The organism is Pseudomonas ulcerans (assembly GCF_036324125.1).
In the GTDB taxonomy this organism is placed as follows: Bacteria; Pseudomonadota; Gammaproteobacteria; order Pseudomonadales; family Pseudomonadaceae; genus Aquipseudomonas; species Aquipseudomonas ulcerans.
Genome location: NZ_JAZDQN010000018.1, coordinates 1 through 56,937, shown reverse-complemented (window position 1 = coordinate 56,937; position 56,937 = coordinate 1). Strand labels below are relative to the sequence as shown.

Genomic DNA, 56,937 nt, shown 5'->3' with positions numbered 1-56,937 from the left:
CAGCGCCTGGGCATTCATGGCCTTGCTCTCCTGCGCCTTGCCAAGACTTTCGAGGGCCAGGCCGGCGAAGAAAATTTTCTGATTGGTGCGGGTGTAGAGTTCCTGGGCCATGAGGGGCGCTCTCCGATAAGGCTGCGGGGGCAAGTCCGTCAGTTTCGGGGAAGCCTCGGTCCGGCGCAAGGACCTCATCGCGGGTAAACAAAAAGGCCGTGCCTGACATCGCCAGGCACGGCCTCGGATCAGCACTTCAGCCAATCAGCTCTTGTCTTCGACCTTCCACGCCTTGCCGTCGTAGAACGCCTTCCAGCCCGTCGGCTTGCCGTCGACCTCGGTCTGCACGTACTGCTCCTTGGTCTTGCGGCTGTAGCGGATCACCGCCGGACGGCCTTCCGGGTCTTTCTGCGGCGCATCGCAGAGGAAGTGGTACTTCGGATCGATCTCGTGCTTGTGCGGGATGATCTCCAGCACCAGCGGCGCGCGGGTCTCGCGGTTCTTCGGGAACTGACTGGCGGCCAGGAACAGGCCCGAGGCACCATCACGCAGCACATAGGTGTCGTTGACCTTCTCGCACTTGAGCTCCGGCATGTCCACCTTGTCCATCTTCGGTGGCGCCGCCTCGCCGCTCTTGAGCAGCTTGCGGGTATTCTTGCATTCGGGGTTGGTGCAACCGAAGAACTTGCCGAAACGGCCAGTCTTGAGCTGCATCTCGCTGCCGCACTTGTCGCACTCCAGGCTCGGACCTTCGTAGCCCTTGATCCGGTAATTGCCTTCCTCGATCTCGTAGCCCGCGCAATCCGGGTTGTTGCCGCAGATATGCAGCTTGTGCTTCTCGTCCAGCAGGTAGGCATCCATCGCCGTCGCGCAGATCGGGCAGCGGTGCTTGCCACGCAGCACGCGGGACTCGGACTCACCCTCGTCGTCCGCGGCGATCTCGTCGCCCGGCACCAGGTTGACCGTAGCCTTGCAGCGCTCCTTCGGTGGCAGGCTGTAGCCCGAGCAACCGAGGAACACGCCGGTAGAGGCGGTACGGATCATCATGTGCCGGCCGCATTCCTTGCATGGAATGTCGGTCGGGGTCGGCTGATTGGCACGCATGCCGTCTTCACTGGACTCGGCAGCCTGCAGCTTCTTGCTGAAATCGCCATAGAACTCGTCCAGCACGTTCTTCCAGTCACGCTCGCCCTGGGCCACGTCGTCGAGGTTCTCTTCCATGCCGGCGGTGAAGCCGTAGTCCATCAGGTTGGAGAAGCTCTCGGACAGGCGCTCGGTGACGATGTCGCCCATCTTCTCGGAGTAGAAGCGGCGGTTGTGCAGGGTCACGTAGCCGCGGTCCTGGATGGTGGAAATGATCGCTGCGTAGGTCGATGGACGCCCGATGCCGCGTTTTTCCATTTCCTTGACCAGGCTGGCTTCGGAGTAGCGCGCTGGCGGCTTGGTGAAGTGCTGGCTCGGATCGAGCTGGATCAGCTTGAGCACTTCGCCCTGGTTGATTTCCGGCAGGACGTCATCCTCGCCCGGCTTGCTCTGCTGCGGCAGCACCCGTGTGTAACCGTCGAACTTGAGGATACGGCCCTTGGCGCGCAGCTCGAAGTCGCCGGCGGCGACGCTGACGGTGGTCGACAGGTATTGCGCCGGCGGCATCTGGCAGGCCAGGAACTGGCGCCAGATCAGCTCGTACAGGCGCTCGGCGTCACGTTCCATGCCGCTCAGCTTGCTCGGATGGGTATTGACGTCGGACGGACGGATCGCTTCGTGCGCCTCCTGGGCGCCTTCCTTGCTGCCGTAGACGATCGGCGCGTCGGGCAGGTACTTCTTGCCGAACTCCTTCTCGATGTAGGCCCGCGCCATGTCCAGCGCGTCGGTCGAGAGGTTGGTGGAGTCGGTACGCATGTAGGTGATGTAGCCGGCTTCGTAGAGCCGTTGCGCCATCATCATGGTCTTCTTCACGCCGAAACCGAGACGGTTGCTCGCCGCCTGCTGCAGGGTCGAAGTGATGAACGGCGCCGACGGCTTGGAGCTGGTCGGACGGTCTTCACGCTTGGCCACGCTGTAGCTGGACGCCTTGAGCTTCTCCAGCGCCGCCATGGCCTGGGCTTCGTTCAGCGGCTTGAAGGCCTCGCCGTTCTCGCGGGCCACTTCGAAGCGCACCTTGGCGTCCTTGGCGGTGCCCAGGTCGGCGTGGACTTCCCAGTATTCTTCGGGGATGAAGGCACGGATCTCGCGCTCGCGCTCGACCACCAGCTTCACCGCCACCGACTGCACCCGCCCGGCCGACAGGCCACGGGCGATCTTCGACCAGAGCAGCGGAGAGACCATGTAGCCGACCACGCGGTCGAGGAAGCGCCGGGCTTGCTGCGCATTGACCCGATCGATATCGAGGTCGCCTGGCTGGGAGAAGGCATCCTGGATGGCCTTCTTGGTGATTTCGTTGAACACCACGCGCTTGTAGCGGCTGTCGTCACCACCGATGGCTTCCCGCAGGTGCCAGGCGATGGCCTCCCCTTCGCGGTCCAAGTCGGTTGCGAGATAGATGGTGTCGGCATCCTTGGCCAGGCGACGCAATTCGTCGATGACCTTCTCCTTGCCCGGGAGAATCTCGTACTTGGCCTTCCAGCCATGATCCGGATCGACGCCCATGCGTGCGACCAGTTGCTTGCGTGCCTTTTCCTTGGGCGACAGTGCCGGGGCTTCACCGGCGGTCTTGCCGCGCTTGGCCGCAGGCTCCTTGCTGGCGCTGGCCGAACCGCTGGTGGGCAGGTCTCGGATATGGCCGATACTCGACTTCACCACGTACTGGCTGCCCAGGTACTTGTTGATGGTCTTGGCCTTAGCCGGGGATTCCACAATGACCAGCGATTTGCCCATGGATCGGAAAATTCCTGAATATCGAAAATAAAAACACGGCAGGTACCTGACGCGGCACCGCTATATATAGTGGCTATAGAATGAGGTCAAGCGCGGGAGTTCAGCCGCCTGCGCCACTGGGACGCGAAAACAGCGTCGCCTCGGCCTCCACCAAAGCAAAGCGTGGCACCTGCTCCCCGTCAACTTCAACCGACTCCAGGAACATCGACAACGGTCGCACCCAGAGGCCGAATTCGCCGTACAGGGCCTGGTAGAACACCACCCACTCCTCGCTCTCGGAATGCCTCGCCACGCCGAAGACACGGTACTCAGGCCCCTTGTAGTGCCGGTATACGCCTGGCTGTATCTGCATGCCGCCCACCCCTCTTGAGAAAAAATCCGAAAAAACAAAAACCGGGGCACCAGGCCCCGGTTTGGTCAACCCACGCGATCAGACGCGCTCGAAGACCGTGGTGATGCCCTGGCCGAGGCCGACGCACATGGTCGACACGCCCAGGGTACCGCCGTTCTGCTTCATGACGTTGAGCAGCGTACCGGAGATCCGCGCGCCCGAGCATCCGAACGGGTGACCCAGGGCGATGGCACCGCCGTGAAGGTTAACCTTCTCATCCATCTTGTCGAGCACTTTCAGATCCTTCAGCACTGGCAGGGCCTGTGCAGCGAAGGCTTCGTTGAGCTCGAAGAAGTCGATGTCGGCAATGCTCAGACCCGCGCGCTTGAGCGCTTTCTGAGTTGCCGGCACCGGGCCGTAGCCCATGATCGCCGGGTCGACACCGGCCACCGCCATGGAGCGGATCACCGCCAGCGGCTGGATGCCCAGGTCCTGGGCACGCTGGGCCGACATGACGATCATGCACGAGGCGCCGTCGGTGATCTGCGAGGAGGTACCCGCGGTCACGGTGCCGCCTTTCGGGTTGAAGGCAGGCTTCAACGCGGCCAGGCTTTCCAGGGTGGTATCCGGACGGATGGTTTCATCGTAGTCGAAGACCTTGAGGAAGCCGTTCTCGTCATAGCCCTGCATCGGGATGATCTCGTCCTTGAACTTGCCTTCCACGGTGGCCTTGTGGGCCAGCTGGTGGGAGCGCAGGCCGAACAGGTCCTGCTGTTCGCGGCTGATGCCGTGCATCTTGCCAAGCATCTCGGCGGTCAGGCCCATCATGCCCGAGGCCTTGGCGGCGTACAGGGACATGTGCGGGTTCGGATCGACGCCGTGCATCATGCTGACGTGGCCCATGTGCTCGACGCCACCGACGACGAAGACGTCGCCGTTGCCGGTCATGATCGCCTGGGCGGCGGTGTGCAGCGCGCTCATCGACGAGCCGCACAGGCGGCTGACGGTCTGGCCGGCAGCGGTGTGCGGGATCTGGGTCATCAGCGACGCCATGCGCGCGATGTTCCAGCCCTGCTCCAGGGTCTGGTTGACGCAGCCCCAGATCACGTCCTCGACTTCCGCCGGGTCGATCTTGCTGTTGCGCTCCAGCACCTTGCTGATCAGGTGCGCGGACATGTCTTCGGCACGGGTATTGCGGTGCATGCCACCCTTGGAGCGGCCCATCGGCGTGCGACCGAAGTCGACAATCACCACGTCTCTTGGATTCAGGCTCATATATTTACTCTCGCTCTATACCGTTGGGCGCTTAACCGAAGAAGCGCTGGCCGTTCTTGGCCATCTCGCGCAGCTTGGCGGTGGGGTGGTACAGCGGGCCCAGATCGGCGTACTTGTCTGCCAGGGCGACGAATTCGGCCACACCGATCGAGTCGATGTAGCGCAGCGCGCCACCACGGAAGGGAGGGAAACCGATGCCGTAGACCAGGCCCATGTCGGCCTCGGCTGCGGTCTCGACGATGCCGTCTTCCAGGCAGCGCACGGTTTCCAGGCACAGCGGGACCATCATCCAGTTGATGATGTCCTCGTCGCTCACCTCGCGTTGTTCGAAGACGATCGGCTTGAGCACTTCCAGCACCGAGGCGTCGGCGACTTTCTTCGGCTTGCCGCGCTTGTCGGTCTCGTAGGCGTAGAAGCCCTTGCCGTTCTTCTGGCCAAGGCGGTTGGCCTCGTACAAGGCGTCGACGGCGGAACGACGGTCATCCTTCATGCGGTCCGGGAAGCCCTCGGCCATGACGTCGCGACCGTGGTGGCCGGTGTCGATGCCGACCACGTCCATCAGGTAGGCCGGGCCCATCGGCCAGCCGAACTTCTCCATGACCTTGTCGATACGGACGAAGTCGACGCCGGCGCTGACCAGCTTGGCGAAGCCGCCGAAGTACGGGAACAGCACACGGTTGACCAGGAAGCCCGGGCAGTCGTTGACCACGATCGGGTTCTTGCCCATTTTCTTGGCGTAGGCAACGGTGGTGGCGACCGCCACTTCGCTGGACTTCTCGCCACGGATCACTTCCACCAGCGGCATCATGTGCACCGGGTTGAAGAAGTGCATGCCGACGAAGTTTTCCGGACGCTTCAGGGCCTTGGCCAGCAGGTTGATGGAGATGGTCGAGGTGTTCGAGGCGAGGATCGCATCTTCCTTGACCTGGCCTTCCACTTCAGCCAGAACGGCCTGCTTGACCTTCGGGTTCTCGACCACGGCTTCGACGACGATGTCGACGTTGGCAAAATCGCCGTAGGACAGGGTCGGACGAATCGCGTTCAGCGCTTCGGCCATCTTCGCCGGGGTCAGGCGACCTTTCTCGACGCGCTTGCCGAGCAGCTTGGAGGCCTCGTTCAGGCCGAGCTGGATGGCTTCCTCGCGGATATCCTTCATCAGGATCGGGGTGCCCTTGACCGCCGACTGGTAGGCGATGCCACCACCCATGATGCCGGCGCCGAGCACGGCGGCCTGCTTCACGTCGTGGGCGATCTCGTCATGGGCCTTGGCTTTGCGCTTCAGTTCCTGGTCATTGAGGAACAGGCCGATCAGGCTTTCCGCAACCGAGGTCTTGGCCAGCTTGGCGAAGCCGGCGGCCTCGACGTCGAGGGCCTTGTCACGGGCGAAGTTGGCGGCTTTCTGGATGGTCTTGATCGCTTCGACCGGGGCCGGGTAGTTCGGACCGGCCTGGCCGGCAACGAAGCCCTTGGCGGTTTCGAAGGCCATCATCTGCTCGATGGCGTTCAGCTTGAGCTTTTCCAGTTTCGGCTGGCGCTTGGCCTTGTGATCGAACTCGCCGCTGATGGCGCGCTTGACCAGGTCCAGGGCAGCTTCCTGCAGTTTCTCAGGGGCGACCACAGCGTCGACGGCACCGACCTTGAGGGCGTCTTCGGCACGGTTTTCCTTGCCGGAAGCGATCCACTCGATGGCGTTGTCGGCACCGATCAGGCGCGGCAGGCGCACGGTGCCGCCAAAGCCCGGGTAGATGCCCAGCTTGACTTCCGGCAGGCCGATCTTGGCACTGGCGGACATCACGCGGAAGTCGGCCGCCAGGCACATCTCCAGGCCGCCACCCAGGGCGATGCCGTTGATGGCGACGACGGTCGGCACTTCGAGGTCTTCGAAGTCACTGAAAATGCGGTTGGCTTCCAGGTTGCCGGCGACCAGTTCGGCCTCGGGCAGCTTGAAGTTGTCGACAAACTCGGTGATGTCCGCGCCGACGATGAAGACGTCCTTGCCACTGCTGACAATCACGCCCTTGATCGAAGCGTCGGCCTTGATGGTGTCCACCGCCTGACGCAGTTCGTTCAGGGTAAGACGGTTGAATTTGTTGACGGACTCACCCTTGAGGTCGAACTTCAGTTCGACGATGCCGCTTTCAAGAGCCTTAACCGTGATGGCTTTACCTTCGTAAATCATCAACTGATCTCCACGATATGGAAGCTGAACTGTACACGCTGATCGCTGTAGCGCTGGCCGGCAACCGCCGCCGCTTCGCTGCAGACATACCCTTCAGCGCGATAGGTCGGGATTCTGTATGAGCTTTCTGACATACAAACGCTCAATTCATACGCCCGTTTGACTGGGGTGTGCACACATTCACCGAAAAGAATGCCTTTGTCAAACCCCCCAAAGGGCTGGAGGAATGCGACTTTCCGGTCAGTTCTGCTCGGCTTTTGAGCAATCCACGATGATGGTGATCGACCATCATTCACGTAAGCGATAGACGTCACGGCCGGGAAAAGGATCCAACCGTTAAACATCGTGAAGGAGAAAAAAGAAGGGGATTTGACGCGCGGAAAAAACGTTTGCGCTCTACACTGCCAGCAACTGAAAACTTCACCGGCCTGCTTGGCCTTTTTTTCAGTGCGTTCAGTGCATTGCAGCCCGCCCGGGAAACCGGCGGGCTTTTTTCATGCCAGGGTCTTGAGGACCTGGGCAACATCCTGCAATACAGCAGCGCCCTCACGCTCGCCCCAGCACAGGGCGATCATCTGCGTCCCGGCTTCCGCCTTGTAGACGCTGGGCGGCAAGCGTTTCAACTGTTCCAGCAGCCGCTCGTCCTCACAGGGCTCGCGCCACTGGTTGAGCCACAGGCCCGGCGCAGTCTGCCAGTAACACCAGCTATCGCTGCTGCCCTTGCGCCGCGCCTGGTGGTATTGCGCACAGGTGGCCGGCGGCTCTTCCGGCAGCCAGTGCGGCCAGGTCTGCGGCGCCAGTTGCATGGCCAGGCCCATGCGCCGGGCCTCCAGGCGCACGGCCATCCGCCCGCTCATGCGCCGCGATGGCAACAGCCAGGCCAGGGGGCTGAGGATCAGCGCGAGGATTGACACTACTACCCAGACCGTCATATCTGTTATTCCTATCAAGACTTTACCAATGAGCTGGTTAGCCGCAGCCGGATGCGATCAGCCTGAAACGGACCATACTTCACTTACTGCGATTGTCAGGAGAACCTCTCATGCCCTACGAACACATTCTGGTTGCCGTCGACCTGACCGAGGAATGCGATCCGGTGATCAAGCGCGCCCGCGAGCTGGCGGGACCAGGCAACGCCAAGGTGTCACTGGTGCATATCGTCGAACCGATGGCCATGGCCTTTGGCGGCGATGTGCCGATGGACCTGTCGCAACTGCAACAGCAGCAGTTCGACCAGGCCAAGGAACGCATGGATCGCCTGTTCAACAAGTACCCGGAGATCAATCGCGGCGATTCGCACCTGACCTACGGCCAGCCACGCCAGGAAATCCACCAGCTGGCCAAGGACCAGCGCTGCGACCTGATCGTGGTCGGCAGCCATGGCCGCCATGGCCTGGCGCTGCTGCTGGGCTCCACTGCCAATGATGTGCTGCACGGCGCACCGTGCGATGTCCTGGCGGTGCGGCTGCAGAAGAAACCTGAGTAACCTGTGAAAGGGGCCGCCATGCGGCCCCTTCTTGTTTCAGCCGTCCAGTTCTGCCCAGCGCTCCACCAGTCCGTCCAGCTCGGCCTGCATCTTCTCCAGGTCAGCTAGCACCTTGCTGGTGTGCCCGATCGGCTTCTGATAGAAGCCCGGGTCGGAGATTTCCTGCTGCACCGCAGCCATCTTCCCTTCCAGTGCCTCGATCTGCCCCGGCAGGGCTTCCAGTTCGCGCTGCAGCTTGTAGCTGAGCTTCTTCTTCGCATCCGGTGCAGCGGCAGCTGGCGCGGCCACAGGCTCGACGACCGGAGCAGCCACCACCGCACTGTTCAGCTCGGACTTGCCCGACTTGCTCTCGCTGACACCCAGCAGGCGCGGCGAACCACCCTGGCGGATCCAGTCCTGGTAACCACCGACATACTCACGCACGCGCCCCTCGCCTTCGAAGACCAGGGTGCTGGTCACCACGTTGTCGAGGAAGGCCCGGTCGTGGCTGACCATCAGCACGGTGCCCTTGTAGCCGGACAGCACTTCCTCCAGCAGCTCCAGGGTTTCCACGTCGAGGTCGTTGGTCGGTTCGTCGAGCACCAGCAGGTTGGCCGGCTTGCTGAACAGCTTGGCCAGCAGCAGCCGCGCGCGCTCGCCCCCGGACAGCGCCTTGACCGGCGTACGCGCACGCTGCGGGCTGAACAGGAAGTCGCCGAGGTAGCTCAGCACGTGGCGGCTCTGGCCGTCGATCTCGATGAAGTCGCGGCCTTCGGCGAGGTTGTCGATCACGGTCTTTTCCAGCTCAAGCTGGTTGCGCAACTGGTCGAAATAGGCCACTTCCAGGCGGGTGCCGGACTCGACCTTGCCGCTGCTCGGCTGCAGGTCGCCGAGCATCAGCTTGAGCAGGGTGGTCTTGCCGGTACCGTTGGCGCCGAGCAGGCCGATGCGGTCCTCGCGCTGCAGGACCATGGAGAAATCCTTGACCAGGGTCGGGCCACCAGGATGGGCGAAGCTGACGTTCTCGAGGACCATCACCTGCTTGCCGGATTTTTCCGCCGCTTCGATCTGGATGTTCGCCTTGCCCTGGCGCTCGCGGCGTTCGCTGCGCTCGACGCGCAGGGCCTTGAGGGCACGCACACGGCCTTCGTTACGGGTACGCCGGGCCTTGATGCCCTGGCGGATCCACACCTCTTCCTGGGCCAGGCGCTTGTCGAACAGCGCGTTGGCGGTTTCTTCCGCCGCCAGTTCCGCTTCCTTGTGCACGAGGAAGCTGGCGTAGTCGCCGTTCCAGTCGATCAGGCCGCCGCGGTCCAGTTCAAGGATGCGGGTGGCCAGGTTCTGCAGGAAGGAACGATCGTGAGTGATGAACAGGACCGCGCCATTGAAGCTGCTCAGCGCGTCTTCCAGCCAGGCGATGGCACCGATATCCAGGTGGTTGGTCGGCTCGTCGAGCAGCAGCAGGTCAGGCTCGGACACCAGCGCCTGGGCCAGCAGTACACGGCGGCGCCAGCCACCGGAAAGCTCGGCGAGGGTCTTGTCGGCCGGCAGCTGCAGGCGGCTCAGGGTGCTGTCCACCAGTTGCTGCAGGCGCCAGCCATCACGAGCCTCGAGGTCCTGCTGGACGTGCATGAGCTTTTCCAGGTCGGCATCGCTGTGGATGTTCTGGCTCAGGTGATGGTATTCGGCGAGCAGGCTGCCGACCCCTTGCAGGCCCTCGGCGACCACGTCGAACACGGTACGGTCGTCGGCCACCGGCAATTCCTGCGGCAGTTCGCCGATCTTCAGGCCAGGGGCACGCCAGATCTCGCCGTCGTCAGGTTTCTGGTCGCCCTTGACCAGGCGCAGCATGCTCGACTTGCCGGTACCGTTGCGGCCGATGATGCAGACCCGCTCACCACGGGCGATCTGCCAGGACACCTTGTCCAACAGGGGCATGGCGCCGAAGGCGAGGCAGACATCGCTGAATTTGAGCAGGCTCATGATCTTCTCCAGAAAGCGGGCGCGCATTCTACCCGACTTGCTCGGAGGACACAGCCCGCATGCCATCTGCCAGACGGCGCGGCATTACGTCCGGATACAAGCACAATGCTTTCATCGGCTGCGGGCAAACGGCTAAGCTTAGGCTCGTGAACCCACAGTGCTGGCGACGCCGACACTCGTTTTGGTCAACTGTCTGGAAGTATCATGCGCCGCCTGCTCAACCTCGTTTCCTGCCTGCTGCTCTCGGCCTCCGTGGCCGGCCTCGCGCAGGCCGCCGATCTCGCCCAACAACGCCAGATGTACGACGAAGCCAAGCGCGCCCTGGCCAAGGGCGACAAGGGCCCGTACCAGCGCTATGCCGCGGCCCTGCAGGACTACCCGCTGGAACCCTACCTCGCCTACGACGAGCTGACCGCCCGCCTGAAGACCGCGAGCAACGCCGAGATCGAAGCCTTCCTGGCCAAGAACGGCGACCTGCCCCAGGCCAACTGGATGAAACTGCGCTGGTTGCGCTGGCTGGCCGAGCGCGGCGACTGGCAGCCCTTCGTCAAGTACTACGATCCCAAGCTGAATTTCACCGAGCTGGATTGCCTCAACGGCCAGTACCAGCTGAGCCACAACCTGCGTGCCGAAGGCTACGCCACCGCCGACAAGCTGTGGTCGGTAGGCAAGTCGCAACCGGCGGCCTGCGACGCGCTGTTCGACCGCTGGGCCGCGGAAGGCCAACTGACCGAGCAGAAGCGCTGGCTGCGCACCAAGCTGGCGGCCCAGGCGCGCAACTACGCGCTGGCCAACAGCCTGGTGAAGACCCTGGCGACCCTCGGCAATGAAGGTCGCCTGCTGGTGGACGTGGCACAGAAGCCCGAACTGCTCAACCAGCCCTCGCGCTTCACCCCGGTCAACGAGGCCATGTCCGACGTGGTCAGCCTCGGCCTGCGCCGCCTTGCCCGCCAGGACCCGGACCGGGCCATGGCCCTGCTCGACGACTACGCCAACCGCATGCACTTCTCGGCCGACGAGAAGGTCGCCATCGCCCGTGAGATCGGCCTGACCCTGGCGCGTCGCTACGACCCGCGGGCGCTGGACCTGATGACCCGCTACGACCCGCAACTGCGCGACAACACCGTCAGCGAATGGCGCATGCGCCTGCTCCTGCGCCTGGGTCGCTGGGAAGAAGCCTACGACCTGAGCAAGCGCCTGCCGCAAGACCTCGCCACCACCAACCGCTGGCGCTACTGGCAGGCCCGCAGCCTGGAGCTGGCGCAACCGCAGAACCCGCAGATCCCGCTGCTGTACAAGAACGTCGCCCGCGAGCGCGACTTCTACGGTTTCCTCGCCGCCGACCGCGCGCAGACCCCGTACCAACTCAACAACAAGCCACTGGTGATCAGCCAGCAACTGATGAACAAGGTGCGCAACACGCCGGGCATCCGCCGCGCCCTGGAATTCCATGCCCGCGGGCAGATCGTCGACGGGCGTCGCGAGTGGTACCACGTCAGCCGCCACTTCAACCGCGACGAGATGGTCGCCCAGGCACGCATCGCCTACGACCTGCGCTGGTACTTCCCGGCGATCCGCACCATCAGCCAGGCGCAATACTGGGATGACCTGGACATCCGCTTCCCGATGGCCCACCGCGACACCCTGGTGCGCGAAGCCAAGGTGCGCGGCCTGCATTCGAGCTGGGTGTTCGCCATTACCCGCCAGGAAAGCGCGTTCATGGACGATGCCCGTTCCAGCGTCGGCGCCAGTGGCCTGATGCAGCTGATGCCGGGGACGGCCAAGGAAACCGCGCGCAAGTTCAGCATTCCGCTGGCCTCGCCCAGCCAGGTACTGGACCCGGACAAGAACATCCAGCTCGGCGCGGCCTACCTGAGCCAGGTGCACGGGCAGTTCAACGGCAACCGCGTGCTGGCCTCAGCGGCGTACAACGCCGGTCCCGGGCGGGTCAGGCAGTGGCTGCGCGGGGCGGATCACCTGAGTTTCGATGTCTGGGTCGAATCGATCCCGTTCGACGAAACCCGCCAGTATGTACAGAACGTGCTGTCGTATGCGGTGATCTACGGGCAGAAGCTCAACTCACCACAGCCCCTGGTGGATTGGCACGAGCGGTATTTCGACGATCAGTGACAGGGATGGCCTCATCGCTGGCAACACCAGCGATGAGGCCCTTGAGACCTACTCCAGCACCTCGACCCCCATCCCTACTTCCAACACGCTTTCCCCATCCGCCACCAGGTTCTGCCCGAACATCGCCTCCCCCTCCTTCTGCCGATAGTTCATCAGCGTCGCGAATGGCTCGCGGTCCGGGCTGCGCTCGCCGGTGGCCGGGTCGATGGTGGTGAGGATGCAGCGCCCGCACGGCTTGACCACGCGGAAGGTCTGCTGGCCGATGCGGATGCGCTTCCAGCCGTCCTCGGCAAACGCCTCGGCGCCCTCGATCACCAGGTTCGGCCGAAAGCGCATCATCTCCATCGGTCGCCCGACCTTCTGCGCCAGGTCATCCAGCGAGGCCTGACCAATCAGCAGCAGCGGGAAGCCGTCGGCGAACGCCACCCGGTCGCTGTTCTCGCCATAGCCCGAAGGCAGGTAGCGGGTCCGCGCTTGCGGTACATGCACCAGGCGCACCTCGCGACCCATGAAGCTGCTCAGCCACTGTGCCGCCGCATCGCCGGCGTCCGGCACGCGCAGGGTGTCGCGCCAGATGGTCACGCCGCGCAGGGCGTCATCGGGATCAGGAACGGGTACATGCAAGGTCGGCAGGCCGGGAGCGTTGAGCGACAAGCCGCCATCTGCGGCATACAACGCCGAAAGCTGGCTCATCTGCGGGAAAGCGCGCTGGGTCAGGAAGCGGTTGTTGCCGGCATCCACCAGCATCCAGCGGCGATCGCCATCCAGCCCCAGGAGGCCCGACGGCGAGCGTTGCAAGGCTTCGCCCTGCGCCGATTTGAGCGGGTAACGATAAAGCGCACTCAGACGCATACGGCAGGCTCCCTGGCAAAAGAGAGCAGCTTACACCCGTTGCCCGGCAAACGCTGCCGGGCGAACGGGCGCACGTCAGGCAGTGGCTTCGTCCAGCTCCAGGCGCTGGCGCACCACGTCGACCAGGCGGTCCGGCTGGAACTTGGAGAGGAAGTTGTCGCAACCGACCTTCTTCACCATCGACTCGTTGAAACTGCCCGACAGCGAGGTGTGCAGCACCACGTACAGGCCGCGCAGGCGGGCATCACTGCGGATCTCGGTGGTCAGGCGGTAGCCGTCCATCTCCGGCATCTCCGCATCGGTAAAGACCATCAGCAGCTTCTCGCACACATCCACGCCCGAATCGGCCCAGCCCTTGAGCATGCGCAGCGCCTTCAGGCCATCGCTGGCCACGTGCAGCTTGACCCCCAGTTGCGACAGGGTCTCGCGCAGTTGCGCCAGGGCCACGGTAGAGTCGTCCACCAGCAGGACTTCGCGACCCTGGGCACGGCGCAGGATCGGATCGTCGAGCTTGTCCCGGGAAACCTTGGCGTTGTAGGGAACGATTTCCGCCAGGACCTTCTCTACATCGATGATCTCCACCAGTTGCTCATCGACCTTGCTGATGGCGGTCAGGTAGTGCTGGCGGCCGGCGCTGGTCGGCGGCGGCATGATGGCTTCCCAGTTCATGTTGACGATACGGTCGACGCCGCCCACCAGGAATGCCTGCACCGAGCGGTTGTACTCGGTGACGATGATGGTACTGTTCGGCCCCGGTTCCAGCGGACGCATGCCGATCGCCTGGGACAGGTCGATCACCGGCAGGGTCTGCCCGCGCAGGTTGACCACGCCGCAGACGAAGCTGTGGCGCTGCGGCATCAGGGTCAGCTTCGGCAGTTGCAGGACTTCCTGCACCTTGAAGACGTTGATCGCGAACAACTGCCGGCCGGCCAGGCGGAACATGAGGATTTCCAGGCGGTTTTCGCCTACCAGCTGCGTTCTTTGGTCTACCGTGTCGAGAATGCCAGCCATTGAATCCCCCAGGCTTGTTGCAAAAGGTAAAAAGCATCGGCCTTATATCGGCCACGTAAGGCACAGCTTGACCCCTGCAAGAAAAAGCCATCCGGGGCATTGATGTCACTTTAGCATCATGCTTTACTTGACTCACCACCTTTCCGCACCCGACCCCGCAACGGGGTACCACCCGAAAAACCCCATAAGGGAAACCCTTATCAACAATCGGGTTGGACCTGATATTCGCGCTATCCTTTAGCCATTAATGTGACGCCATTCTCAATGCATGAATGGAGTCAGGCCTTTGTTCGCGATTACCAAGCTGTGGCCAGCCTCCGTTCCTGACCGTTCGTCCGCTGGCGCCCGCGCTTTGCGCGCGTGTTCGCTGGGAGCGGCCCGATGCTGATCGATTCACCGGATGTGAACGCCTTGCAGGATTTCCTGGGTGATGCCCATACCCTGCTGAACCGGGCCCAGGAATGCCTGCAGCATTTCCAGCTGATCGGCGAGGATGCCGATGCCAGTGATTGCCTGATAGGCACCCTGGGCTCCCTGAGGGACAAAGCTCGGGGTCAGGAGCTGGCGCAGATCGCCGATTTCTGCGAGCAGTTGTGCATCCTGCTCGACCCCGCCGAACGTCGCAACCACCTCCACGGCCCCGCCCTCGCCATCATCGAAGCGTGCCTGTGCCTGCTGGCTTGGCAATTGGAACTGGTCGACCCCTGCGACGGCACGTTGAACCTGGATGTCGAAGAGCAGCAGGAATTGCTCGGCTGCCTGGATACAGCCTTGCAGGCCGCCACGCAGCGCTGCAGCCAGCCGGTCTGAGCGCTCCCGCAGTGCCCGTTCGAGCCCTCTGGCACGGGCCTCGGGCAGTCGATCGTATACAACCAAAGTCCAACTAAGCCCTGTCGGAATACATATCTGGCATACATATCGCAGTGTTTTCCCGTACGCACTAAGCGACAACTAAGCAGCCTCTTTCCACACAACTCCACCAATACGGAAACAGCAAATGCGCCTTATCAATGAAAGTTCGAGTTCGCCAACGCTAGTGGCAAAGTGCTAGAATCCGCACCAGTCGGAACGTCCGTACCACCCCGTAAAACCTGACTCCGCAGCCCATCGACAGACCCGACGACCAATTGGATCTGAAGTGATACCATGCGCCGCCCGAGCCGTTTTCCGACTGTTGCCAATGCTGGGACATGGCGTTTTCAGCGCACCGAAGAAGTGCCTGGCTGCCCGTTGCAACACAGAGATAAAAGTTGTTGAAGGCCGTCCGCAAAAGCCTTTCAATCAACCCCGGACCGGCTTTGAAAAGTGATCTTTCAGTGGCTTCATTTCCCGTGTATTCAAGCCTCAAGACTTTCACGCGCTGCCCGCGCGGCATGGCCCTGCTGCATCGGCTCACGCTGTTGCTGTGCCTGGCGTCGCTGACGGCCGGGTTGGCCTGCTACCTGGATGCCCGGCCTTTGCCGGTGATCGTGGTGCTGCTGCAGGGGCTGACCCTGTCTGGCCTGCTGTGGCTGTGGCTGCCGCGGCGGCGCAAGGACAGCATCCTGATGACGCCGCAAGAGCTGGCCGATCGCCTGCTCAAGGTCCAGGAAGGCGAACGCCAGCGACTCAGCCGCGAACTGCACGACGATATCGGCCAGTTGCTGACCGCCGCCAAGCTGCAGGCGGAGTGGCTGCAAAGGCGCCTGCCCGAAACCCTGCAGGAACAATGCACGACCTTGCGCAGCACCCTCGACGACACCCTGTCCGGCGTGCGCAACCTCGCCACCAGCCTCGCCCCGCGCCAGCTCCAAAGCCTGGGCCTGGAGGCCAGCCTGCGCGCACACCTGTTGCGCACCCTGGAAAACACCGAGGTGCGCTGGAGCCTGGAGTGCAAGAGCCGCCTGGAAGGCATCCCGGAAGACATGGCCATGGCCGCCTTCCGTATCACGCAGGAAGCGGTCACCAACGTCTTGCGCCACGCCCGGGCGCACAACCTGATCGTGCGTTTCCAGCGCCAGCCCGAGGGCCTGGCGCTGTCGATCAGCGACGACGGACAAGGCTTCCTGCCCTCCCCCAAACCTGGCGAGGAAGGCCAGTGCGGCATGGCCGGAATGGCCGAGCGCGCGCACCTGCTCAACGGCAGCCTCACGGTCCACAGCGAACCCGGCAAGGGCACGCGGATCGATGCGCTCTTCCCCTGGCCACCCCGCACGCGCGAGCGCGCCAACTCAAGTAAGACTTCATGACCTGTAAATTGCTGCTGGTTGACGACCACTCCCTGATCCGCGCCGGTGTTCGCGCCCTGGTTTCCGATATTCCCGGCTACGACGTGGTGGGCGAGGCCTGCGACGGCAGCCAGCTGGTCCAGCTGGCCCACGACCTGAACCCGGACATCGTCCTGCTCGACCTGTCGATGCGCTCCATGGGCGGGCTCGAAGCCCTGAGCCAGTTGCAGGCCGAAGGCAGCCACTGCAAGGTGCTGATCCTGTCGATGCACACCGACCCGCAACTGATCATGCAGGCCCTGGAAAGCGGCGCCCACGGCTACCTGCTCAAGGACACCACCGCCACCGAACTGGAACAGGCCCTGGCCGCGCTGCGCAACGACGAGCGCTACCTGAGCCCGGCCATCGCCCACGCGGTGATCAACCAGGCCCTGCTGCGCGGGCACAAGCCGGAACCGGTGGAGAAGCACAATCTCACGGCGCGCCAGCTGGAAATCCTGCGCCTGATCGTGCGCGGCAAGTCCACCCGCGAAATCGCCAACGGCCTCGGCCTCAGCGTCAAGACCGTGGAAACCCACCGCTCACAGATCATGAAGCGCCTGCAGATCTACGACGTGGCCGGCCTGGTGCTGTTCGCCGTGCGCGAGCAGATCATCAGCCTCGACGACTGAGCAGCGGCGACTGCGCCGGCAGGTGCAGGCGCAATGCCCCGGGCAACACGCGAAAACGCAGGCTGTCGCCTTGCAGCGGTTCGCCGTCGAGGTTGATGTCCAGCCCTTGCGAGCCCTTGATCTCCACCCACGGCAGGCGCGCGCGGACGAACATGCTGTCCAGGCCCAGGCCGCCGGCGAGCAGGTCGCGCAAGGTGCCGACAACCTCCTGCGGCGCCGGCAGGATGCTGATGTCCAGCAACCCGTCGTCGACCACCGCCTCCGGGCACAGCACATGCCCGCCACCGGCCTGACGACCGTTGCCGATGCCCAACGCAAGCAGCTCGCCTTCCCAGTGGAAATCCGGCCCCTGCAAGCTCACCGACGCAGCGCTCAACTCGCTGAAGCGCGACAGCCCGGTGAACAGGTAGGCGGCGGCACCCAGCACCTTCTTCAGGTCTTCCGAGGTCTGCGCGGTGACCTGGCTGCCGAAGCCGCCGGTACCCATGTTGAGGAACACCTCGCCATCCACCTCGCCCAGGTCGACCGCACGCGCCTCGCTCTCCAGTAACGCCAGCGCCGCCGCCGGCTCCAGCGGGATGCCCGCAGCGCGGGCGAAGTCATTGGCGGTGCCCAGCGGCAACAAGACCAGGCTGGCATCGGCGTCGGCCGTCGCCATGGCATGCACGACATCGCGCAAGGTGCCGTCGCCACCGCCGGCGATCAACTGCGGATAGCCCGCCGCCAATGCTTCCTGCACCAGGCGCTCGGCATCGCCGCCTTCCCAGGTCAGGCGCACGTCCAGTTGCCAGCCGCGCTCACGCATGCCCTTTACGGCATCACGTACGTCCTCGTTCATCGCCTGCTTGCCATGCAGGATCAGCAGCGCTTTGCGTTCGCCCATCGAGACTCCCCTCTCGCCAGTTTCCGATTCCCTATCTCGACCACGGCCGGCAGTGAGTTGCTGCACACCTCGCAATTAAAGTTGCGCAATCTTACGAATGGCGTGGAAAGATCGCCCAAGCGCGACCATGCTTCGACAAATAATTGGCAAAACCAGAGAGGCTGAACCCTGAAGTCAAGTTCTTGACAAATTCCGGCATAACCCTGGGGAGGGAAGGACGCTCGCGTCCGCTGTATCGATCCGTACGACTGCGCCCGGGCGCCAGCCAGCACCTGGCATTGCGGACGTCCCGTTGTTTCACCGCCAACGCCCCACGGCAAGCGAGGAAGTGTCATGCGCGTACTCTGGACACTGCCCTATCTCCCCTGGCCCACCACCAGTGGCAGCAAGACCCGTCAGTTCCACCTGTTGCGCGGCATGGCGCAGCGGGGTCATCGCATCACCCTGCTGACCCAGTCCAAGGTTCCCCTGTGCGAGGCCGCGCGACAGGCCCTTGCTCCGCTGGTGGAGCGCCTGATCGTGCTGCCGCGTCGCGCCATGCACAGCCCGCTGAACATGGTCGCGGCGGTGTCCGCCGGCTACCCGATGCGCACCTGCATCAACGGCCTGGCGCCGCACCTGCGCCATCACTTCGAAAACCTGCTGCAGGAACAGTGGGACGTGATCCAGATCGAGCACAGCTACAGCTTCCAGCCCTTCGAACGGGCGCTTCAGGCCAGCGGCCGGCCCTTCATCGTCAGCGAACACCAGGTCGAATGGTCCAGAGGGGCCGCCTGCCAGGACCGCCTGCCCCTGTGGCTGCGGCCATTCAACAGCTTCGACGGCTGGCGCTACCGGCGTTGGGAAACCCGGGTGCTGAAGCAGGCCAGCGAGGTGGTGGCGGTCAGCCCCTGCGACGCCGAAGAGATCAGCCAGCTGACCGGGCGGCCAACCCAGGTGGTGGTCAATGGGGTCGATTGCGACCACTACGCGCACATCGACTTCGCGCCCCACAGCCAGCGCCTGCTGTTCGTCGCCAATTTCGAGTACCGGGCCAACCAGGAGGCGCTCGCCTGGGCACTGGAAGAAATCCTGCCGCAGGTCTGGCAGCACAATCCGGCGGTTCGCCTGGCAGTGGTCGGGCATGGCTTGCCGGAGCACTGGAAACTGCACTGGAACGATCCGCGGGTGGAATGGGTGGGGTATCTGCCGGACCTGCGCGAACTGCAACGGCTGTCGGCCCTGTTCCTCGCGCCATTGCGGCATGGCGGCGGCTGCAAGGTGAAATTGCTGGAAGCCATGGCCGCCGGGCTGCCGGTGGTGACCACCCAGCAAGGGGTTTCAGGTTTGCAGGTGCGCCATGGCGAACATTATCTGGGTGGCGACGGCGCGGATGACTTGGCGTTGACCATCACCCGCCTGCTGAGCCAGCCGCAGCGCATGCGCCAGTTGGCGCAGGCAGGGCGGGCATTCGTGCGGGAGCGGCATGACTGGAGCGTGGCGGCAGCGCAGCTGGAAGGGGTGCATCAGCGCTTGGCCAGCCGGCCTTTGGTGGTGGGAGACCTGACAGGTGGTGTGATGCCGTTTTCCTGAACCCGATGGGTTGCCCTTCATGGCCACGTCGCGGGCAATACCCACGACGTGGCCATGGATGATCAACCGAGCAGCTCGCTCAGGGGAATGAACTGCACGATATCACCCTGCATCGGCGTACTCCCTTCCAGCACCTCGACCAGGCCCTCGGCCCAAGCCGCGCTGCGCAGCACCCCGGAACTCTGGTTGCGGTAGATCAGCGCCCTGCCCTGCTCCAGCCGCGCCCGCAGGTATTCCCGGCGGTTGCCCGCCTTCGGCCAGTCGAAACCCGCCGGTACGGCGAACTGCAGCGGCGTGACCGCCTGCACACCCTGGCGGCGCAACAGGTACGGCCGGGTCAGCAGGCCGAAGGTCACCAGGGTCGACGCCGGGTTGCCCGGCAAGCCGATCACCGGCACGCCGTTGTACTCACCCACGGTCAGCGGCTTGCCTGGCTTGATCGCCAGCTTCCACAGCGCCAGCTCGCCCTGTTCGCGCAGGGCGATGCCGAGGTAGTCAGCCTCGCCCACGGACACGCCGCCAGTGGACAGGATCAGGTCGACATGGCCCAGGCGCCCCAGGCTTTGCCGGGTCAGCTCCAGGTCATCCGGGAGGATCCCGGCGTCCACCACCTCGCAACCCAGACGCTGCAACCAGCTGCACAGCAGGCGGCGATTGCTGTTGTAGATCTGTCCCGGCCCCAGGGGCAGGCCCGGTTCCACCAGCTCGTCGCCCGTGGACAGCACCGCCACCCGCACCCGCCGCACCACCTGGACACGGGCGTAGCCCAAGGTTGCGGCCAGGCCCAGTTCGATCGGGCCGAGACGGCAGCCCGCCGCCAGCACCAACTCGCCAGCCCGGGTTTCCTGGCCTTGCGGACGGATGTTCTGGCCAACCTGCAGAGGCTCGGTGAAGCGCACGCGCTGGTCATCGAAGACTTCGGCGTTTTCCTGCATCTCGACGCAGTCGGCCCCTGCCGGGACCGGCGCGCCGGTGAAGATTCGCGCGCAGGTGCCCGGCTGCAGGGGCTCGGACGCCTGGCCGGCGAAGATGCGCTGGCTGACCACCAGCGGCTCCCCGGCCCAGTCGGCGACGCGCAAGGCGTAGCCGTCCATGGCGCTGTTCGGCCACGGTGGCAGGTCGAGGGTGGCATGCAGGTCGACCGCCAGCACCCGGCCCTCGGCGTCGGCCAGGGAGACCTCTTCGACCTCCTTGATCGGCGCAGCCTCGGCCAGCGCCAGCAGGCGTTCGAGGGCCGCCTCCACCGGCATCAGCGGCTTGGCCGCCACTGCGTCAGCCACGGCTTTCGCAGGGCGCAGCCTGCTTCAGGTGCGGGACGAAGTTGCACGGGCGGTGACGGTTGTCCAGTTGCTCGCCGAGGATGCCGTCCCAGCCGGTGCGCACCGCGTTGGTCGAACCCGGCAGGCACACCACCAGGGTGCCGTTGGCCAGGCCGGCCAGGGCGCGGGACTGCACGGTGGAGGTGCCGATGTCGGCCACGGAGATCTGCCGGAACAGCTCGCCGAAACCGTCGACCTGCTTGTCCAGCAGGCAGGACACCGCCTCCGGGGTGCTGTCACGGCCGGTGAAGCCGGTGCCACCGGTGATCAGCACCACCTGGACGACCTCATCGGCGATCCAGGTGGCGACCTGGGCGCGGATCTTGTACAGGTCGTCCTTGAGCAGCACCCGGGCAGCCAGGGCATGACCGGCTTCGGTGAGGCGATCGACGAAGACCTGGCCGGAGGTATCGGTTTCCAGGGTACGGGTGTCACTGACCGTGAGCACGGCGATGTTGAGCGGCACGAAAGGCGCGTCTGCCTTGGCTTTCATGGCATGGGGTCCGTTGTACGAAGGGAATGCCGGGTGTTATATCACAGGGCAGCGTTGCCCTGCGCGGCCAACCCGGCGAGGCATTGCGCCGGGTCAATGTGGCGAACTCGCACTACGCTCAACCTCGCAAGGAACTTGCGGTAACAGTTTGCGTCTCAACAAGTTATACGGCCTCACTTAACTGGAGATTTACCCCATGATTCAACGGACCCTTCCCGCTTTCTTCCTCGCTGCCGGTCTCGCTGCCCTGGCAGGCTGCTCGACGCCGACCGTGATCACCCTCAACGACGGGCGCGAAATCCAGGCCGTGGATACCCCGAAATACGATGACGATTCGGGCTTCTACGAATTCCAGCAACTGGACGGCAAGCGCACCCGCGTCAACAAGGACCAGATCCGCACCGTCAAAGAGCTGTAAGACCGCTCTGAAAAAAGCCCCCGGTCAGGCCGAATCGGGGGCTTGTCGAAGTGAAATTTTTGAGTAGAATTTTCTTCATCGGAGTGTAGCGCAGCCAGGTAGCGCGTCTCGTTCGGGACGAGAAGGCCGCAGGTTCGAATCCTGTCTCTCCGACCAAATCGCTCAACGACAAAGCCCGCTTTTCGCGGGCTTTGTCGTGTTCGCTCCCCTGTTCTTTTCCTGGCATGGCCTGTACTGCGGGCGATGCCGTTTCGCGTGCCTGAAGGCGCGTTTTTTCTAGAGGTCGTTTCACATGCGCAAGACAATTGTCGCCGTCACCCTGAGCCTGCTGTTCGCACAAGGCGCCGTTGCCGGCGACGGCACCGCAGCACTGGGCGGCGGCCTGGGCGGTGCCCTGGGTAACGTGGTTGGCCAGCAGCTCGGCGGCAAGACCGGCGCAGCCATCGGTGCCGGTGTCGGCGGTGCGGCAGGCGGTGCCGTGGCGGCGAAGAAAGGCAACAAGACCAAGGCAGCCCTGGGCGGCGGCCTGGGTGCGGCAGGTGGTTCGCTGCTGGGTGACAAGCTGGGCGGCAGCACCGGCGCGACGATCGGCGCAGGTGTGGGTGGCGCGGCAGGTGGTGCCCTGGGCAATCACCTGGGCAAGAAAAAGCATTGATGGCTGGTCGGGTCAGTCAGCCTTGGGTTGACTGACCCGGCCTCATCGCTGGCAAGTCGGAACACCGAACCGCAGCGATAGGGGCCTGAAGGGCAAGGAAGATCCCTGCCCCATGACACCGTCTTACTGAACCGCCACCGGCACAGCCTGCTCTTCCGGCAACACCGGAACAAAGGTCAGGCCCAGGCGCGAGCTGGTCCACTCGCGGGTCTTGTTGGTCAGTTCCAGGTTGTTGTTCAGCTTCTGACCATAGGTCGGCACGATTTCCTTGAGCTTGGCCTGCCACTCAGGGGTCTTGATGCGGTCCTTGAAGGTCTTCTCCAGCACGCTCAGCATGATCGGCGCGGCGGTCGAAGCGCCTGGCGAGGCGCCCAGCAGCGCGGCGATGGTGCCGTCCTGGGACGCGACCACCTCGGTGCCGAACTGCAGGATGCCGCCATGCTGCGCATCCTTCTTGATGATCTGCACGCGCTGGCCAGCCTGCAACAGCTTCCAGTCTTCGTTCTTCGCGTTCGGGTAGTACTCGCGCAGCGCCGCCATGCGGTCGTCGAAGCTGAGCATCAGCTGGCCCATCAGGTAGGTGCTGAGGTCGATGTTGTCGATGCCGGCGTGGGTCATCGGCATGATGTTGTGGCTGTTCAGCGCAGCGAACATGTCCAGCAACGAACCATTTTTCAGGAACTTGGTGGAGAAGGTCGCGAACGGACCGAACAGCAGCACTTCGCGGCCGTCGATGACGCGGGTGTCAAGGTGCGGAACCGACATCGGCGGCGCACCGACCGAAGCCTTGCCGTACAGCTTGGCCTTGTGGCGGGCGACGATGTCCTGGTTGTCGGTCATCAGGAACTGGCCACCCACCGGGAAGCCGGCATAGCCTTCGGCTTCCGGAATGCCGGACTTCTGCAGCAGCTTCAGCGCGCCACCACCGGCACCGATGAACACGAACTTGGCCTTGACGCTGGTTTCGACACCCTTGTTGCCCAGGTCGGCGACCACCACGGTCCATGTGTTGTCGGCGTTGCGCTTGATGTCACGGACTTCGTGGCGCAGGTTCAGGCTGACCTTGTCGCTCTTGGTCAGCGAGCCCACCAGCTGGCGGGTGATCTCGCCGAAGTTGACGTCGGTGCCGATGTTCATGCGGGTTGCGGCGATCTTCTGGTCGGCGGCGCGGCCTTCCATCACGATCGGTACCCACTGGGCGATCTGCGCGTGGTCCTCGGAGTACTCCATGCCACGGAACAGCGAGCTGTGCTGCAGGGCGGCGTGGCGCTTGCGCAGGAACTCGACGTTCTTGTCACCCCAGACGAAGCTCATGTGCGGCACGTTGTTGATGAACGAGGACGGGTTGTTCAGCACCTTCTGCTCGATCTGGTAGGACCAGAACTGCTTGGAGATCTCGAACTGCTCGTTGATGCCCACGGCCTTGCTGATGTCCATGGAGCCGTCGGCGGCTTCGCTGGTGTAGTTCAGTTCGCAGAACGCGGAGTGACCGGTACCGGCGTTGTTCCAGGCGTTGGAGCTTTCTTCGGCGACCTGGTCCATGCGCTCGTAGATGCCGATCGACCAGTTCGGTTCGAGTTCGTGCAGGTAGGTGCCGAGGCTGGCACTCATGATGCCGCCGCCAATCAGCAGGACGTCGACGGTCTTTTCCGGTTCACTGGGCTTGGAGCAACCAATGACGCTCAGGCACAGGAGCGCCAAAAGGATTTTTTTCATAATTCAATCCAATTGAAGTGAAGGTATTGGCCTGACCGCCGCGCCCGGTGCACGCCCTCGTCTTGTCGTTGTGCCCACACGTGTGCCGAGCATGTGGCTTGCGCTGGCGGTGGCTGGGGTATCTTCGAATGCGGGGAGCGGTCTTTCTGCCGTGGCTGCCTTGGCAACCCGTGGTCTTTAAAGCGGGACTTGGCCCGCGCGGCCTTAAAGCATGAAGCGGGCCAACTTTTCCAAGACCAATGGCTAATAGGCGAGGCGCATGGTCGCACCCCATATTTCGGGGTTTTTCTGGCGGGATTCCGCCATCAATACCGGCGCGTAAACCGGCAAGTGGCGGATTTCCCCCGGGATCTGGCCGAAAAATCAGGCACTCAAGCGCGCCGTCACTTCACCCAACTGCCCAGACAGCTCATGCAAGCGATGCCCTGCCCGCTCGGTACGCTGCACCGCGTCCTGGTTGTCGGTGGCGATCCGGGTGATCTCGATCAGGTTGCGCGAGATATCCTCGGCAACGCTGGTCTGTTCCTCCGCCGCCGTGGCGATCTGCCGGTTCATGTCGCGGATCGCCTCCACCGCCAGGGTGATGCGATGCAGCATCTGCCCGGCACGCTGGACCTGCTCGGCGCCCTCTTCCGAGCGTGCCTGACCGCTCTCGATGGCCTTCACCGCCTCCACCGCGCCAGACTGCACGGCACTGATGATCTGGTTGATCTCGGCGATCGACGAGGCAGTGCGCTGCGCCAGGTTGCGCACTTCATCCGCCACCACGGCGAAACCACGCCCGGCTTCCCCTGCCCGCGCCGCCTCGATGGCCGCGTTGAGGGCCAGCAGGTTGGTCTGCTCGGCGATGCCACGGATCACTTCCAGCACCTTGCCGATCCGCGCACTGTCCTGCTCCAGGTGGCGAATCACATCGGCAGTGCCGCTGATCTCGCGGTTGACCCGGGAAATGGTGTCGATGGTCGCCTGCATCACCTGCTCGCCGGCCTGGGCACTGTGGTCGGCATCGTCCGCCGCCTTGGCGGCTTCGGCCGCATGACGGGCGACTTCCTGGGCGGTAGCGGACATCTCGTGCATCGCCGTGGCCACCTGGTCGGTGCGCTGGAACTGGTCGTCGGTACCACGGGCCATGCCGCCGGCCAGCTTGCGCAGGTCGCCGCTGGCGTTTTCCAGCTCGCCGGCGTTGTCCTGCAGGCGGCCGACGGTTTCCGCAAGGAAGTCGCGCAGGGTATTGGCGGCCACCGCCAGGCGGCCCAGTTCATCCTGGCGGTCGCTGGCGACGCGGGCGTCGAAGCGGCCCTGGCTGAGGTGTGCGACATACTCGATCAGGCGGCGGATCGGCTCGACCAGGCTGCGGTTGACCAGCCACAGGCTGAAGACGCCGATGGCCAGGGCCGATGCCAGCATCACCAGCAAGCCAAGCCACACGGTGCGCTGCGCCTCGGCGCTGATATCGCCGGCCTGGGCCGAGGAAGCGGCACGCAACTGGGTGACCAGGGCGCTCATCTGCTCACTGGCGGCACGGTCCACGCCCTTCACCGCGAGGTCGCCAGCGGCAGGATCGGCACCGGCAGCCAGGAAGGCTTCACGCCCGCGGGCGTAGGCTTCGCCCAGTTGGCGGTGGCTCTGCTGCAACTGCACCAGGCTCGCCCGTAGTGACGCATCGGCGGCGTTCTCCCGCACCAACTGGTCGAGTATGTCCTGGACCAGGCGTTCCTGGGCCTTGAACTGCTGCCAGTACTTGTCCAGGTCCGCCGGTTGCTTGCCACGCAGGAGCACGTTCTTCCACTCCTGCACCTGGATCTTGAACTGCAGGTTGGCTTCATCGATCTGTTGCGAGGCCCGCAACGGGCCGTCGACCAACTGGCCATAGCTGTCGACGCTGGCGGACAGCAGGCGGAAACAGACCAGGGCGATCAGCAGCATCGCCAGCAGGCTGCCGGCGAGCAGGGCAAGGATTTGCATTCGCAGGGAAGTACGCAGGGGCATCGGCGAGGATCTCGGAGCAAGGGCTAAAAAACGGCGGCAGTGCCGGCCACAGACATCCATGTCGTCGATTCACGGGCAAAAAAAAGCTGCCATCGGAACGGCAGCCAACTGCATCGAGCATTTACGCAACAGCTGGAATGGATACTCTCAGGGGATTGCTACAGAAATGTGACAACTTCCTCACCCGCTGTCACATCACTGTAAAAAAGCCATCCAGTGCTCTATTCCGGGCTGAATTGCAGCGCCGCAAGCCGCGCGTACAAGGGATTTTCAGCAATCAGCTGGCGATGAGTGCCAATTGCCACCATTCGTCCGCCATCGATCACCGCGATGCGGTCTGCGTGCTGGACGGTGGCCAGGCGATGGGCGATGACCAGGGTCGTGCGCCCGGCCATCAGGGTCGGCAGGGCTTGCTGGATCAGGTGCTCGCTCTGGGCGTCGAGGGCGCTGGTGGCTTCGTCGAGCAACAGGATCGGTGCGTCCACCAGCAAGGCCCGAGCAATGGCCAGGCGCTGGCGCTGGCCGCCGGACAAGCCAAGGCCGGCATCGCCGAGGTGGGTCTGGTAGCCCTGGGGCAGTTGCAGGATGAACTCATGGGCGTAGGCGCTGCGCGCGGCCGCCTCGACCTCGGCGAAGCTGGCGTCGGCGCGACCGTAGCGGATGTTGTCCTCGACCGTGCCGAAGAACAGCGCCGGGTTCTGTGCCACCAGGGCAAACTGGCGGCGCAGGTCCTGGGGGTCGAGATCGGCCAGGGGCTGGCCATCGAGGAGGATGCGGCCTTCCTGCGGGTCGTAGAAACGCAGGAGCAGGTCGAACAGAGTCGACTTGCCCGCGCCTGACGGCCCGACCAGGGCCAGGGTCTGGCCCGGCTCGACATGCAGGTCGAGGCCATCGATGGCGGGACGCTCGGGCCGCGACGGATAGGCGAAGCGCAGGCCTTGCAGGTCCAGTTCGCCGCGCACCCGCTCCGGCAACGGGATGCCGCCGGCGGCCGGCGCGACGATCTCGCTGCGCGCCGCCAGCAGCTCGGCGATGCGCTCGGCCGCACCGGCGGCGCGCTGCAGTTCGCCGATCACCTCGCTGACGGTACCGAAGGCACTGCCGACGATCAGGCTGTAGAACACGAAGGCCGCCAGGTCACCGCCGGAGATGCGCCCGGCGATCACGTCCATGCCGCCGACCCAGAGCATCACCCCCACGGCACCGAGCACCAGCACGATCACCAGGGTGATCAGCCAGGCCCGTTGGACGATGCGCTTGCGCGCCGTGGCGAAGGCCGCCTCCACCGTCTCGGCGAAACGCTGGCGATCCCGTGGTTGATGGTTATAGGCCTGTACCGTCTTGATCTGGCCGAGGGTTTCCGCGACGTAGCTGCCGACATCGGCGATGCGGTCCTGACTCTGCCGCGACAGCGTGCGCACGCGGCGGCCGAACACCAGGATCGGCGCCAGCACCAGCGGCAGGGCCAGGACCACGATGCTGGTCAGCTTGGGGTTGGTGACGAACAGCAGGACGATGCCGCCGATGACCATCAGCGTGTTGCGCAGGAACAGCGACAGCGACGAGCCGATCACCGATTGCAGCAGGGTGGTGTCGGCGGTCAGCCGCGACTGGATTTCCGAACTGCGGTTGTGCTCGAAGAAGCCCGGATGCAGGCTCAGCAGGTGGTCGAAGACCTGCTGGCGGATATCGGCCACCACCCGCTCGCCGATCCACGAGACCAGGTAGAAACGGCTGAAGGTGCCCACCGCCAGGGCCAGCACCAGGGCCATGAACAGCGCAATGGACTGGCCGAGCAGTTCCGCCGAACGGGTGACGAAGCCCTGGTCCACCAGCAGGCGGATGCCCTGGCCCATGGACAGGGTGATCCCGGCGGTGACCACCAGGGCGAGCAGCGCCAGCAACGACTGCGTGCGGTACGGGCGGACGAAGCGCCAGGCCAGACGCAGGGCCTGGCGCTGGCGGGAGGAAAGCGGATTGATCATGGGGATTGCCGTGTGCTGAGGACCTTAGAGCGCATCGGTCTAAGGTACCACTGGTGATCGAATGAACTTTCTGTTGCACTGTCCGTTCGCATGATGAGACAGCCAAGGGAGTTGTCACAGCCTGGTCATCACGCGTGATTAATCTGGGCTAGCCACCTGATGAGGAGACAGGAAATGAGCCTGCAGCATAGCAGCAGCACCCCGCAACAACGCCCTGCACAGCCTTTGCCGGCGTGTGGTTCGGTCATCGACGCGCAAGGTCGCGAAGTGCCGATCACCGAGCAGATGATCCAGCAGGCCTGCCGCGAGCTGGAAAACAGCCGCGAGAGCCTGGCGAAGAAAAAGGGCTGACGCTTCACCCCCTCTTTCGAAACCCGGCGCTCGCGCCGGGTTTTTTATTGGCTGCGTCTTCTCGCGACGAGACCGTCAGCCCTCGACTACACAGCCCAGGGCCAGCGCAATCCGCCGCAACTCCGGGGCATCCCCGTCAACGCGCACCACCAGCCCCTCGATCTCCCGCCGCACCGGGTACTGCTTGCGCAGCACATCGAACGCCACCTTCTGCGCCGCCGGGTCATCCCCCAGGCTTCGGCGGAAATCCGCATCGTCGCGGCGCGGGTCGTACACCGCCCGGCACAGGGTCGCCAGGGCCCAGGCCGGATCGCAGTCGGCCTGCAGCTCCATGCGCGCCAGCCAGGGTCGGGGCAGCAGGTCCGCCAGTTGCACCTGTTCCGCCTCGCCGCGCCAGGCACAGAAAGCCTGGTAGATCTGCGCCGTGCCGCGCTGCTTGCCATCGAGGCTGTAGCCGGCGATATGCGGGGTGGCGATGACGCACAGGTCGGCCAGGTCCACATCCACCAGCGGCTCTTCCTCCCACACATCCAGCACCGCCAGCACGTCCTCGCGCTGCAGCAGCAGCTCGCGCAGGGCGAGGTTGTCGATCACCGGTCCGCGGGCAGCGTTGATCAGCCAGGCGCCCTGGCGCAGTTGCGCCAGGCGCGGCGCATCCAGCAGGTGCCAGGTGGCTTGCTCGCCGGAGCGCGTCAGCGGGGTGTGCAGGCTGATCACGTCGCAGTCGGCGAGAATCCGTTCCAGCCCGACATAATCACCGCCCTCCGCCGCCTGCCGTGGCGGGTCGCAGACCAGCACCTTCCAGCCCAGGCCGCGCAACACCTGCACCAGGCGCCCGCCCACCTCGCCGGCGCCGACCACGCCGTAGGTGCGCGTGGCCAGGTCGGCGCCGTCCAGTTCGGCCAGGGTCAGCAGGCTGCCGAGCACATAGTCCACCACACCGCGGGCGTTGCAGCCCGGCGCGCTGGACCAGTGGATACCGGCTTCGGCGAACCAGCCCAGGTCGAGGTGGTCGGTGCCGATGGTGCAGGTGCCGACGAAGCGCACCCGACTGCCTTCGAGCAGCGCGCGGTCGACCTTGGTCACCGAGCGCACCAGCAGCAAGTCGGCGTCGCGCACGCAGTCGCGGTCGATGGCCCGGCCGGGATAGCGGCGGATCTCGCCGAAGCCTGCGAAGAAGGCATCGAGGAGCGGGATATTTTCGTCGGCGACTATGAGCATGGCGATCTCCTTGAGGGGACCGCAGTGTAGGGGCAGAGCGGGAGGCGAGCCATTGGTTTTTCCAGGCTGGCGGCGGCGTAGGAGCTGCGTCAGCTGCGAAGGACCGTGAAACGGTCCCGGTTCCCGATCTGAAGCCAGGCCAATGGTCTCTCACGGCTGTAGATGGGGAACCGGGACCGCTACGCGCTCCTTCGCAGCTAACGCAGCTCCTACGATCGATGTGCAGTCTCGCGGACAGTGTTTCCTGACCGGTTCGTCAAGGCGTAGTATTGCCGGCTTTCCGCTGCAGCCCCAGACGAACACATGACCAGCATCACCCTCTCCCGCCCCGCCCGCATCCGCACCGAAGTGCGCAGCCTGATGCACCTGGCGACGCCGATCATCGTCGCGCAACTGGCGACCACCGCCATGGGCTTCGTCGATGCGGTGATGGCCGGCCGCGTCAGCCCCGGCGACCTGGCGGCCGTGGCCCTGGGCAACTCGATCTGGATTCCGGTGTACCTGTTGATGACCGGCATCCTGCTGGCCACCACGCCCAAGGTGGCGCAGCGCTTCGGCGCCGGCCAGCACGGCGAGATCGGCCCGCTGGTGCGCCAGGCGCTGTGGCTGGCGCTGGTGGTGGGCCTGCTGGCCAGCGCCCTGTTGCTCGGCGCCGAACCCATCCTGCGCGCGATGAAGGTCGATCCGTCATTGATCGGCCCGAGCATGGGCTACCTGCAAGGCATCGCCTTCGGTTTCCCCGGCATTGCCCTGTACTACGTGCTGCGTTGCTACAGCGACGGCCTCGGACGCACGCGACCGAGCATGGTCATCGGCCTGTGCGGCCTGCTGTTGAACATCCCGCTGAACTGGATCCTGATCTACGGCCACTTCGGCCTGCCGGCGCTGGGCGGTGTCGGTTGCGGCTGGGCCACCGGCATCGTCGGCTGGTTCATGGCCCTGAGCATGGCCGGCTGGAGCCGCTGGGCGCCGGCCTATGCCAGCAGCCGGGTACTGAGCAAGGTCGAGCGCCCGCAATGGCCGGTGATCAAGCGCCTGCTCGGCGTCGGCCTGCCGATCGGCATCGCAGTGTTCGCCGAGTCGAGCATCTTCGCGGTGATCGCCCTGCTGATCGGCAGCCTCGGCCCGACCGTGGTGGCCGGGCACCAGATCGCCCTGAACATCAGCTCCCTGCTGTTCATGATCCCGTACTCGCTGGGAATGGCGGTGACCGTGCGGGTGGGCCAGGCGGTCGGTGCCGGTGATGCCCTCCAGGCGCGCTTCGCCTCACTGGTGGGGCTGGGCACGGCGCTGGTCTTCGCGGCCTTCTCGGCCAGCCTGATCCTGCTCCTGCGCGAGCAGATCGCCTCGATCTACACGCCGGACACGACGGTGATCCAGATCGCCGCGATGCTCATCGTGTTCGCCGCGCTGTACCAGTTCTCCGATGCCATTCAGGTCATCTGCGCGGGCGCTCTGCGCGGCTACCAGGACACCCGGGTGACCATGATCCTGACGCTGTTCGCCTACTGGGGCATCGGCCTGCCGGTGGGCTACCTGCTCGGCCTCACCGACCACCTCGGCCCGGCCAGCGGCCCCAGCGGACTGTGGCAGGGCCTGATCGCCGGCCTGACCTGCGCGGCGCTGATGCTGTCGATCCGCCTGGCGCGCAGCACCCGGCGGCATATCCGCCGGGCCGCGCGCGGCTGAGGCGCCTCAGTCCAGGGTGAAACGCGCGGTGTTGTCGCTGAGGGCACGGCTGCCCTCGCTGAGGCTGTCCGCCGCCTGATTGACCGCCCGCGCCCCTTCCAGCAGACGCCCGGCCGCCTGGTCGACCTGCTGGATATTGCCGCTGACCTCATCGGCGGTGCCGGTCTGCTCTTCCACCGCCGTGAGGATCTGCGCCAGGGTATCGGTCACCCCCTGCACCGCCCCGGCGATCTCACCCAGGCGCAGGCCCAGCCCGGTGACCGCCCGGGCATCGCCGACCGCCTGGCCACAGGCGCTTTCCATCAGGCCAACGGCCTGGTCGACCGTGCTGCGCAGGCTGTCCACGGTCGCCGCGATCTGCGCCGTGGATGCCTGGGTGCGCTGCGACAGGCTGCGCACCTCGTCGGCCACCACGGCGAAACCACGGCCCTGCTCGCCCGCCCGCGCTGCCTCGATGGCAGCGTTGAGCGCCAGCAGGTTGGTCTGCTCGGCAATCCCGCGGATGGCATCGACCACCGACTGGATCTGCTGGCCCTGCTCGCTGACCCGCCCCAGCGCCTCGGCGGTCTCGGTCAGGCGGCGATTGAGCTGCTGGATGCTGTCGGTGGTGCGCTGGCTGTCGTGACTGCTGTCTTCCGCAATCCTGCGGGTCTGCCGGGCGCTTTCGGAGGCGTGCTCGCAGCTGCGCGCCACTTCCTGCGAGGTGGCGGCGAGCTGGGTCGCGGCGGCGGCGATCTGGCTGATCTGCTGTTGCTGGCGCTCCACGTCCTGCAAGGTGCCGTTGGCCTGCACGGTCAGGGTCTGCACCGCCGAGCCCACCTGGCGCGTCTCCTGGTTGACCCCCAGCAGGCTGGCGCGCAGTTGCACCACGGCAACGTTCAACGCCTGGCTGATGGTGGCCAGCTCATCGCGGCCCTGCACCGACACCTCGACGCACAGGTTGCCGTCGCGCAGCGACTCGGCAAGGGTGGTGATGCCGCTGGCGCTGCGCCGGATCGACGCCTGCAGGCAAGCGAACAGGTACAGCGCGACGAGCAGCAGCAGGCCGATGGTCACCCCCACCGGGATGAACTCGCGGTTGGACTTGTCGTGGTAGTACTCCAGGCGCTGGTCCAGGGCCTGCAACGACTGCCCGCGCAGGGCGAACATGGCCTCCAGCAAGGCGCCGACACTGGCCTCGAATTCCGCCGGCTTGAGGGTGATGCCGTTGCCGAACACGCCCTGGTCGAGGGTGCCGAGCTCAGCGTCGAGGCGTTTCATGCTCGCCGCGTAGCCATCGGCCCAGCCCTGCAGCTCCGGCGGCAGCCGGGTCTGCAGCGAGCCGGCGGTCTTGAGCATCTGCTCCCGGGCATCGCCGATGCGGCTGCGCAGGTCGCGCATCTGCAGGCGACTCTGCAGGCTGAACTGGCCGGACACCAGCGAAGTCTGGCCGATGCTCGCCATGCGCCCGATGCGCTCGATCAGTTCCGGCGCCTGCTGGGTGGAGAGTTGCATCAACAGGTAGGTTTCCAGCCACGGGTCGAGGATCAGCCCGGTGTCCATGGCGATCTGTTCGCGCAGCGCCTGCAGGTGCCCGAGGCTCGCGGTGAAGCGTTCGTAGCCGTCCGGCCACCAGCCGACACCGCGCAGGGACTGGCTGTCCATGCCGGCCACCGAGGCGCGCAGGGTTTCGTAGCGGGCCAGGGTGTCGGCGCCGGCCTTCTCCCGGTCCAGGGTGGCCTTGAGGTCTTTCAAGCCCTGGTCGATGCGCGGCAGCGTGGCATCGATCTCGCCCATCAACTGGCGGGCCTCGGCCGTGGGCTCACGCAGGATGTCGACGGCTTTCCAGCGCGCGGCGCGATAGCGCTGGGCGGACAGGTCGCGCTCCAGCGCATCGAGCACCAGCAACTGGCGCACCCCCGACTGCTCGCCGGCGATCACTGCCAGCCGGTCACGGTAGTCCATGCCGATCAGCCACAGGCTGGACACCAGCGGCAGCATGAACAAGAGAAACAGCAACTGGAACTTGCGAGCGAAGCCGAAACGCCCCAACAGACGCGCACCCGGTGACAACAGACGGTTCATGACTCACTCCTGCGCATATGGGTACCCTTGAGCGCAAACGTTTCCGCAAACGCCAGGGTGATAGCTTTTCGCTAGCAACCTGTGTGCCGGATACAGGGAAGTCAGGAGGGAGACCGCACGGGAACGGATGCAGCCAGAAGGCTCGCACCCATTCCATGCACGCTGCCGGTGCGGGCGTCACCGGAAGAAACAGCGGAGTAACAGGCAGGGGTGTCAGTCGAGCTTCTTGCGAATCCAGTAGAGGTAGGTGCCACCCTCTTCTTCCTGCTGCACCAGCTCATGTCCGAGGAACACGCAGAACTTGGGAATATCGCGGCGGGTCGAGGGGTCGGTGGCGATCACCTTGAGCAGGCCGCCGGCGGCCAGGTCGCGCACGTATTGATGCAGCATCATCACCGGCTCCGGGCAGTTCAGGCCGGTGGCGTCGAGCACGGCATCGGGGGTGAAATCGGTCATTCGGGTACTCCGCAATTCGGTGATTGATCAGCGTGGCTTGAGGTCGAGACGACGCAGGTGGCAGGTGACTTCCTCGCGGTCGTGATAGAGCTGCTTGCAGCCGATGGAGACCTTGACCTTGCGCGCCTTGAAGCCGTCCTCGATACGCTCCAGCAAGCGCCGCACCTCGGCATAGCGCTGCTTCATCGGCAGCTTGAGGTTGACCACCGCCTCGCGGCAGTGCCCGCCGCCCAGCCAGTCCTCGATCATCGCCGCGGTCCGCGCCGGCTTCTCGACGATGTCGCAGACCATCCAGTCCACGGTCTGCTTCGGCTTCCAGGTGAAGCCATCGACCATCAGGTGCTGGACCAGGCCGGTGTCCATCAGGCTCTCCGCCATCGGCCCGTTGTCGATGGCGGTGACCAGCATGCCGCGGCGCACCAGCTGGTAGGTCCAGCCGCCCGGCGCGGCGCCGAGGTCGACGCCGGTCATGTCGTCGGACAGGCGCTGCTCCCATTGCTCGCGGGGGATAAAGTGGTGCCAGGCCTCTTCCAGCTTGAGGGTCGACCGGCTCGGCGCCTCGCGGGGGAATTTCAGGCGCGGGATGCCCATCGGCCACATCGCCGAATTGTCGGCATCGGCCAGGCCGAGGAACACCCGCCGGCCACTGACGAAGGTCAGCAGCAGGCGCGGGCCCGGGCCGTCCTTGTCCGTCAGGCGCCCGGCCTTGACCAGCGCCTTGCGCAGCGGCACCTCGAACTTGCGGCAGAACGTGGAGAGTTCCTTGCCATCGTTGCTGTCCATCACCTCCAGCCACAGGCTGCCGGCCTGTGGATAACCGGCCAGGTGCTCCAGCAACACGCTGATGCGGTCGGTTTCCGGCAACTCGACGAAGCTGCCGCGGGCCCACTGGCGGGGGAAGATCAACTGCTTGAAACGCAGCGCGCTCATGATCCGCTCGGCGCCCTCGGCATCGTTGCAGATGAATTCGGCACAGGCGCTCGAAGGCTTGGCCTTGGCATAACCGGCCACGCCGAGCAGCGCGGCGTGCTCGCTCATCTCGGAACAGACCTCGCCCTCGAAACCGGGCCGGCAGTGCAGGAACAGGGTATTCATCACGTACTCCAGAACGGTCGACGGGCCATGGCCAGCGACCTTGACCGGGGACAACCCGCCCCGGCGGAAAATCGGCGAATGATAAAGGACTTTCGGAACCGGCGACATGCCCCGCCGGTCCAGTAAAGGGTCGGATCAGCCAAACGGGGCTAATCTGACCGTTCAGCCAGGTCCGTGCCGTGCGGACCATGAAAGAGCCGGTGTAACGGCGACAGCAGGCATGACAGCCGTGCACCGACCCAGAAGGAGTTGGTCAATGTCCTCGCTCGACAGCCTGAAAACCCTCAAGACCCTGGCCGTGAATGGCCGCGATTACCATTACTACAGCCTCGCCGACGCCGCCCGCAGCCTGGGCGACCTGCAGCGACTGCCGATGTCGCTCAAGGTGCTGCTGGAAAACCTGTTGCGCTGGGAGGACGGCGAGACCGTCAACGGCGACGACCTGCGCGCCCTCGCCGACTGGCTGCGCGAACGTCGCTCCGACCGCGAGATCCAGTACCGCCCGGCGCGGGTATTGATGCAAGACTTCACCGGGGTGCCGGCGGTGGTCGACCTGGCCGCCATGCGCGCGGCCATGGCCAAGGCCGGCGGCGATCCGCAGCGGATCAACCCGCTGTCGCCGGTAGACCTGGTGATCGACCATTCGGTAATGGTCGACCGCTACGCCAGCCCCGCGGCCTTCGCCGAAAACGTCGATATCGAGATGCAGCGCAACGGCGAACGCTACGCCTTCCTGCGCTGGGGCCAGAACGCCTTCGCCAACTTCCGCGTGGTACCGCCGGGCACCGGCATCTGCCACCAGGTCAACCTCGAATACCTGGGCCGCACGGTGTGGACCCGCGAGGAAGACGGCCGCACCTACGCCTTCCCCGACACCCTGGTCGGCACCGATTCCCACACCACCATGATCAACGGCCTCGGCGTGCTCGGCTGGGGCGTCGGCGGTATCGAGGCGGAGGCGGCCATGCTCGGCCAGCCGGTATCGATGCTGATCCCCGAGGTGATCGGCTTCAAGCTCACCGGCAAGCTGCGCGAAGGCATCACCGCCACCGACCTGGTACTGACGGTCACGCAGATGCTGCGCAAGAAGGGCGTGGTCGGGAAATTCGTCGAGTTCTACGGTGACGGCCTTGCCGACCTGCCCCTGGCCGACCGCGCCACCCTGGCCAACATGGCACCGGAATATGGCGCCACCTGCGGTTTCTTCCCGGTGGACGAGGTGACCCTGGATTACCTGCGCCTGTCCGGGCGCCCGGCGGACAGCGTGGCGCTGGTGGAGGCCTACTGCAAGGCCCAGGGCCTGTGGCGCGAGCCGGGCCAGGAGCCGCTGTTCAGCGATACCCTGGCCCTGGACATGAACGACGTCCAGGCCAGCCTCGCCGGGCCGAAGCGTCCCCAGGACCGGGTCGCCCTGCCCGGCGTGAGCGCGGCCTTCGATGATTTCCTCGGCCTCAACGCGCGCAAGGCCGGCGCCGAAGGCCATGGCGAGATCCGCTTCGAGTTCGAGGGGCAGCAACACACCCTGAAGGACGGTGCCGTGGTCATCGCCGCCATCACCTCCTGCACCAACACCTCCAACCCCAGCGTGATGATGGCCGCCGGCCTGCTGGCGAAGAAGGCCGTGGAAAAAGGTCTGCAACGCAAGCCCTGGGTAAAGAGTTCGCTGGCCCCCGGCTCCAAGGTCGTGACCGATTACTACAAGGCCGCCGGCCTGACCCGCTACCTCGATGAACTGGGCTTCGACCTGGTGGGCTACGGCTGCACCACCTGCATCGGCAACTCCGGCCCGCTGGCAGAGCCGATCGAAAGTGCCATCGGCAAGGCCGACCTGGTGGTGGCCTCGGTGCTCTCCGGCAACCGCAATTTCGAAGGCCGGGTGCATCCGCTGGTCAAGACCAACTGGCTGGCCTCGCCGCCGCTGGTGGTGGCCTATGCCCTGGCCGGCAGCGTGCGCCTGGACCTGAGCACGCAGCCGCTGGGCAACGACCGCAACGGCCAGCCGGTGTACCTGCGGGACATCTGGCCGAGCCAGCAGGAAATCGCCGCTGCGGTGGCCCGGGTCGATACGCAGATGTTCCACAAGGAATACGCCGAGGTGTTTGCCGGCGACGTGCAATGGCAGGCCATCGAGGTGCCACAGGCGGCCACCTACGTCTGGCAGGACGATTCCACCTATATCCAGCATCCGCCGTTCTTCGACGGCATTTCCGGCCCGCCGCCGAAGATCGAGGACGTGCACGGCGCGCGGATCCTGGCCCTGCTCGGCGACTCGGTGACCACCGACCATATCTCGCCGGCCGGCAACATAAAGGCCGACAGCCCGGCCGGACGCTACCTGCGCGACAAGGGCGTGGAACCGCGTGACTTCAACTCCTACGGCTCGCGGCGCGGCAACCATGAAGTGATGATGCGCGGCACCTTCGCCAATATCCGCATCCGCAACGAGATGCTCGGCGGCGAGGAAGGTGGCAACACCCTGCACGTGCCCAGTGGCGACAAGCTGGCGATCTACGATGCGGCCATGCGCTACCGCGACGAAGGCACGCCGCTGGTGGTGATCGCCGGGCAGGAATACGGCACCGGCTCCAGCCGCGACTGGGCGGCCAAGGGCACCAACCTGCTGGGGGTCAAGGCAGTGCTGGCGGAGAGTTTCGAACGTATCCACCGCTCCAACCTGGTGGGCATGGGCGTGCTGCCGCTGCAGTTCAGTGCCGGGCAGGACCGCAAGCAGCTCAGGCTGACGGGGCGGGAGAAGATCGACATCCTCGGGTTGAGCGGGGCCAGGGTCGAACCGCACATGAGCCTGGACCTGCGTATCACCCGCGAGAATGGCAGCGTGGAGACCATCGCCGTGTTGTGCCGGATCGATACCCTCAATGAAGTGGAGTACTTCAAGGCGGGCGGGATCCTGCACTACGTGTTGCGGCAGATGATCGCGCGCTGAAAGCGCCAGGCACTGCGCGGATCCTGTGGGGGATCCGCGTCGCTTGTGTGTCCTGTGGGTCATTTACGCAGTCGAAGCCTGCATGCCTGCCTTATCGAAAAGGATTCGACATGCGCGCTGTTCTGTTGGTCCTGCTCGGAGCCGGCTATGCCCTGGCCCTGAGCCAGGGCCACCTCGGCCTCGCCAGCCTGCCCGCCTTCGCCCTGCTGCTCTGCAGCGGCTGGCTGGTGCAGCCCGCCCGTGCCCGGCACTGGAACATCCTTGGCCACCTGCTCTTCATCCTGACCGGAGCGGCCCTCGCCCTGCACGGGCTGCCCGGCTTCGACAACGCCTGGGTCATCGACCAGGCACGCTTCAGCGCCGACGCCATCCCCTTCTCCATGCACCTCAACCTGGACAAGCCCATGATCGGCTTCTGGCTGCTGCTGGCCTGTCCATGGATCGTCATGACCCGTCGGCCACGCCCCGGGCTCGCCGCATTGGCAGTGCTGCTGACCAGCCTGGCGTGCCTGGGCAGCGCGTGGTTGCTGGGCCTGGTCGGCTGGCAGCCGAAATGGCCACCCCAGGCCTGGCTGTGGATAACCAACAACCTGCTGCTGGTGAGCCTGGTCGAGGAAGCGCTGTTCCGCGGCTACCTTCAAGGCGGCCTGCAACGCCTGTTCGTCCGGCTACGCCACGGCGACTATCTGGCGTTGCTGCTTGCCGCCCTGCTGTTCGGTCTGGCCCATGTCGGTGGCGGCTGGCCCTGGGTCGCCCTGGCGACGCTGGCCGGGGTCGGTTATGGGCTAGCCTGGCGCCATGGCGGACTGCCGGCGGCGCTGCTGGCGCACTTCGGGCTGAACCTCGCGCATTTCGTGCTGTTCACGTACCCGCTCAAGGCGATTCCATGAACCATCGGTCATTGACTGACTTATGTTGCGAAAGTGTGAAAGAATGCGCGCAAATTACCTGAACGTGACGACTTCACATAGCTCAGGCGGCCTTGGCGAATATTGAGCAAGATCAATAAAAACCAAATATTCATTCAATAATTTCGTGTCCTTGCCGATATCACACGAAAGCCTTGCGGATTGAACAGCTTATGCGTAACAACCAGCCGATTACCCAGAGAGAACGGACTTTCCCTGCCCAACAACGGTTGATCTCGACTACCGATGCCAAGGGTGTGATCACCTACTGCAACGACGCATTCATCGATATCAGCGGTTTTTCGCGCGACGAGTTGATGCGTGCCCCGCATAACCTGGTTCGCCACCCCGACGTGCCGCCGGCGGTCTTCGCCCACATGTGGACGACCCTGAAGCAGGGCCTGCCGTGGATGGGTATCGTCAAGAACCGCTGCAAGTCCGGCGACCATTACTGGGTCAACGCCTACGTCACGCCGATCTTCGAGAACAACCAGGTGGTCGGCTACGAGTCGGTGCGGGTCAAGCCGACCGCCGAGCAGGTGCGCCGCGCCGAAGCCCTGTACAAACGCATCAACGAGGGCAAGTCGGCGATCCCGCGTCGTGACAAATGGCTGCCGGTGCTGCAAGACTGGCTGCCGTTCATCATGGTCAGCCAGATCGGTTTCCTCATCGGCATCTGGCTGGGTCACTCCTGGGGCTTCGCCCTGGCCGCCGCACTCTCAGTGCCGCTCGGCCTGCTCGGCCTGAGCTGGCAGCAGCGCGGCCTCAAGCGCCTGCTGCGCCTGGCCGAGCAGACCACCTCCGACCCGCTGATCGCGCAGATGTATACCGACAGCCGCGGCGTCCAGGCCCGACTGGAAATGGCCATGCTCAGCCAGGATGCGCGCCTGAAGACCTGCCTGACCCGCCTGCAGGACACGGCCGAGCACCTCAACGAGCAGGCCCGTCAGTCCGATGCCCTGGCCCACAACAGCTCGTCCGGCCTGGAGCGCCAGCGCGTCGAGACCGAGCAGGTCGCCGCCGCAGTCAACCAGATGGCCGCCACCACCCAGGAAGTGGCCAACCACGTACAACGCACCGCCGACGCCACCCAGGCCGCCAACCGTCTTACCGACCGTGGCCGCAGCATCGCCGGGGAAACCCGCGAGGCCATCCAGCGCCTTTCCACGGCCGTGGGCGAAACCGGCCAGACAGTCACCCAGCTGGCTCGCGACAGCGACGAGATCGGTGGCGTGGTCGATGTGATCAAGGGCATTGCCGACCAGACCAACCTGCTGGCGCTCAACGCCGCCATCGAGGCAGCGCGTGCCGGCGAGATGGGCCGCGGCTTCGCCGTGGTCGCCGACGAAGTACGCCAGCTGGCGCAACGCACCAGCGAGTCCACCGGGCAGATCCACGGCCTGATCGCCAAGCTCCAGCAGACTGCCAGCAATGCCGTGCAGACCATGGAAGCCGGGCATCGCCAGGCCGAGGAAGGCGTACAGCGGGTGATGGAAGCCGACGAAGCGCTGGTGGGTATCAGCGAAGCGGTGGCCAATATCACCGACATGGCCACGCAGATCGCCGCCGCCACCGAACAGCAGAGCTCGGTGGCCGAGGAAATCAGCCGCAATATCAGTACCATCGCCGCCCTGGCCGACCAGACCTCGGAGCAGGCGCAGCATTCGGCGCTGCTCAGTGAGGAGCTGACGCATACCGCGACGACCCAGTATTCGTTGGTGGAGCGGTTCAACCGCTGAAGTCGACACTGGAATGAAAAAGGCCCGGAAGAGCGATCTTCCGGGCCTTTTTCGTTGAATCCGAGGACCTCATCGCTGGCGGCGAGGCGCGCCCCCTGTGGGAGCGGGTTCACCCGCGATTACGATAGTGAATTCACCATAGCAATCGCGGGTGAACCCGCTCCCACAGGGGCCGCGCTACCTTGTCGGCTCCGGCACCCAACTACCAATCCAGGCTCAGGCGACTCTCGAAATACCGCTCCTCCCCGCTCAACGGATCACTGAAGCGCAGGCTCTTCGCCAACAGCTTCAATGGCTTGGCAAGATCATCTTCCCCCTGCACCACCTCCGGATAGAACGGATCGTTGCAGATCGGCGCCCCCAGCGCCGCCATGTGCACCCGCAGCTGGTGGGTCTTGCCCGTCACCGGCGACAATCCGTAGCGCCACAACCCGCCATTGCGCTCCAGCACATCCGCCACGGTCTCGCTATTGCTCTCCCCCGCTACCTCGCGCATGCGGAAGAATGGCTCGCCATTGGCCATCCGGCTCTTGTGTACCAAGGGGAATTGCAACTCAGGCAAGGCGGGTGCGATGGCCTGGTAGTGCTTGTCGATGCGCCGCGTCGGAAACAGCTGCTGATACGCCGAACGGCTCTGCGGGTTGGCGGAAAACAGCACCAGCCCGGCCGTATGCCGATCGATGCGGTGCAGGGGCACCAGATGGGGGTTGTCGAGACGCCGGATCAGGCGGCGCAGCAAGGTCTGCTCGACATACTCGCCCGTCGGCGTCACCGGCAGGAAATGCGGCTTGTCCGCCACCACCAGGTGCTCATCGATATGCAGGATGCTTTCCTGTACCGGAATCGGCTTCTCGTTCGGCACTTCACGGAAATAGTGGATACGCAGCCCCTGGCGATAGGGATGATCGAGCGCCAGGGCTTGCCCCTGGGCATCCAGCACCCGCCCGCGGGCGAAGCGGTCGAGCCAGACCTCGCGACCGATGGCCTGGAAATGCTCGCACAGGCAGTCCAGCACGGTGGCCCAGTTGCCCGGCGGCAGGCAGACGGTACTGGCCTGGTGCTTGGCCGGATCGAAGGAACTCATGGACACACTCGCTACTGAAGGGTCGGCCATTATCCGGCATGCCCACCGCCTCAGCCAACCTCCGCCGACATCCCGTCACAGGTCGCCTTCAGCCAGCGCAACACCGCCACCGCCTCCCAGCGACTGGCGTCGTACAAGGCATAGGCCTGCCCTTCGTAACCGACCACGTCCAGCGGCCGGTGGAAGCCGGCACGCTGGAACAGCGCTTCGATCTCGGCGAAGCAAGTGTTGAAATGGACCTTGCCGAACGGCGTACGGTCGTCGGTGACCAGACCCTCCTGGCGCAACTCGCGCACGACCTCGCCGATTTCGTCCGCAGACATGCGATTGACGCTGGATTTCAATTGTTCGACGTTGACCATGATTCTTCTCCGGACATGAAACCGCCCGCCTCGCATACTGTATATTTATACAGCATAGGAGGCGAACGACCTGAACGTCAATCGACGTCACGATTCATTGCAGGCCCGGCAGGTAGCCGGTGCCCTGGCGGATGGTCAGCACCTGGCGGCGCTGCTGGTGTTCGGCGAGGCCCAGGTGTACCCAGCCGTCGAATTCGAGGATCAACTGGTCGAATGCCAGCGAGCTGTCCCGGATGCGCTCGGCCAGCTCTCGTGGCGTCAGGCTGACCGCGATGATGTCGGCAGCGAGCCCGAGCAGATGGGCACTGGTGGCGGAACCGCCGACCCGGCGGTTGAGCGCCACGCTGCGATAGCCGCTGCTGACCAGCAAGGGCTGACCGACCAGGCTGCGCACCTGTTCGAGGGTCTTGCACAGCTCGACGAGGTTGGCGATGGTCTTGCTGTCAGGGTTGTTGTCCAGGCCTTCGCGATTGGCAATCTGCGAGGTGGTCATTTCGGCGAGGGTGAAATGCGGGGTGAGGAACATGCGAGCCACTCCTTTGGCGTTGGAATCCGCGCTGGCCAGGGCCAGCAAAGGGGGATTCTCCAACCGCCTCCGAAACGATGCATGCGTGCTTGTGCATCAAGATGTGACCCAGGCCAGTCACCCGAGGAAAGCCACCACCTGGTCGGCATCGAACGGCCAGTTCAGTTCCGCACCGTTGTCGCAACGGCGCAGGACCGGGATGCGCAGGCCGTAGCGCTCGACCATGGCCTCGTCCTCGCCGATGTCCACCAGCTCGACCAGCAGGCCATGCTCGACCAGCGGCATGAGCAACGCCTCGGCGACTTCACACAGATGGCAACCCAGGGTGCCGAACAATTGGCATTCAGGAAGCATGAAAAATACCGATACGAAATAAACGAAGTGCACATTCTAGGACTCGGCCCGAACCCCGTCGAGGCGCGCCCGGCAAAGAGGAAAAGATTGACCTGGATCAATCGGCAGCCTTTGCAGGCGCTGTACGCTAGACGTTTTTTTGCTGTTTTTTACAGGGAGTATGAGGCGTGTTCGCAAACCTGCTGATCATCCTGGCGTCGTCGCTGGTCGTCATCGCGGTATTCCGCCGGCTGCAATTGCCGCCGGTGTTGGGCTACCTGTGTGTCGGCCTGTTCGTCGGCCCGACGGCGCTGGACTGGGTCAACGAAAGCGAGGAACTGCCCGACCTGGCGGAAATGGGCGTGGTGTTCCTGCTGTTCTCCCTCGGCCTGGAATTCTCCCTGTCGAAGATGCTTGCCCTGCGCCGGGTGGTGTTCGGCCTAGGCAGCCTGCAGGTGGTCTGCACCGGCGTACTGCTGGCCGGGATGCTGTCGCTGCTGGGCATGCCGAGCACTGCGGCGCTGTTGCTCGGCGGCGGCCTGGCGCTGTCGTCCACCGCCATCGTGTCCAAGGAGCTGACCAGCCTCGGCGAGATCTTCAGCAGCCACGGGCAGAACGCCATTGGCGTGCTGCTGTTCCAGGACGTGGTGGCTGTATTGCTGCTGACCCTGGTCCCGGTGTTCGCCGGAGAAAGCGGCCAGGCCTGGTACTGGGCGCTGCCGCTGACCCTGGCCAAGACCGTGGTGCTGTTCGTCGGCCTGCTCCTGGCGAGCCGCTGGCTGCTGCCGCGTCTGTTCCACGAAGTGGCCAGCTCCCATTCGGCGGAGCTGTTCGTCCTGCTGGCGCTGGTGATCGTCCTGCTCACCGCCTGGCTCACCCACCTGCTCGGCCTGTCGCCGGCCCTGGGCGCGTTCCTCGCCGGCATGCTGCTGGGCGAAAGCAACTACCGGCACCAGATCGAAGCGGATATCCGGCCGTTTCGCGACATCCTGCTGGGCCTGTTCTTCGTCAGTATCGGCATGCTCATCGACCTGCAGCTGTTCGCCAGTCATGGCCTGGAGATCCTCGCCCTGACCCTCGGCCTGCTGCTGTTGAAAGGCTGCGTGGTCGCGGCCCTGGTGCGGGTGCGTGGCAGCGACGCGGAAACCGCCTGGCGCAGCGGCCTGGCCCTGGCCCAGGGCGGCGAGTTCTGCTTCGCCCTGATGGCGCAGATGCAGCAGAACAAGCTGTTGCCGGAAGCACTGGGGCACCTGCTGCTGGCGGCGACCTTCTGCTCGATGCTGGTCACCCCCCTGCTGCTGCGTGCCGCGCCGACCATCGCCCTGCGCCTGCACCGCAAGCCCAACGAAGAAGTGCACCTGGAAGAGATCGAGGCGCGCAGCGCGGCCATCAATGGCCATGTAATCATCTGCGGCTATGGCCGGGTCGGCCAGTCCATCGGGCGCTTCCTGCGTCGCGAGCAATTACCGTTCATTGCCCTCGACGATGACCCGGTGCGGGTCCAGGAAGCCGCCGCTGGCGAGCACTGCGTGCACTACGGCGACTCGCGGCGCGGGGAATTGCTGGAAGCCATCGGCCTTGAGCGGTCGCGGCTGCTGGTGATCGCCGTAGACAACACCGAGGTGGCGATGAGCGTGCTCAAGGCGGCGCGTCATCGCAACAGCCAGATCCCGATCCTGGTACGCACCCGCGACGACAGCCTGCGCGATGAACTGCGTGCCGCCGGCGCCAGCGCGGTGGTGCCGGAGGTGCTGGAATCCAGCGTGATGCTGGCGTCCCATGCCCTGGTGATGCTGGGGGTACCGGAAGAGCGGGTGCGCCAGACCGTGGAAGAGGTGCGCCAGAGCCGCTACCGCCTGCTGCAGGGCTTCTACCAGGGCGCACAGACCGAGATGGTGGACAGCGAGGGCCAGCCGAAACTGCTGATGCATGCGGTGCAGTTGCCTGCCACCGCCTACGCCTGCGGCAGGCGCCTGGACGACCTGACCCTGGAACAGCTCGGGGTGGAACTGCAGGCGGTGCAGCGCAATGGCAACGAGCTGGCGCTGAACACCGGCACCTGCCTGCATGCCGGGGATTCGGTGCTGGTGTGCGGGCCGATAGCGGCGATCAAGGCATGCGAGGCGCGCTTGCTGGCGGGACGCTGAAGCACTGTCTCGGGCCTTCAGCGCACTTGAGGTGCGCTGAAGGCTCGTGTCAGTCCTGGCTGGTCGCACCGATCTTGTGGATCGACAGGTCCGCCCCGTAGTACTCCTCTTCCTGGCTCAAGCGCAGCCCGTGCACGGCCTTGATCGCTCCATACACCGCAAACCCGCCCGCCAGCGCCATCACCACGCCAGCAAGGCTGCCGATCACCTGGCTGGCGAAACTCACGCCACCCAGCCCACCCAGCAATTGCTGGCCAAAGATACCGCAGGCGATCCCGCCCCATACACCACACAGGCCATGCAGTGGCCACACGCCCAGCACATCGTCGATCTTCCAGCGGTTCTGCGTCGCGGTGAAACACCAGACGAACAGCGCCCCCGCCACCGCCCCCGTCAACAGCGCCCCCACCGGGTGCATCAGGTCGGAACCGGCGCAGATCGCCACCAGCCCGGCCAGCGGGCCGTTGTGCAGGAAGCCCGGGTCGTTGCGACCGACCAGCAGCGCCGCCACGGTGCCGCCGACCATGGCCATCAGCGAGTTGACCGCCACCAGACCGCTCACCGCCGGCAGCGTCTGCGCGCTCATCACGTTGAAGCCGAACCAGCCGACGATCAGGATCCACGACCCCAGGGCCAGGAACGGGATGTTCGACGGTGCAAAGGCCACCAGTCGTCCTTCGCGATAACGACCGTTGCGTGGCCCCAGCAACAGCACCGCCGCCAGCGCCAGCCAGCCGCCCATTGCGTGCACCACCACGGAGCCGGCGAAGTCATGGAAACCGGCGCCGAAGGTCGCCGCCAGCCATGCCTGCACCCCGAAGTTGCCATTCCAGACGATGCCTTCGAAGAACGGGTAGACGAACGCCACGATCAGCAGGGTCGCGCACAGTTGCGGGGCAAAGCGTGCCCGCTCGGCGATGCCGCCGGAGATGATCGCCGGAATCGCCGCAGCGAAGGTCAGCAGGAAGAAGAACTTCACCAGGCCATAGCCATGCTCGGCGCCGAGGGTTGCTGCCGGATGCAGGAAATGGGTGCCGTAGGAGACCCAGTAACCGATGAAGAAATAGGCCAGGGTCGACACGGCAAAGTCGCTGAGGATCTTCGACAGCGCGTTGACCTGGTTCTTGTGGCGCACGGTGCCCACTTCGAGGAAGGCGAAGCCGGCATGCATGGCCAGGACCATGACCGCTCCGAGGAGGATGAACAAGGTGTTGGAGCCCTGGACCAGGGAATCCACGGCGCTTTGCAAATTTTCCATGAGGGCGGCAGACCTGCTGAACGAAAAAAGCACCAAAGCGGTTCGAAGGCCCTCCTGGTCGCACCAGACTGGATCAGCCGGATGCCCTTCCACCACGCACGAGGTGATTTTTCCTGGGTTTGTCTTGAATTGAGTTATGGTTGAACGGCCAGCCAGACAGGCCTGCGCCCGGAAACGGCGCAGACGCCAGGCCAGGCGCACCACAGCGAAGCAATTGCTGTACCAGCGCCATCGCACTGAACCTTCGGCGACACCCGGCACTCGAAAATTCAACTGCCCACCCTTCATGGAGAACCGTATGGCAAGCAAACAGGCACAGACCGCCCAGGAAATCCTCATGGCCGATTTCCAGACCCTGGTGCGCGACACCGAGAAACTCCTCGAACACACCGCCACCCTCGCCGGCGACCAGGCCGACGAACTCCGCGCGCAGATCCACGACAACCTGCTGCGCGCCCGGGAAACCCTGCAGCAGACCAACCAGGACCTGCGCCAGCGCGGCCAGGCGGCGCTGACCAGCACCGAAGACTACGTGCAGAGCAACCCCTGGCAATCCATCGGCATCGCTGCCGGCGTGGGCTTCCTGATTGGTCTGCTGGCCAGTCGGCGCTGAGGTCCGGGGCATGGAAAACCAAACCCCCGGTTCCTCCTCGCGGCGCCTCGGCGCCGCCATCCTCGGGCTGCTGCACGGTCATGTCGAACTGTTCGGCATCGAGTTGCAGGAGCAGAAACGCACCACCCTGAACCTGTTGCTGTTCGCCGGCCTGGCACTGGTCTTCGCCCTGCTGTTGCTGACCGCGCTGTCGGCGCTGCTGCTGGTGCTGCTGTGGGACACCTATCGCCTGGCCGGCATCATCGGCCTCTGCGTGTTCTACGGCGCCGCCGCGCTGTTCTGCGCCCTGCGCCTGCGCGCCGCCGTGTATGACGAGCTGTCGCCCTTCCGCGCCACCCTCGAAGAAATCGCCAAGGACCGGGAGCGCCTGTTGCCATGAGCCTGCCTGAACTGCCCAACACCAACGACCGTCGCGAGCTGCGCAAGGCCATGGTACGCCTGCGCCTGGAAATGCATCGCCAGGAAATCCGCAACGAAGCCAGCAACGCCCTGCAACCCCTGACCCGCCTGCGCAGCATGGGTGACAACCTGCATGGCACCCTGCAAGGCGGGCTGGGGATCAAGCATGCGCCATTGTGGGGCATCGGTGCGGTGGTGCTGCTCGGCTTCATCACCGGCAAAGGCGCACGCAGTGGCAACCTGGGGCGACTGACCAAGCTGACCAGTAGCCTTTTGCCACTGATCCGCCTGTTCATGCAGCAACCGCCCAGGTAGCCCCGGGGCAACTGGCGGCATTCTTGCAGAAAGATGACCGGGCGGTCCGTGCCGCCCTCAAGCGTCTACAACAACAAGGAGTCGCCGTGTCCGTCGAGCAACCGCTCGCCTGTTTCCAGCCGTTCATCGACACCGCCACTGGCCGTATCGCTGGCGTCGAAGCCCTGGGGCGCCTGCGCCAGGGTGACGGCACGCTGCGTTCGGTGGGCCCGCTGTTCAACGATCCGAACATCCCCTCCGCCGACTTGCTGCAACTCGACCGGACCCTGCGGGAACAGGCCTTCAAGCATTTTCACCAGGCCCCGGACGACTGGTTCCTGAGCCTCAACATTTCCCCGCGCTGGGTCAGCGAGCTGCAACCCGGCGAGCCGCTGCCGAGCCTCACGCAATTGCGCCAGCAGGGCATCGACCCGCAACGCGTGGTGTTCGAGATCACCGAGACCGGCGGCGATCGCGACCGCCTGGCCATGGTGGTGCGCCAGTACCGCGAAGCCGGCGCGCGGGTCGCCATCGATGACTTCGGCGCCGGCTATTCGCAACTGGACCGGGTGCTGTCGCTGCAGCCCGACATCCTCAAGCTGGACATGCGCCTGTTCCAGGCCGCTGCCCGCGGCGGGCCGAGCAGCGAAGTGGTCAAGGCCCTGGCGCAGATGGCCGAGAAGACCGGCTGCTGGATCATCGCCGAGGGTGTGGAGACCGAGGCCGAGCTGAATTTCGCCCTGGAATGCGGGGCGCGCTACCTGCAAGGCTTTCTCTTCGCCGGTGCCGAACCCGGCTTCTTTCCGGCAAACGCCTTTGCCGAACGCTTCGCCCGCCTGCGGGAAAACTATGTGCAAGGCAAGCTGGCGGAACGCACGCGACTGATGCAGCGCCGCCAGCAACTGGTGGAACTGATGCCGCAGTTGCAGCAGTGGGTGCTGAGCAACGCGCCGCTGGAAAAGCTCCCCGACCTGCAGGCCTACCCCTGGCTGCTGCGCTTTTTCCTCTGCGATCCCCACGGCACCCAACTGACGCCCAACCTGGAATGGCGCCAGCAACGCTGGCACGTCGACTCCAGCTACCTGGGGCACAACTGGTCATGGCGCCCCTACTTCCATCACCTGCTCGCCGAGGGCTGGACCGAGCGCCGGCTGATCCTCTCCAGCACCTACCGCGACGCCACCAGCAACCAGTACTGCCTCACCGCCGGGCAGTTCTTCGATGGCGGACGCCGCCTGCTGCTGATCGACGTCGACGCCGCCGGACTTTGAACTTGCGGTCAGGGGCCCGACACGGGAAGCTAGGCCCTTGAACTCGCAATGATGGAGACCCGGCCTTGGACTGGCACACCCTGCTCACCCGCGAACGCCTCGGCAAGACCCTGCACAGCCCCGAAGAGCTTGGCCGCAGTCCGTTCCACAAGGACCACGACCGCATCATCTTCTCCGGCGCCTTCCGCCGGCTGGGGCGCAAGACCCAGGTCCACCCGGTCACCAGCAACGACCATATCCACACGCGCCTGACCCACTCGCTGGAAGTCAGCTGCGTCGGCCGCTCCCTGGGCATGCGCGTCGGCGAGACCCTGCGCGAATGCCTGCCGGACTGGTGCGCGCCGAGCGACCTGGGCATGGTCGTGCAGTCGGCCTGCCTGGCCCACGACATCGGCAACCCGCCCTTCGGTCATTCCGGCGAGGACGCCATCCGCCACTGGTTCCAGCAGGCCGCCGGGCGCGGCTGGCTCGACGCCATGAGCGATGCCGAGCGAGCCGACTTCCTCAATTTCGAAGGCAATGCCCAGGGTTTCCGGGTCCTCACCCAGCTGGAATATCACCAGTTCGACGGCGGTACCCGGCTGACCTACGCCACTCTCGGCACCTACCTGAAATACCCATGGACCGCGCGCCACGCCGACTCCCTGGGCTACAAGAAGCACAAGTTCGGCTGCTACCAGAGTGAACTGCCGCTGCTGGAGCAGATCGCCCACAAGCTCGACCTGCCACTTCTGGAAAACCAGCGCTGGGCACGGCATCCGCTGGTGTACCTGATGGAGGCGGCGGACGATATCTGCTACGCCCTGATCGACCTGGAAGACGGCCTGGAGATGGAACTGCTGGACTACGCCGAGGTGGAGGCCCTGCTGCTCGGCCTGGTCGGCGACGACCTGCCGGAGACCTATCGCCAGCTCGGCCCGCAGGATTCGCGCCGGCGCAAGCTGGCGATCCTGCGCGGCAAGGCCATCGAGCACCTGACCAACGCCGCCGCGCGGGCCTTCGTCGAGCAGCAGCCGGCATTGCTGGCGGGTACCTTGCAGGGCGACCTGGTGGAGCACATGGACGGCCCGGCCAAGCGCTGCGTGTTGCAGGCCAAGGACATCGCCCGCAAGAAAATCTTCCAGGACAAGCGCAAGACCCTCCACGAGATCGGTGCCTACACCACCCTGGAAATCCTCCTCAACTCCTTCTGCGGCGCGGCCCTCGAACAGCACGGTGGGCGCACGCCGTCGTTCAAGCACCGGCGCATCCTCGACCTGCTCGGCAACAACGCCCCCGACCCGAACGCCTCGTTGCACAGCGCCTTCCTGCGCATGATCGATTTCATCGCCGGCATGACCGACAGCTACGCCAGCGAGATGGCCCGGGAAATGACTGGACGCTCCAGCCCGATCTGAATGCGCCCGCTGCCGCCCGGCCCCGTTCGCGGGCCGGGCATCGACGAATGGAACATGGCTGTTTGCCGGTATCTTCCGACAATAAACCTGGAAACTTCGCAAGGAACTTTGTAGCCAATAAGCAAATACAAAGTAGGAAAATTCCTATATTAAAGCTCTACCCCACTCTATTTATGTGCAGCCTTCTCATCTGGGCTATGGTGCCGCCTTCACCATGAGTTCCTTTGGAAGATTGAGCATGCACTCTGTATTTATCGTCGATGACCATCCTGTCATACGCCTGGCCTTGCGAATGCTGCTGGAGAACGAAGGCTATCGCATCGCCGGCGAGTCCGATAACGGCGTCGACGCCATGCAGATGGTCCGCGAAAGCCCGCCCGACCTGGTCATCCTCGATATCGGCATCCCCAGACTGGACGGACTGGAAGTGCTGTCGCGCTTCAATACCATGTCGCTGTCGCTGAAGATCCTCGTGCTCACCGCACAATCCCCCGCACTGTTCGCCATTCGCTGCATGCTCTCCGGCGCCTGTGGTTATGTATGCAAACAGGAAGACCTGAGTGAGTTGCTCAGTGCAATCAAGGCGGTACTTTCCGGCTACAACTATTTCCCCAGCCAGGCCATTGTCCCGTTTCGCCAACAGATTGAAATCTCGGAAGAAATAGAACTGTTCAAGTCGGTGAATGATCGAGAGTTGATGGTTCTGCAACTTTTTGCCCAGGGCAGGAGCAACAAGGAAATTGCCGAAGGCATGTTCCTGAGTAACAAGACCGTCAGCACCTACAAGAAACGTCTGATGCAAAAGCTCAAGGTGCGCTCGCTGGTGGAACTGATCGAAATGGCCAAACGCAACGAACTGGTATGACGGCCGCCATGCTCGCCAGGATCCTGCTCTGCGGCCTGCTGCTCCTCGTCGGCCTGGGCCGGGTGCAGGCCGACGAAGCCGCGCAAGACAACTTCAAGCTGCTCAGCCGCAGCGCCCAGGTGCCACTGCGGATCGCCATGACACCGGCCCAGCAGGCCTGGATCCACACCCACCGCGAACTGGTGCTGGGCACGTCGGCGCCGGACTATCCGCCGTTCGACATGACCGCCAGCGGCCGCGACTACGAAGGGGTCACCGCCGACTACGCCGGGTTGCTCGGCGCCACCCTCGGCCTGCCGGTGAAGATCCGCCGCTTCCACAGTCGCGACCTGGCGCTGCAGGCGCTGGTCAACGGTGACATCGACCTGCTCGGCAGCGCCAACAGCTACGATCTCGCGGTACCGGGCGTGGTTCTCTCCCAGCCCTATGCCGAAGACCAGCCGGTGCTGGTGACCCGGGAAAACGAGACCCGCCCCCTGGACACCGGCCTGCAGGGCCTGCGCCTGAGCATGATCGAGCACTACCTGCCGCTGGCCGAGGTGCGCGCCACCTACCCCTACGCCAGCATCCGCACCTACAGCGCCTACCACAATGCCCTCAATGCGGTGGCCTTCGACCAGGCCGACGTGTTCCTCGGCGACACCCTGTCGACCCACTACCTGCTCAACCAGAGCCACCTGCGCAACCTGAAGATGGCCAATTTCGCCAAGCACGAGGCCATGGGCTTTGGCTTCGCCGTGCACCAGAGCAACCAGACCCTCCTGACCCTGGTGAACAAGACCCTTGAAGCCGTCACCAGCACCACCCGCGCCAGCATTTTCCAACGCTGGAGCGCGGGCAGCAGCATCCTGCTCACCGACCGCAAGCTGCAACTGTCGCCGAGTGAAGAACAGTGGCTGGAAAAAAACCCGGTGGTGCGGGTCACGGTCGACGAGCACGCCGCCCCCCTGACCTTCCTCGACAAGTCGGGCAACCTGCGAGGCATCGCCGCCGACCTGCTGGAGCTGATCCGCCTGCGCACCGGCCTGCACTTCGAGATCAAGCGCAGCAACGGCATCAGCGACATGATCGACCAGGTCGAACATGGCCACGCCGATCTGATCGCCGCCATTTCCACCAGTCCGGAGCGCAAGGCGGCGCTGGCCATCAGCCGGCCCTACCTGGAAAACTCCTATGTGCTGGTGACCCGCGACGGCAAGGACGCGCCCCAGTCGCTGGAACAGCTGCAGGGCCGGCGCCTGGCCGTGACCCGCGGCAACCTGCTGAACGAAGGCATCCGCCAGCGCTACCCGGACATCCAGCTGGTGTCCACCGAGGACGCCGCGGCAGCCGCGAGCATGCTGGTGCACCGCCAGGTGGACGGCATGGTCATGGCGCTGATCAATGCCAACTTCAACCTCACCACCCACCGCGACCTGGTGATCCGTGCCACGGTCAGCGACGTCCCGGCGACCTTTTCCCTGGCCACCTCGCGCAACGCCCCGGAACTCGCCTCGATCCTCGACAAGGCCCTGACCAGCATCGATCCCGAGGAAATGAACAACATCAACAGCCGCTGGCGCGGCTACAACGGCGGCACCTATTCCTACTGGCAGAACCACCAGCATGCGATCCTCAAGATCATCCTCGGCACCTTGGTCCTGCTGCTCCTGTCCCTGGCCTGGAACGCCTGGATGCGGCGCCAGATGAAACAGCGCGAGGCGGCCGACCGGGCCCTCAACGACCAGCTTGAATTCATGCGCGCCCTGGTCAACGGCACGCCCCACGCGATCTACGTACGCGACCGTGAGGGCTTGCTGCAGACCTGCAACGACAGCTACCTGCAGGCCGTCGGCGTGGAACTGGATGTCGTGCTCGGCAAATCGATCCATGAAGCGCTGCGCAGTGGCGGCGACGATGCCGCCAAGATCCAGGCCGACTACCTGCGGGTGATGAAGGAAGGCCGCCCCCTGATCCTCGACCGACCGCTGCGGCTCAAGGATGCCGAACGGACCATCTACCACTGGATCCTGCCCTATCGCGACTCCCTCGGAGAAGTGAAGGGCATCATCGGCGGCTGGCTGGATATCAGCGAGCGGCGCCAGCTGATCCAGGATCTGCGCCTGGCCAAAGAGCAGGCCGATGCCGCCAACCGCGCCAAGAGCAAGTTCCTCGCCACCATGAGCCACGAGATCCGCACGCCGATGAATGCGCTGATCGGCATGCTCGAACTGGCCCTCAAACGTGCCGGTGACACGGACATGGACCGCCCGGCCCTGGAAGTCGCCTACCGCTCGGCGCGGGACCTGCTGTCGCTGATGGGCGACATCCTCGACATCGCCCGCATCGAGTCCGGCCACCTCAACCTGTGTCCGGAACGGGTCAATCCGGCGGAGCTGGTGCAGTCGGTGGGCCAGGTGTTCGATGGTCTGGCCCGGCAGAAAGGCCTGGAACTGAGCCTGGCCATCTCCCGCACCGCGCACCGCGACGTGCTGCTCGACCCGCTGCGCTTCAAGCAGGTGCTGTCCAACCTGGTCAGCAACGCGATCAAGTTCACCACCTGGGGTCAGGTCAAGCTCGACCTGGCCATCTCCAGCCTGCCCACAACCGGCGACGGCAACCGCGACGACCTGCAACTGGAAGTCTCGGTGTGCGACACCGGCATCGGTATCTCCGCCGACGATCAACAGCGCCTGTTCCAACCCTTCGCCCAGATCGAACCGGACAGCCCGCAAGCCCGCAGCGGTACCGGACTCGGCCTGGTGATCAGCCGCAGCCTGTGCGAAATGATGGGCGGCAAGCTGAGCCTGTTCAGCAAGCCTGGGGAAGGCACCGAGATCCGCATCAGCCTGCCCCTGCGCAGCCTGCCGGAATCCTGCGAGCCAAAGCCGCAGGAGCTGGCGCCACCAGCACCCAGCGCCAGCCTGCAGGTGCTGGTGGTGGACGACCATCCGGCCAACCTGCAACTGGTGGCGCAGCAACTGGATTTCCTCGGCGTGCACTGTCACTGCGCCGACAGTGGCGAACAGGCCCTGGTCCTGTGGCAGGCGGGCCACTTCGACGTGCTGATCGTCGACTGCAACATGCCACGCATGGACGGCTACCAGTTCACCCGCACGGTGCGCGAGCAGGAGCGCCAGCAGGAACGCACGCCCTGTACCATTCTCGGCTACACCGCCAATGCCCAGCCGGAAGTCCATGCCGCCTGCCAGGAGGCCGGCATGGACGACTGCCTGCTCAAGCCCATCGGCCTGCATACCCTCGGCCAGCGCCTGGCCGCCGTGGCACCACGACGCGGCGAGCGCAGCGCCCCCGCTCGACTCGACCTCAAGGGCCTGGAGCCGATCATCGGCGACTGCCCGACAGAGTTGCGCCGCCTGCTGGAGACTTTGCTGCGCAGCAGCCCGGAGGACCAGCAACGGCTGAGTGCCATCGATACCCATGGCAACCCGCAACCGCTGAAGAACGTCGCCCACCAGATACTCGGGGTAGCGCGGATCGTCCAGGCCGAGGAGCTGATGCTGGCCTGCGAGAAACTCGAGGAAGTCTGCGCACGCTTCGCCCCCGAGCCGGTGATCAGGCGGCGCAAGCGCCAGGTGCTGCAGCAGATGAAACGGGTCGACGAGACCTTGCGGCAAACCCTGGCAGGCCTGCCGCCGGCAAAGGAACCCGACGAGCAAAACCAGGAGTGAGGCGAGACAGGCAGGCATCCCGGCGTCCGAGCTGTTAGACTGCGCACCGTTATTACCTAGAGGATTGTTTTCATGGCTACCAACCGTTCCCGTCGTCTGCGCAAAAAGCTGTGTGTGGGCGAGTTCCAGGAATTGGGTTTCGAGCTGAACCTGGAGTTCAAGGAAGACCTGTCCGACGAGGCGATCGATGCCTTCCTGGACGCTTTCCTGGCTGAAGCCATGGACGCCAATGGTCTGGATTATGTTGGCGGCGAAGACTTCGGCCTGGTCTGCTCGGCCAAGCGCGGTTCGGTAACCGAGGAACAGCGCGCCAGCGTTGAAGCCTGGCTGAAAGGCCGCAACGAGCTGACCAAGATCGACATCAGCCCGCTGCTGGACGCCTGGTATCCGGATACCCCGATCAACGCCCAGTGATCGTGTGGAGCCGCGACAGGGTTCTGTCCGGTTCCTGCTGAAAAGCCACCCTCATGAGGGTGGCTTTTTCATGCCTGTCGGAAATGTCCCTCACGGACACTCCACAAAACCCGACAAAACCCTCCCTCCCCGACCCACGCCGCTCCGGGCTTGGGGCATAATGCGCGCTATCATTTTTTCAACCGGGGCCATCATCTTGTAAAGCCCCGTTTCATTTCCGCCTTCCTGCGCAGGGTTTTCAGTACTCATGACCCCATCCCTCCGTTCTCTGCTGTTCGCCGGCCTGTTGCTGCCCCTCGCCCTGCCGGCCCACGCCGTTCCCGTCAACACCAGCCTGCCACCCAAGGTGCAACAGGCCCTCAAGAGCAACAAACTGGACAATTCGGCGCTGTCGCTGGTGATGATTCCGCTCAACGGCCCCGGTACCCCGACCATCTTCAACGCCGATGTCTCGGTCAACCCAGCCTCGACCATGAAGCTGGTGACCACCTACGCCGCCCTGGAAATGCTCGGCCCCACCTACCAGTGGAAAACCGAGTTCTACACCGACGGCACGCTGAGCAACGGCGTGCTCAACGGCAACCTGTACCTCAAGGGCGGCGGCGATCCCAAGCTGAACATGGAGAAGCTATGGCTGCTGATGCGCGACCTGCGCGCCAACGGCGTGCAGACCATCACCGGCGACCTGGTGCTCGACCGCAGCCACTTCATCCAGCCGCAACTGCCGCAGTTCAACGATGATGGCGGTGACGAGAACAAGCCGTTCCTGGTCAAGCCCGACTCGCTGCTGGTCAACCTCAAGGCCCTGCGCTTCGTCGCCCGCAACGACGGCGGCCGAGTGCTGGTGTCGGTGGAACCGCCGATCGCCAGCATCCGCATCGACAACCAGGTCAAGGCCGTGGCCAGCAAGCAGTGCAGTGGCGACGTGCGCTACAACCCGGTGGTCCAGCCTGATGGCGTCAGCGTCACGGTGACCGGCCAGCTCGGCGACGGCTGCAACTCGCAGACCTACCTGTCGCTGCTCGACCACCCGACCTACGCCGCCGGTGCGGTGCGGGCGATCTGGAACGAGCTGGGCGGCAGCATCCAGGGCCGCGACCGCGTCGAGGAAGTACCGAAGAGCGCGCGCCTGCTGGCCCGCGCCTTCTCCCCGGACCTGGTGGAGATCATTCGCGACATCAACAAGTACAGCAACAACACCATGGCCCAGCAGTTGTTCCTGAGCCTTGGCGCGCGCTTCCGCACCGACGCCGATGGTGACGACGCCCGTGCCGCGCAGCGCGTGGTGCGTCAGTGGATGGCGAAGAAAGGCATCACGGCCTCGCACCTGGTGATGGAGAACGGCTCCGGCCTGTCCCGTGCCGAACGGGTCAGCGCCCGCGAGATGGCGACCCTGCTGCAGGCCGCGTGGAAGAGCCCGTATGCCGCCGAGTTCATTAGTTCGATGCCACTGACCGGCATGGACGGGACCATGCGCAAGCGCCTCAAGCGCACGGCCATGGCCGGTGAAGCCCATATCAAGACCGGCACGCTGAATACCGTACGTGCGATTGCCGGCTTCAGCCGCGACAGCAACGGCACGACCTGGGCGGTCACGGCGATCCTCAATGATCCGCGGCCGTGGGGCGCCTCGGCGGTACTCGACCAGGTGTTGCTGGACTTGTACAAGCAGCCGAAGGCAGCGATCGCCAGCCAGCCCTGAAATGTCGGCTATCTAAAGAGCAACGCAGTCCCTGTGGGAGCGGGTTCACCCGCGATGGCGATAGTTATAAGACCCCCCCCCCGCGGGGGGGCCCCCCCCCCCCGCGCGCGCGGGCGGCGAGTGGTTACGGGGGGG

Annotated in this window: 47 protein-coding genes, 1 tRNA gene and 1 pseudogene (1 of these 49 only partly in view); 24 read left to right on the top strand and 25 right to left on the bottom strand. The window is 64.8% G+C overall.

The window, feature by feature from the left end:
- The 6 genes from V0R59_RS17270 to V0R59_RS17245 all read right to left on the bottom strand — a co-directional run.
- Positions 1-111 carry the 5' portion of a DUF6586 family protein gene (locus V0R59_RS17270; protein WP_330074623.1) on the bottom strand. It extends 411 nt beyond the left edge of the window, so the window shows 111 of its 522 coding nt (coding positions 1-111); its start codon is at positions 109-111; its stop codon lies beyond the left edge, outside the window.
- Between the two features lie 144 nt (positions 112-255).
- Positions 256-2,865, bottom strand: coding sequence for a type I DNA topoisomerase (gene topA / locus V0R59_RS17265; RefSeq protein ID WP_330074622.1), 2,610 nt, complete (start codon positions 2,863-2,865; stop codon positions 256-258).
- A 100-nt stretch (positions 2,866-2,965) separates the two neighbouring features.
- Positions 2,966-3,217: a DUF1653 domain-containing protein gene (locus tag V0R59_RS17260; protein WP_330074621.1), complete on the bottom strand. Its 252-nt coding sequence runs from the start codon at positions 3,215-3,217 to the stop codon at positions 2,966-2,968.
- Positions 3,218-3,295: 78 nt separating this feature from the next.
- A complete protein-coding gene (fadA, locus tag V0R59_RS17255; RefSeq protein WP_330074620.1) occupies positions 3,296-4,471 on the bottom strand; it encodes an acetyl-CoA C-acyltransferase FadA in 1,176 nt (391 codons plus the stop codon).
- A 31-nt stretch (positions 4,472-4,502) separates the two neighbouring features.
- Complete coding sequence (fadB, locus tag V0R59_RS17250) at positions 4,503-6,650, bottom strand: fatty acid oxidation complex subunit alpha FadB (protein WP_330074619.1); 2,148 nt, start codon at positions 6,648-6,650, stop codon at positions 4,503-4,505.
- Positions 6,651-7,144: 494 nt separating this feature from the next.
- Entirely contained in the window at positions 7,145-7,582 is a 438-nt protein-coding gene (locus V0R59_RS17245; RefSeq protein WP_330074618.1) for a hypothetical protein, read from the bottom strand.
- Positions 7,583-7,692: 110 nt separating this feature from the next.
- On the opposite strand from V0R59_RS17245, the gene V0R59_RS17240 reads away from it, so the two are divergent.
- A complete protein-coding gene (locus V0R59_RS17240) occupies positions 7,693-8,136 on the top strand; it encodes a universal stress protein (protein ID WP_330074617.1) in 444 nt (147 codons plus the stop codon).
- 36 nt (positions 8,137-8,172) lie between these two features.
- Here the strand turns inward: V0R59_RS17240 and V0R59_RS17235 are convergent, their stop codons facing one another.
- Positions 8,173-10,098, bottom strand: coding sequence for an ATP-binding cassette domain-containing protein (locus V0R59_RS17235; protein WP_330074616.1), 1,926 nt, complete (start codon positions 10,096-10,098; stop codon positions 8,173-8,175).
- A 204-nt stretch (positions 10,099-10,302) separates the two neighbouring features.
- Here V0R59_RS17235 and V0R59_RS17230 point away from each other — a divergent pair, with 204 nt between their 5' ends.
- Positions 10,303-12,228: a transglycosylase SLT domain-containing protein gene (locus V0R59_RS17230; RefSeq protein WP_375547365.1), complete on the top strand. Its 1,926-nt coding sequence runs from the start codon at positions 10,303-10,305 to the stop codon at positions 12,226-12,228.
- A gap of 48 nt (positions 12,229-12,276) precedes the next feature.
- On the opposite strand, the gene V0R59_RS17225 is transcribed toward V0R59_RS17230, so the two are convergent.
- Together V0R59_RS17225 and V0R59_RS17220 are read right to left on the bottom strand one after the other, a co-directional pair.
- Complete coding sequence (locus tag V0R59_RS17225; RefSeq protein ID WP_330074615.1) at positions 12,277-13,080, bottom strand: MOSC domain-containing protein; 804 nt, start codon at positions 13,078-13,080, stop codon at positions 12,277-12,279.
- A gap of 75 nt (positions 13,081-13,155) precedes the next feature.
- Positions 13,156-14,091 carry a chemotaxis protein CheV gene (locus V0R59_RS17220; RefSeq protein ID WP_330074614.1) on the bottom strand — a complete coding sequence of 312 codons (936 nt, stop codon included), beginning with the start codon at positions 14,089-14,091 and terminating at the stop codon, positions 13,156-13,158.
- 381 nt (positions 14,092-14,472) lie between these two features.
- Here V0R59_RS17220 and V0R59_RS17215 point away from each other — a divergent pair, with 381 nt between their 5' ends.
- From V0R59_RS17215 to V0R59_RS17205, 3 genes are all read left to right on the top strand, one after another.
- Positions 14,473-14,901: a hypothetical protein gene (locus V0R59_RS17215; RefSeq protein ID WP_330074613.1), complete on the top strand. Its 429-nt coding sequence runs from the start codon at positions 14,473-14,475 to the stop codon at positions 14,899-14,901.
- Between the two features lie 521 nt (positions 14,902-15,422).
- Positions 15,423-16,319 carry a sensor histidine kinase gene (locus tag V0R59_RS17210; protein ID WP_375547369.1) on the top strand — a complete coding sequence of 299 codons (897 nt, stop codon included), beginning with the start codon at positions 15,423-15,425 and terminating at the stop codon, positions 16,317-16,319.
- Positions 16,316-16,969: a response regulator transcription factor gene (locus V0R59_RS17205; RefSeq protein WP_330074612.1), complete on the top strand. Its 654-nt coding sequence runs from the start codon at positions 16,316-16,318 to the stop codon at positions 16,967-16,969. Before V0R59_RS17210 ends, V0R59_RS17205 begins: the two co-directional genes overlap by 4 nt.
- On the opposite strand, the gene yegS is transcribed toward V0R59_RS17205, so the two are convergent.
- On the bottom strand, positions 16,953-17,852 hold the full coding sequence (gene yegS, locus V0R59_RS17200; RefSeq protein ID WP_330074611.1) for a lipid kinase YegS: 900 nt from the start codon (positions 17,850-17,852) through the stop codon (positions 16,953-16,955). The genes V0R59_RS17205 and yegS overlap by 17 nt on opposite strands.
- 333 nt (positions 17,853-18,185) lie before the next feature.
- Here yegS and V0R59_RS17195 point away from each other — a divergent pair, with 333 nt between their 5' ends.
- Positions 18,186-19,424 carry a glycosyltransferase family 4 protein gene (locus V0R59_RS17195; RefSeq protein WP_330074610.1) on the top strand — a complete coding sequence of 413 codons (1,239 nt, stop codon included), beginning with the start codon at positions 18,186-18,188 and terminating at the stop codon, positions 19,422-19,424.
- Positions 19,425-19,486: 62 nt separating this feature from the next.
- Here V0R59_RS17195 and V0R59_RS17190 read toward each other — a convergent pair whose 3' ends face one another.
- On the bottom strand, positions 19,487-20,674 hold the full coding sequence (locus tag V0R59_RS17190) for a molybdopterin molybdotransferase MoeA (protein ID WP_330074723.1): 1,188 nt from the start codon (positions 20,672-20,674) through the stop codon (positions 19,487-19,489).
- A gap of 22 nt (positions 20,675-20,696) precedes the next feature.
- Complete coding sequence (gene moaB / locus V0R59_RS17185; RefSeq protein WP_330074609.1) at positions 20,697-21,236, bottom strand: molybdenum cofactor biosynthesis protein B; 540 nt, start codon at positions 21,234-21,236, stop codon at positions 20,697-20,699.
- A gap of 196 nt (positions 21,237-21,432) precedes the next feature.
- Between moaB and V0R59_RS17180 the strand changes: the two genes are divergently transcribed.
- The 3 genes from V0R59_RS17180 to V0R59_RS17170 all read left to right on the top strand — a co-directional run bounded on the left by V0R59_RS17180 (position 21,433) and on the right by V0R59_RS17170 (position 22,309).
- Entirely contained in the window at positions 21,433-21,654 is a 222-nt protein-coding gene (locus V0R59_RS17180; RefSeq protein WP_330074608.1) for a YgdI/YgdR family lipoprotein, read from the top strand.
- A 79-nt stretch (positions 21,655-21,733) separates the two neighbouring features.
- Positions 21,734-21,810: transfer RNA gene (locus V0R59_RS17175), tRNA-Pro, on the top strand.
- Between the two features lie 136 nt (positions 21,811-21,946).
- Complete coding sequence (locus tag V0R59_RS17170; RefSeq protein ID WP_330074607.1) at positions 21,947-22,309, top strand: glycine zipper domain-containing protein; 363 nt, start codon at positions 21,947-21,949, stop codon at positions 22,307-22,309.
- Positions 22,310-22,432: 123 nt separating this feature from the next.
- Here the strand turns inward: V0R59_RS17170 and V0R59_RS17165 are convergent, their stop codons facing one another.
- From V0R59_RS17165 to V0R59_RS17155, 4 genes and pseudogenes are all read right to left on the bottom strand, one after another.
- Positions 22,433-24,025, bottom strand: coding sequence for a malate:quinone oxidoreductase (locus V0R59_RS17165; protein ID WP_330074606.1), 1,593 nt, complete (start codon positions 24,023-24,025; stop codon positions 22,433-22,435).
- Positions 24,026-24,388: 363 nt separating this feature from the next.
- A complete protein-coding gene (locus V0R59_RS31975) occupies positions 24,389-25,093 on the bottom strand; it encodes a methyl-accepting chemotaxis protein (protein WP_375547368.1) in 705 nt (234 codons plus the stop codon).
- Positions 25,094-25,321: 228 nt separating this feature from the next.
- Positions 25,322-25,432, bottom strand: a pseudogene (locus V0R59_RS31970) (hypothetical protein); the annotation flags it as partial.
- Between the two features lie 803 nt (positions 25,433-26,235).
- Entirely contained in the window at positions 26,236-27,999 is a 1,764-nt protein-coding gene (locus tag V0R59_RS17155; RefSeq protein WP_375547364.1) for an ABC transporter transmembrane domain-containing protein, read from the bottom strand.
- Positions 28,000-28,173: 174 nt separating this feature from the next.
- Here V0R59_RS17155 and V0R59_RS17150 point away from each other — a divergent pair, with 174 nt between their 5' ends.
- On the top strand, positions 28,174-28,350 hold the full coding sequence (locus V0R59_RS17150) for a PA1571 family protein (protein ID WP_330074604.1): 177 nt from the start codon (positions 28,174-28,176) through the stop codon (positions 28,348-28,350).
- A gap of 75 nt (positions 28,351-28,425) precedes the next feature.
- Here V0R59_RS17150 and pdxB read toward each other — a convergent pair whose 3' ends face one another.
- Positions 28,426-29,571, bottom strand: a complete 1,146-nt coding sequence (gene pdxB / locus V0R59_RS17145; protein ID WP_330074603.1) for a 4-phosphoerythronate dehydrogenase PdxB — start codon at positions 29,569-29,571, stop codon at positions 28,426-28,428.
- A 303-nt stretch (positions 29,572-29,874) separates the two neighbouring features.
- Here pdxB and V0R59_RS17140 point away from each other — a divergent pair, with 303 nt between their 5' ends.
- Positions 29,875-31,260, top strand: a complete 1,386-nt coding sequence (locus tag V0R59_RS17140; RefSeq protein WP_330074602.1) for an MATE family efflux transporter — start codon at positions 29,875-29,877, stop codon at positions 31,258-31,260.
- A gap of 6 nt (positions 31,261-31,266) precedes the next feature.
- Here V0R59_RS17140 and V0R59_RS31965 read toward each other — a convergent pair whose 3' ends face one another.
- From V0R59_RS31965 to rlmM, 3 genes are all read right to left on the bottom strand, one after another.
- Complete coding sequence (locus V0R59_RS31965) at positions 31,267-32,409, bottom strand: methyl-accepting chemotaxis protein (RefSeq protein ID WP_375547367.1); 1,143 nt, start codon at positions 32,407-32,409, stop codon at positions 31,267-31,269.
- Between the two features lie 1,128 nt (positions 32,410-33,537).
- Positions 33,538-33,780 (bottom strand): sulfurtransferase TusA, encoded by a 243-nt coding sequence (tusA, locus tag V0R59_RS17130; protein ID WP_330074600.1) that lies wholly within the window; start codon positions 33,778-33,780, stop codon positions 33,538-33,540.
- Positions 33,781-33,807: 27 nt separating this feature from the next.
- The gene (gene rlmM, locus V0R59_RS17125) at positions 33,808-34,875 is read right to left on the bottom strand and encodes a 23S rRNA (cytidine(2498)-2'-O)-methyltransferase RlmM (RefSeq protein WP_330074599.1); all 1,068 of its coding nucleotides are present in this window, start codon (positions 34,873-34,875) and stop codon (positions 33,808-33,810) included.
- Between the two features lie 256 nt (positions 34,876-35,131).
- Here rlmM and acnA point away from each other — a divergent pair, with 256 nt between their 5' ends.
- From acnA to V0R59_RS17110, 3 genes are all read left to right on the top strand, one after another.
- Positions 35,132-37,819 (top strand): aconitate hydratase AcnA, encoded by a 2,688-nt coding sequence (gene acnA, locus V0R59_RS17120; RefSeq protein WP_330074598.1) that lies wholly within the window; start codon positions 35,132-35,134, stop codon positions 37,817-37,819.
- Positions 37,820-37,929: 110 nt separating this feature from the next.
- Positions 37,930-38,709, top strand: coding sequence for a CPBP family intramembrane glutamic endopeptidase (locus V0R59_RS17115; RefSeq protein WP_330074597.1), 780 nt, complete (start codon positions 37,930-37,932; stop codon positions 38,707-38,709).
- Between the two features lie 191 nt (positions 38,710-38,900).
- Positions 38,901-40,466 carry a methyl-accepting chemotaxis protein gene (locus V0R59_RS17110; protein ID WP_330074596.1) on the top strand — a complete coding sequence of 522 codons (1,566 nt, stop codon included), beginning with the start codon at positions 38,901-38,903 and terminating at the stop codon, positions 40,464-40,466.
- Between the two features lie 202 nt (positions 40,467-40,668).
- On the opposite strand, the gene V0R59_RS17105 is transcribed toward V0R59_RS17110, so the two are convergent.
- From V0R59_RS17105 to V0R59_RS17090, 4 genes are all read right to left on the bottom strand, one after another.
- On the bottom strand, positions 40,669-41,550 hold the full coding sequence (locus V0R59_RS17105) for a pseudouridine synthase (protein WP_330074595.1): 882 nt from the start codon (positions 41,548-41,550) through the stop codon (positions 40,669-40,671).
- 50 nt (positions 41,551-41,600) lie between these two features.
- Complete coding sequence (locus V0R59_RS17100; RefSeq protein ID WP_330074594.1) at positions 41,601-41,912, bottom strand: transcriptional regulator; 312 nt, start codon at positions 41,910-41,912, stop codon at positions 41,601-41,603.
- A 94-nt stretch (positions 41,913-42,006) separates the two neighbouring features.
- The gene (locus tag V0R59_RS17095) at positions 42,007-42,438 is read right to left on the bottom strand and encodes a D-Ala-D-Ala carboxypeptidase family metallohydrolase (protein WP_330074593.1); all 432 of its coding nucleotides are present in this window, start codon (positions 42,436-42,438) and stop codon (positions 42,007-42,009) included.
- Between the two features lie 117 nt (positions 42,439-42,555).
- On the bottom strand, positions 42,556-42,792 hold the full coding sequence (locus V0R59_RS17090) for a glutaredoxin family protein (protein WP_330074592.1): 237 nt from the start codon (positions 42,790-42,792) through the stop codon (positions 42,556-42,558).
- Between the two features lie 167 nt (positions 42,793-42,959).
- On the opposite strand from V0R59_RS17090, the gene V0R59_RS17085 reads away from it, so the two are divergent.
- Positions 42,960-44,918 (top strand): monovalent cation:proton antiporter-2 (CPA2) family protein, encoded by a 1,959-nt coding sequence (locus V0R59_RS17085; RefSeq protein ID WP_330074591.1) that lies wholly within the window; start codon positions 42,960-42,962, stop codon positions 44,916-44,918.
- Positions 44,919-44,967: 49 nt separating this feature from the next.
- Here the strand turns inward: V0R59_RS17085 and V0R59_RS17080 are convergent, their stop codons facing one another.
- Positions 44,968-46,176 carry an ammonium transporter gene (locus tag V0R59_RS17080; protein WP_330074590.1) on the bottom strand — a complete coding sequence of 403 codons (1,209 nt, stop codon included), beginning with the start codon at positions 46,174-46,176 and terminating at the stop codon, positions 44,968-44,970.
- Between the two features lie 298 nt (positions 46,177-46,474).
- Here V0R59_RS17080 and V0R59_RS17075 point away from each other — a divergent pair, with 298 nt between their 5' ends.
- The 9 genes from V0R59_RS17075 (at position 46,475) to dacB (ending at position 56,802) form a co-directional block, all read left to right on the top strand.
- Positions 46,475-46,789, top strand: coding sequence for a DUF883 family protein (locus tag V0R59_RS17075; protein WP_330074589.1), 315 nt, complete (start codon positions 46,475-46,477; stop codon positions 46,787-46,789).
- A 10-nt stretch (positions 46,790-46,799) separates the two neighbouring features.
- On the top strand, positions 46,800-47,168 hold the full coding sequence (locus V0R59_RS17070; protein WP_330074588.1) for a phage holin family protein: 369 nt from the start codon (positions 46,800-46,802) through the stop codon (positions 47,166-47,168).
- The gene (locus V0R59_RS17065; protein ID WP_330074587.1) at positions 47,165-47,503 is read left to right on the top strand and encodes a hypothetical protein; all 339 of its coding nucleotides are present in this window, start codon (positions 47,165-47,167) and stop codon (positions 47,501-47,503) included. Before V0R59_RS17070 ends, V0R59_RS17065 begins: the two co-directional genes overlap by 4 nt.
- Positions 47,504-47,589: 86 nt before the next feature.
- Positions 47,590-48,753: an EAL domain-containing protein gene (locus V0R59_RS17060; RefSeq protein ID WP_330074586.1), complete on the top strand. Its 1,164-nt coding sequence runs from the start codon at positions 47,590-47,592 to the stop codon at positions 48,751-48,753.
- Positions 48,754-48,818: 65 nt separating this feature from the next.
- Entirely contained in the window at positions 48,819-50,150 is a 1,332-nt protein-coding gene (locus V0R59_RS17055) for a deoxyguanosinetriphosphate triphosphohydrolase (RefSeq protein WP_330074585.1), read from the top strand.
- Between the two features lie 238 nt (positions 50,151-50,388).
- Complete coding sequence (locus V0R59_RS17050; RefSeq protein WP_330074584.1) at positions 50,389-51,015, top strand: response regulator transcription factor; 627 nt, start codon at positions 50,389-50,391, stop codon at positions 51,013-51,015.
- On the top strand, positions 51,012-54,686 hold the full coding sequence (locus V0R59_RS17045; RefSeq protein ID WP_330074583.1) for a transporter substrate-binding domain-containing protein: 3,675 nt from the start codon (positions 51,012-51,014) through the stop codon (positions 54,684-54,686). The genes V0R59_RS17050 and V0R59_RS17045 overlap by 4 nt, the downstream gene beginning before the upstream one ends.
- A 72-nt stretch (positions 54,687-54,758) precedes the next feature.
- Positions 54,759-55,100: a YggL family protein gene (locus tag V0R59_RS17040; RefSeq protein WP_330074582.1), complete on the top strand. Its 342-nt coding sequence runs from the start codon at positions 54,759-54,761 to the stop codon at positions 55,098-55,100.
- A 247-nt stretch (positions 55,101-55,347) separates the two neighbouring features.
- Positions 55,348-56,802, top strand: a complete 1,455-nt coding sequence (gene dacB / locus V0R59_RS17035) for a D-alanyl-D-alanine carboxypeptidase/D-alanyl-D-alanine endopeptidase (protein ID WP_330074581.1) — start codon at positions 55,348-55,350, stop codon at positions 56,800-56,802.
- Positions 56,803-56,937: the final 135 nt, after the last annotated feature.

What these genes read in the sequence shown, in the direction of transcription:
- V0R59_RS17090 (WP_330074592.1), bottom strand. Translation starts at nt 42,792, where the DNA reads ATGCTTCCTGAATGCCAATTGTTCGGCACCCTGGGTTGCCATCTGTGT.
- V0R59_RS17115 (WP_330074597.1), top strand. Translation starts at nt 37,930, where the DNA reads ATGCGCGCTGTTCTGTTGGTCCTGCTCGGAGCCGGCTATGCCCTGGCC.
- V0R59_RS17230 (WP_375547365.1), top strand. Translation starts at nt 10,303, where the DNA reads ATGCGCCGCCTGCTCAACCTCGTTTCCTGCCTGCTGCTCTCGGCCTCC.
- V0R59_RS17065 (WP_330074587.1), top strand. Translation starts at nt 47,165, where the DNA reads ATGAGCCTGCCTGAACTGCCCAACACCAACGACCGTCGCGAGCTGCGC.
- V0R59_RS17245 (WP_330074618.1), bottom strand. Translation starts at nt 7,582, where the DNA reads ATGACGGTCTGGGTAGTAGTGTCAATCCTCGCGCTGATCCTCAGCCCC.
- V0R59_RS17180 (WP_330074608.1), top strand. Translation starts at nt 21,433, where the DNA reads ATGATTCAACGGACCCTTCCCGCTTTCTTCCTCGCTGCCGGTCTCGCT.
- V0R59_RS17170 (WP_330074607.1), top strand. Translation starts at nt 21,947, where the DNA reads ATGCGCAAGACAATTGTCGCCGTCACCCTGAGCCTGCTGTTCGCACAA.
- tusA (WP_330074600.1), bottom strand. Translation starts at nt 33,780, where the DNA reads ATGACCGATTTCACCCCCGATGCCGTGCTCGACGCCACCGGCCTGAAC.
- acnA (WP_330074598.1), top strand. Translation starts at nt 35,132, where the DNA reads ATGTCCTCGCTCGACAGCCTGAAAACCCTCAAGACCCTGGCCGTGAAT.
- V0R59_RS17045 (WP_330074583.1), top strand. Translation starts at nt 51,012, where the DNA reads ATGACGGCCGCCATGCTCGCCAGGATCCTGCTCTGCGGCCTGCTGCTC.
- V0R59_RS17240 (WP_330074617.1), top strand. Translation starts at nt 7,693, where the DNA reads ATGCCCTACGAACACATTCTGGTTGCCGTCGACCTGACCGAGGAATGC.
- V0R59_RS17105 (WP_330074595.1), bottom strand. Translation starts at nt 41,550, where the DNA reads ATGAGTTCCTTCGATCCGGCCAAGCACCAGGCCAGTACCGTCTGCCTG.
- V0R59_RS17075 (WP_330074589.1), top strand. Translation starts at nt 46,475, where the DNA reads ATGGCAAGCAAACAGGCACAGACCGCCCAGGAAATCCTCATGGCCGAT.
- V0R59_RS17195 (WP_330074610.1), top strand. Translation starts at nt 18,186, where the DNA reads ATGCGCGTACTCTGGACACTGCCCTATCTCCCCTGGCCCACCACCAGT.
- V0R59_RS17190 (WP_330074723.1), bottom strand. Translation starts at nt 20,674, where the DNA reads ATGCCGGTGGAGGCGGCCCTCGAACGCCTGCTGGCGCTGGCCGAGGCT.
- V0R59_RS17220 (WP_330074614.1), bottom strand. Translation starts at nt 14,091, where the DNA reads ATGGCTGGCATTCTCGACACGGTAGACCAAAGAACGCAGCTGGTAGGC.
- moaB (WP_330074609.1), bottom strand. Translation starts at nt 21,236, where the DNA reads ATGAAAGCCAAGGCAGACGCGCCTTTCGTGCCGCTCAACATCGCCGTG.
- fadB (WP_330074619.1), bottom strand. Translation starts at nt 6,650, where the DNA reads ATGATTTACGAAGGTAAAGCCATCACGGTTAAGGCTCTTGAAAGCGGC.
- rlmM (WP_330074599.1), bottom strand. Translation starts at nt 34,875, where the DNA reads ATGAATACCCTGTTCCTGCACTGCCGGCCCGGTTTCGAGGGCGAGGTC.
- V0R59_RS17165 (WP_330074606.1), bottom strand. Translation starts at nt 24,025, where the DNA reads ATGAAAAAAATCCTTTTGGCGCTCCTGTGCCTGAGCGTCATTGGTTGC.
- V0R59_RS17100 (WP_330074594.1), bottom strand. Translation starts at nt 41,912, where the DNA reads ATGGTCAACGTCGAACAATTGAAATCCAGCGTCAATCGCATGTCTGCG.
- V0R59_RS17110 (WP_330074596.1), top strand. Translation starts at nt 38,901, where the DNA reads ATGCGTAACAACCAGCCGATTACCCAGAGAGAACGGACTTTCCCTGCC.
- topA (WP_330074622.1), bottom strand. Translation starts at nt 2,865, where the DNA reads ATGGGCAAATCGCTGGTCATTGTGGAATCCCCGGCTAAGGCCAAGACC.
- V0R59_RS31975 (WP_375547368.1), bottom strand. Translation starts at nt 25,093, where the DNA reads ATGTCCGCTACCGCCCAGGAAGTCGCCCGTCATGCGGCCGAAGCCGCC.
- dacB (WP_330074581.1), top strand. Translation starts at nt 55,348, where the DNA reads ATGACCCCATCCCTCCGTTCTCTGCTGTTCGCCGGCCTGTTGCTGCCC.
- V0R59_RS17140 (WP_330074602.1), top strand. Translation starts at nt 29,875, where the DNA reads ATGACCAGCATCACCCTCTCCCGCCCCGCCCGCATCCGCACCGAAGTG.
- fadA (WP_330074620.1), bottom strand. Translation starts at nt 4,471, where the DNA reads ATGAGCCTGAATCCAAGAGACGTGGTGATTGTCGACTTCGGTCGCACG.
- V0R59_RS17095 (WP_330074593.1), bottom strand. Translation starts at nt 42,438, where the DNA reads ATGTTCCTCACCCCGCATTTCACCCTCGCCGAAATGACCACCTCGCAG.
- V0R59_RS17235 (WP_330074616.1), bottom strand. Translation starts at nt 10,098, where the DNA reads ATGAGCCTGCTCAAATTCAGCGATGTCTGCCTCGCCTTCGGCGCCATG.
- V0R59_RS17080 (WP_330074590.1), bottom strand. Translation starts at nt 46,176, where the DNA reads ATGGAAAATTTGCAAAGCGCCGTGGATTCCCTGGTCCAGGGCTCCAAC.
- V0R59_RS17205 (WP_330074612.1), top strand. Translation starts at nt 16,316, where the DNA reads ATGACCTGTAAATTGCTGCTGGTTGACGACCACTCCCTGATCCGCGCC.
- yegS (WP_330074611.1), bottom strand. Translation starts at nt 17,852, where the DNA reads ATGGGCGAACGCAAAGCGCTGCTGATCCTGCATGGCAAGCAGGCGATG.
- V0R59_RS17070 (WP_330074588.1), top strand. Translation starts at nt 46,800, where the DNA reads ATGGAAAACCAAACCCCCGGTTCCTCCTCGCGGCGCCTCGGCGCCGCC.
- pdxB (WP_330074603.1), bottom strand. Translation starts at nt 29,571, where the DNA reads ATGCTCATAGTCGCCGACGAAAATATCCCGCTCCTCGATGCCTTCTTC.
- V0R59_RS17155 (WP_375547364.1), bottom strand. Translation starts at nt 27,999, where the DNA reads ATGATCAATCCGCTTTCCTCCCGCCAGCGCCAGGCCCTGCGTCTGGCC.
- V0R59_RS17150 (WP_330074604.1), top strand. Translation starts at nt 28,174, where the DNA reads ATGAGCCTGCAGCATAGCAGCAGCACCCCGCAACAACGCCCTGCACAG.
- V0R59_RS31965 (WP_375547367.1), bottom strand. Translation starts at nt 32,409, where the DNA reads ATGTTCGCCCTGCGCGGGCAGTCGTTGCAGGCCCTGGACCAGCGCCTG.
- V0R59_RS17260 (WP_330074621.1), bottom strand. Translation starts at nt 3,217, where the DNA reads ATGCAGATACAGCCAGGCGTATACCGGCACTACAAGGGGCCTGAGTAC.
- V0R59_RS17040 (WP_330074582.1), top strand. Translation starts at nt 54,759, where the DNA reads ATGGCTACCAACCGTTCCCGTCGTCTGCGCAAAAAGCTGTGTGTGGGC.
- V0R59_RS17215 (WP_330074613.1), top strand. Translation starts at nt 14,473, where the DNA reads ATGCTGATCGATTCACCGGATGTGAACGCCTTGCAGGATTTCCTGGGT.
- V0R59_RS17050 (WP_330074584.1), top strand. Translation starts at nt 50,389, where the DNA reads ATGCACTCTGTATTTATCGTCGATGACCATCCTGTCATACGCCTGGCC.
- V0R59_RS17225 (WP_330074615.1), bottom strand. Translation starts at nt 13,080, where the DNA reads ATGCGTCTGAGTGCGCTTTATCGTTACCCGCTCAAATCGGCGCAGGGC.